At 55.2% G+C, this 57671-nt stretch carries 40 protein-coding genes, 1 riboswitch and 1 other annotated feature (1 of these 42 running past the window's edge); of the genes, 36 read left to right on the forward strand and 4 right to left on the reverse strand.

What is annotated here, in order from left to right; genetic code table 11:
* Nucleotides 1-12 precede the first annotated feature (12 nt).
* The 8 genes from CIG75_RS06985 to CIG75_RS07020 all read left to right on the forward strand — a co-directional run bounded on the left by CIG75_RS06985 (nt 13) and on the right by CIG75_RS07020 (nt 30468).
* Nucleotides 13-639, forward strand: a complete 627-nt coding sequence (locus tag CIG75_RS06985) for an O-methyltransferase (protein ID WP_094235993.1) — start codon at nt 13-15, stop codon at nt 637-639.
* 28 nt (nt 640-667) lie between these two features.
* Nucleotides 668-1315 (forward strand): uridine kinase, encoded by a 648-nt coding sequence (udk, locus tag CIG75_RS06990; protein ID WP_094235994.1) that lies wholly within the window; start codon nt 668-670, stop codon nt 1313-1315.
* A gap of 99 nt (nt 1316-1414) precedes the next feature.
* The gene (locus tag CIG75_RS06995; RefSeq protein WP_094235995.1) at nt 1415-3154 is read left to right on the forward strand and encodes a peptidoglycan D,D-transpeptidase FtsI family protein; all 1740 of its coding nucleotides are present in this window, start codon (nt 1415-1417) and stop codon (nt 3152-3154) included.
* A 146-nt stretch (nt 3155-3300) separates the two neighbouring features.
* Nucleotides 3301-4002, forward strand: coding sequence for an RNA polymerase sporulation sigma factor SigK (sigK, locus tag CIG75_RS07000; RefSeq protein WP_094235996.1), 702 nt, complete (start codon nt 3301-3303; stop codon nt 4000-4002).
* 345 nt (nt 4003-4347) lie between these two features.
* Nucleotides 4348-4764: a hypothetical protein gene (locus CIG75_RS07005; protein WP_094235997.1), complete on the forward strand. Its 417-nt coding sequence runs from the start codon at nt 4348-4350 to the stop codon at nt 4762-4764.
* A gap of 263 nt (nt 4765-5027) precedes the next feature.
* Nucleotides 5028-14525 carry a hybrid non-ribosomal peptide synthetase/type I polyketide synthase gene (locus CIG75_RS07010; RefSeq protein WP_094235998.1) on the forward strand — a complete coding sequence of 3166 codons (9498 nt, stop codon included), beginning with the start codon at nt 5028-5030 and terminating at the stop codon, nt 14523-14525.
* 190 nt (nt 14526-14715) lie between these two features.
* Nucleotides 14716-29166, forward strand: coding sequence for a hybrid non-ribosomal peptide synthetase/type I polyketide synthase (locus CIG75_RS07015; RefSeq protein ID WP_094235999.1), 14451 nt, complete (start codon nt 14716-14718; stop codon nt 29164-29166).
* An 81-nt stretch (nt 29167-29247) separates the two neighbouring features.
* Nucleotides 29248-30468 (forward strand): threonine synthase, encoded by a 1221-nt coding sequence (locus tag CIG75_RS07020; protein ID WP_094236000.1) that lies wholly within the window; start codon nt 29248-29250, stop codon nt 30466-30468.
* A gap of 325 nt (nt 30469-30793) precedes the next feature.
* Here the strand turns inward: CIG75_RS07020 and CIG75_RS20635 are convergent, their stop codons facing one another.
* The gene (locus CIG75_RS20635; RefSeq protein WP_157729432.1) at nt 30794-30955 is read right to left on the reverse strand and encodes a hypothetical protein; all 162 of its coding nucleotides are present in this window, start codon (nt 30953-30955) and stop codon (nt 30794-30796) included.
* 132 nt (nt 30956-31087) lie between these two features.
* Here CIG75_RS20635 and CIG75_RS07025 point away from each other — a divergent pair, with 132 nt between their 5' ends.
* The 14 genes from CIG75_RS07025 to CIG75_RS07090 all read left to right on the forward strand — a co-directional run bounded on the left by CIG75_RS07025 (nt 31088) and on the right by CIG75_RS07090 (nt 44686).
* The gene (locus CIG75_RS07025) at nt 31088-31903 is read left to right on the forward strand and encodes a serine hydrolase (RefSeq protein WP_094236001.1); all 816 of its coding nucleotides are present in this window, start codon (nt 31088-31090) and stop codon (nt 31901-31903) included.
* A 694-nt stretch (nt 31904-32597) separates the two neighbouring features.
* Nucleotides 32598-32731: riboswitch (cyclic di-AMP (ydaO/yuaA leader) on the forward strand.
* An 8-nt stretch (nt 32732-32739) separates the two neighbouring features.
* Entirely contained in the window at nt 32740-33420 is a 681-nt protein-coding gene (locus CIG75_RS07030; protein ID WP_094236002.1) for a C40 family peptidase, read from the forward strand.
* A gap of 256 nt (nt 33421-33676) precedes the next feature.
* Nucleotides 33677-34192, forward strand: a complete 516-nt coding sequence (locus CIG75_RS07035; protein WP_094236003.1) for a YqeG family HAD IIIA-type phosphatase — start codon at nt 33677-33679, stop codon at nt 34190-34192.
* Between the two features lie 7 nt (nt 34193-34199).
* Nucleotides 34200-35321 carry a ribosome biogenesis GTPase YqeH gene (gene yqeH / locus CIG75_RS07040; protein WP_094236004.1) on the forward strand — a complete coding sequence of 374 codons (1122 nt, stop codon included), beginning with the start codon at nt 34200-34202 and terminating at the stop codon, nt 35319-35321.
* Between the two features lie 90 nt (nt 35322-35411).
* Nucleotides 35412-35633, forward strand: coding sequence for a hypothetical protein (locus CIG75_RS07045; RefSeq protein WP_094236005.1), 222 nt, complete (start codon nt 35412-35414; stop codon nt 35631-35633).
* A 65-nt stretch (nt 35634-35698) separates the two neighbouring features.
* Nucleotides 35699-36538, forward strand: coding sequence for a shikimate dehydrogenase (gene aroE, locus CIG75_RS07050; RefSeq protein ID WP_094236006.1), 840 nt, complete (start codon nt 35699-35701; stop codon nt 36536-36538).
* 56 nt (nt 36539-36594) lie between these two features.
* Nucleotides 36595-36888 carry a ribosome assembly RNA-binding protein YhbY gene (gene yhbY / locus CIG75_RS07055; protein WP_094236007.1) on the forward strand — a complete coding sequence of 98 codons (294 nt, stop codon included), beginning with the start codon at nt 36595-36597 and terminating at the stop codon, nt 36886-36888.
* Between the two features lie 31 nt (nt 36889-36919).
* On the forward strand, nt 36920-37531 hold the full coding sequence (nadD, locus tag CIG75_RS07060) for a nicotinate-nucleotide adenylyltransferase (RefSeq protein WP_094236008.1): 612 nt from the start codon (nt 36920-36922) through the stop codon (nt 37529-37531).
* On the forward strand, nt 37512-38087 hold the full coding sequence (yqeK, locus tag CIG75_RS07065) for a bis(5'-nucleosyl)-tetraphosphatase (symmetrical) YqeK (RefSeq protein WP_094236009.1): 576 nt from the start codon (nt 37512-37514) through the stop codon (nt 38085-38087). Before nadD ends, yqeK begins: the two co-directional genes overlap by 20 nt.
* Nucleotides 38088-38147: 60 nt before the next feature.
* A complete protein-coding gene (gene rsfS / locus CIG75_RS07070; RefSeq protein WP_094236010.1) occupies nt 38148-38495 on the forward strand; it encodes a ribosome silencing factor in 348 nt (115 codons plus the stop codon).
* Between the two features lie 15 nt (nt 38496-38510).
* Nucleotides 38511-39272, forward strand: coding sequence for a class I SAM-dependent DNA methyltransferase (locus tag CIG75_RS07075; protein ID WP_094236011.1), 762 nt, complete (start codon nt 38511-38513; stop codon nt 39270-39272).
* Nucleotides 39273-39385: 113 nt separating this feature from the next.
* The gene (locus tag CIG75_RS07080; RefSeq protein ID WP_094236012.1) at nt 39386-40669 is read left to right on the forward strand and encodes a LysM peptidoglycan-binding domain-containing protein; all 1284 of its coding nucleotides are present in this window, start codon (nt 39386-39388) and stop codon (nt 40667-40669) included.
* Between the two features lie 107 nt (nt 40670-40776).
* Nucleotides 40777-41027, forward strand: a binding site (T-box leader).
* A gap of 79 nt (nt 41028-41106) precedes the next feature.
* Nucleotides 41107-43566: a leucine--tRNA ligase gene (leuS, locus tag CIG75_RS07085; protein WP_094236013.1), complete on the forward strand. Its 2460-nt coding sequence runs from the start codon at nt 41107-41109 to the stop codon at nt 43564-43566.
* Between the two features lie 136 nt (nt 43567-43702).
* Entirely contained in the window at nt 43703-44686 is a 984-nt protein-coding gene (locus CIG75_RS07090) for a hypothetical protein (protein ID WP_094236014.1), read from the forward strand.
* Between the two features lie 52 nt (nt 44687-44738).
* Here CIG75_RS07090 and CIG75_RS07095 read toward each other — a convergent pair whose 3' ends face one another.
* The 3 genes from CIG75_RS07095 to CIG75_RS07105 form a co-directional block, all read right to left on the reverse strand.
* Entirely contained in the window at nt 44739-45833 is a 1095-nt protein-coding gene (locus CIG75_RS07095) for a D-alanine--D-alanine ligase (RefSeq protein WP_094236015.1), read from the reverse strand.
* A gap of 87 nt (nt 45834-45920) precedes the next feature.
* On the reverse strand, nt 45921-46367 hold the full coding sequence (gene mntR / locus CIG75_RS07100) for a transcriptional regulator MntR (protein WP_172844429.1): 447 nt from the start codon (nt 46365-46367) through the stop codon (nt 45921-45923).
* Between the two features lie 60 nt (nt 46368-46427).
* Nucleotides 46428-46952, reverse strand: a complete 525-nt coding sequence (locus CIG75_RS07105; RefSeq protein ID WP_322348604.1) for a YqeG family HAD IIIA-type phosphatase — start codon at nt 46950-46952, stop codon at nt 46428-46430.
* 169 nt (nt 46953-47121) lie between these two features.
* Here CIG75_RS07105 and CIG75_RS07110 point away from each other — a divergent pair, with 169 nt between their 5' ends.
* From CIG75_RS07110 to CIG75_RS07170, 14 genes are all read left to right on the forward strand, one after another.
* On the forward strand, nt 47122-47706 hold the full coding sequence (locus CIG75_RS07110; RefSeq protein WP_094236016.1) for a ComEA family DNA-binding protein: 585 nt from the start codon (nt 47122-47124) through the stop codon (nt 47704-47706).
* Between the two features lie 5 nt (nt 47707-47711).
* The gene (locus CIG75_RS07115; protein ID WP_094236017.1) at nt 47712-50153 is read left to right on the forward strand and encodes a DNA internalization-related competence protein ComEC/Rec2; all 2442 of its coding nucleotides are present in this window, start codon (nt 47712-47714) and stop codon (nt 50151-50153) included.
* Nucleotides 50154-50168: 15 nt separating this feature from the next.
* On the forward strand, nt 50169-50420 hold the full coding sequence (locus CIG75_RS07120; RefSeq protein WP_094236018.1) for an alpha/beta-type small acid-soluble spore protein: 252 nt from the start codon (nt 50169-50171) through the stop codon (nt 50418-50420).
* Nucleotides 50421-50517: 97 nt separating this feature from the next.
* Nucleotides 50518-50775, forward strand: coding sequence for a hypothetical protein (locus CIG75_RS07125; protein ID WP_094236019.1), 258 nt, complete (start codon nt 50518-50520; stop codon nt 50773-50775).
* Nucleotides 50776-50877: 102 nt separating this feature from the next.
* Nucleotides 50878-51384, forward strand: coding sequence for a hypothetical protein (locus CIG75_RS07130; RefSeq protein WP_094236020.1), 507 nt, complete (start codon nt 50878-50880; stop codon nt 51382-51384).
* Entirely contained in the window at nt 51381-51608 is a 228-nt protein-coding gene (locus tag CIG75_RS07135) for a hypothetical protein (protein WP_094236021.1), read from the forward strand. Before CIG75_RS07130 ends, CIG75_RS07135 begins: the two co-directional genes overlap by 4 nt.
* A 508-nt stretch (nt 51609-52116) precedes the next feature.
* Nucleotides 52117-52647, forward strand: a complete 531-nt coding sequence (locus CIG75_RS07140) for an RNA polymerase sigma factor (RefSeq protein ID WP_094236022.1) — start codon at nt 52117-52119, stop codon at nt 52645-52647.
* On the forward strand, nt 52644-53996 hold the full coding sequence (locus CIG75_RS07145; protein WP_094236023.1) for an anti-sigma factor family protein: 1353 nt from the start codon (nt 52644-52646) through the stop codon (nt 53994-53996). The genes CIG75_RS07140 and CIG75_RS07145 overlap by 4 nt, the downstream gene beginning before the upstream one ends.
* An 81-nt stretch (nt 53997-54077) precedes the next feature.
* The gene (locus tag CIG75_RS20640; protein ID WP_157729434.1) at nt 54078-54239 is read left to right on the forward strand and encodes a hypothetical protein; all 162 of its coding nucleotides are present in this window, start codon (nt 54078-54080) and stop codon (nt 54237-54239) included.
* A 116-nt stretch (nt 54240-54355) separates the two neighbouring features.
* The gene (locus CIG75_RS07150; RefSeq protein WP_094236024.1) at nt 54356-54967 is read left to right on the forward strand and encodes a hypothetical protein; all 612 of its coding nucleotides are present in this window, start codon (nt 54356-54358) and stop codon (nt 54965-54967) included.
* A 241-nt stretch (nt 54968-55208) separates the two neighbouring features.
* Nucleotides 55209-55424: a ferredoxin gene (locus tag CIG75_RS07155; RefSeq protein WP_094236025.1), complete on the forward strand. Its 216-nt coding sequence runs from the start codon at nt 55209-55211 to the stop codon at nt 55422-55424.
* Between the two features lie 180 nt (nt 55425-55604).
* Nucleotides 55605-56426: an NAD(+) synthase gene (nadE, locus tag CIG75_RS07160; protein ID WP_094236026.1), complete on the forward strand. Its 822-nt coding sequence runs from the start codon at nt 55605-55607 to the stop codon at nt 56424-56426.
* Nucleotides 56426-57307 (forward strand): NAD(P)-dependent oxidoreductase, encoded by an 882-nt coding sequence (locus tag CIG75_RS07165; protein WP_094236027.1) that lies wholly within the window; start codon nt 56426-56428, stop codon nt 57305-57307. The genes nadE and CIG75_RS07165 overlap by 1 nt, the downstream gene beginning before the upstream one ends.
* Nucleotides 57308-57477: 170 nt before the next feature.
* Nucleotides 57478-57671: the beginning of an AAA family ATPase gene (locus tag CIG75_RS07170; RefSeq protein ID WP_094236028.1), read on the forward strand. Its footprint extends 775 nt past the window's final position; the window shows 194 of its 969 coding nt (coding positions 1-194); its start codon is at nt 57478-57480; the stop codon falls past the right edge of the window.

A 57671-nucleotide genomic window follows, 5' to 3' on the forward strand; every position in this document is an offset into this window, starting at 1 on the left:
AGTTTTGTACACATGATCGATCCAACTCTCGTTTCGTATTTGCGCGGCTTGGTGCCGCAGCGCGACCCGCTTTTGCAACAGATGGAGCAACGAGCGGAAGCAGGATTTATCCCGATTTTGGATCTGGAGACGGTAAGTTTTATGCAAGTCTTGCTCAAGATTGCAAGACCGCGCCGGATCTTAGAAGTTGGAACTGCGATCGGCTATTCGGCACTCGTGATGGCAGGCGCATGCGAGGCGCAGATCACGACGCTGGAGCGAGATGCTGAGCGTGCGGCCGAGGCTCGGGTGAATTTTGACAAAGCGGGGCTGAACGGCCGGATCGAGCTTCTGGAAGGGGACGCATTGGATCTGATCGAGGGACTTGGGCAGTATGATTTTATCTTCCTCGATGCGGCAAAAGGGCAATACCCTCGCTTTCTGCAACTGCTCGACCCACACTTGGAGCAGGGTGGTATCCTGCTGTCTGATAATATTTTGTTCCAAGGGATGGTCAGCGGTCAGGAAGAAGTCAAGCATAAGCTTCGCACAATGATCGGCCGCCTGCGCGAATACAACGAACTGCTCGCGCATCATCCAGGATATGAGACGACGTTTCTGCCGCTTGGGGACGGGGTGTCCCTCTCAGTTAAAAAGTGACAGGTAGTTTGGAAAGGGGAAGGAACAGATGCACAGACCGGTGCTGATAGGGATCGCGGGGGGAACAGGATCTGGGAAGACATCGGTCGCCCGCGAGATCACGCGCAACATCGATCCGGAAAACATCGTTCTGATCGAGCAGGACAACTATTACAAAGACCAGACTCATTTGACGATGGCGGAGCGCGTGCTGACGAACTACGACCATCCACATGCGTTTGACAACGATCTGCTGTTGGAGCATCTGCACATGTTGCTGAATAACCAAGCAATCCAAAAGCCGATCTACAACTTTGCGGAGCACACGCGGGACGATTTCACGGAGCAAGTAGAGCCGAAACAGGTCGTGATCCTGGAAGGGATCATGGCGCTGGAAGACGAACGGCTGCGCGATTTGATGGACATCAAAATTTTTGTGGACACCGACGCGGACGTGCGGATCATCCGCCGCATCCTTCGCGACATCAAAGAGCGCGGCCGCTCGATCGAATCGGTCGTTGAGCAGTATATGGGCATCGTTCGGCCGATGCATATGCAATTTATCGAACCGACGAAAAAATATGCGGACCTGATCATCCCAGAAGGTGGGCAGAACCGCGTGGCGATCGACATTCTCGTCGCCAAGGTCAACGATATCGTCAAAGGAGTCCTCTCCACCTCCGGAGCAACCCGTTAATCGGGTTGCTCCTTTTTTTGTGCGGCTTGCTCTTTCATTCGCATTGTTTAGACGTTTTCAAGAGCGGTCACACTGAGCAGTGGAAGGAGTGTGACTCGTATGGAAAGGAAGAATCGCAACATTCAACGCCGCACCGCCGTTGTGCTTACCGTGTGTACGCTGAGCATGTTGGCGCTTTGTGGACGACTGGCCTATATTCAATTTTCGGCACACGACATGCAAGGACATGATCTCGTCGCGTCTGCCGTCGAGCAGCGGCGTGAAAAATTTGAACTCGACCCTGGACGCGGCGACATTCTCGATCGCAATGGCGTCTCGCTCACCGGCAGCAAAATCAACGGCATCGTCGTCCTGCCCGTCTGGCAGGAAAACCTCGAACGTCCAAAAATCAACGAGTTGGCGCTGCTCCTCGGCACCAGCACCGAACATCTGCTCAGCGGCCTCCAAGAAAAAACAGAACCGTTCTTACTCCGACTGCCCGACATGAGTGGCAACAAAAGAGTCGTCAACCTGACCCCCGAACAGGCGGCGAACGTTCGCAAGCTTGAACTGACCGGGATCTACGCCAAAGAGGTCAAAGTCCGCTTTGACGACCTTTCACTTGCTCGTCACATGGTCGGCTTTTTAGGCGAAGATCCCAATCTTGTAGCAAACACGTGGGGTGGGAAATATCCGCTCGATGAGAAGATCGGCAAGCTGGGGCTCGAATTCCAATTCCAAGAGGAGTTGCGCGGGTTAGGCATCTCCCGCACGATCGCCTACTACTCCGACAACTACAATCGCCCGATCAACGGCCTTGGCATCCGAGAGTCGAACGAGGAAAATCATGCGCTGTCCGTGAAGACGACCCTCGACCATGACATCCAACGATCGGTGGAGGAGGCGATGGATCGCTACGGCCTGCGCAAAGGGGCTGTCGTCGTCCTCGACGCGGAGACGGAAGACGTGCTGGCGATGGCCTCCCGTCCCAATTACGACCAGACCCAACCGATCACAGAAGGCCAATATCCGGTCAATCGCGCGTTGACGGCCTACTTCCCAGGCTCGATTTTCAAAGCGGTCATCGCCCAAGCGGCGCTGGAGACGGGCATAGTCTCCCAGACCGATACGTTTGAGTGCCCTGGCTACATCGACATTGGCGATGGGAGGCTGAACTGTTGGAAAAAACATGGCACGTTAAGCGCCGAAGCGGCGTTTGCCGAGTCTTGTAACGTCGCCTTTGCTCAGCTGGCGATGAAGCTCGGGCGGGGCGAGATCGAGCGTTATGCGCAGAAATTGGGCCTTGGCGCTGCGATCGGTAGGAAAAATGGCGACCAGTCACAGTTTTATGGAGAAGACCCGGGCAGTATTTTTATCAAAGAAGGGGCTGCCGCTCGCTTGCTGGCCAACACGGGGATCGGGCAGGAAGATGTGCGCACCACCCCGCTGCAGGCGGCACACCTGATGGCGGTTTTCGCGAACGGGGGCATGGCCCGCGAACCTCGCCTCGTCCAATCGCTCCATACGCCTGATGGGTTGCTTTACAAAGATTTTGAGATATCGGAGCGCAAACAGGTCATCGACCGCCAAGCCGCTTTTCAAGTCAAACGCTGGATGAGTCAAGTCGTGGCCTCCGAATCGGGCACCGCACACCTGCTCGCCCAAGCGCAATTTGCGGTGGCAGGCAAAACCGGCACGGCGCAGACCGGTGACCCGAGCGCCAATCACCAGTGGTTCGCCGGATTTGGTCCTGTTGACAAACCGAAATATATCGTCACCGTACTGGCCGAGTCGGCAACAGGCCCGCGGAGCACGGAGCAGATCGCCTTGCAGATTTTTAATGCGCTACCTACGCCTTAAAAAGCGGTGGGAGCAATGGTAGTGGTAGTAATCTTGTTTGGTGCACATCGTACAGGCACAGTGAACAAGCACCCTCACATATATTGAAACACACTAGCCCAATCGGATAGCGCTTTGGGCCAATCGAAGTGGGAGGTGACAGACTGGTGCCTGGGTTTTTGACTGCGGTTGCATTGCTGCTTAAAGAGATTACGCTGTTTGTTTCTTACATTAAAAACAATGCATTTCCGCAACCCCTCTCCGAAGAGGATGAGCGTAAGAATCTTCTGCTGATGGCAGAGGGAGACGAGAATGCGCGCAACGTGCTCGTCGAACACAATTTGCGTCTAGTCGCCCATATTGTAAAAAAGTTTGAAAATACGGGGGAAGACAGCGAAGATTTGATCTCGATCGGCACGATCGGGTTGATCAAAGCGATTGAAAGCTATTCGGTGAACAAAGGGACAAAACTTGCGACCTACGCGGCACGCTGTATCGAGAATGAAATCTTAATGCATTTAAGATCTTTAAAGAAAACGCGCAAAGACGTCTCGCTCCACGACCCGATCGGAACTGATAAGGAAGGTAATGAAATCACTTTGATTGATGTGCTTGGGACCGACACCGACGATGTGATCGACGAAGTGCAGTTGAAGCTGGAGAAGATGAAGATCTACTCGCGGATGAATCTGCTCGACGAGCGGGAACAAGAGGTGATCCGGGGGCGTTTCGGACTGCCGGACGGGGAAGAGAAAACACAGCGCGAGATCGCGGAGGAACTGGGGATTTCCCGGTCGTATGTGTCGCGGATCGAAAAGCGGGCGTTGACGAAATTGCTGCATGAGTTGCGACCCAAGCGTGAAGAATGATAAGTTCCACAAGGCGCTGTGCAGGCGATGGACCACTCGAAGATGAGCGGTCCATCGCTTTTTTATGTGTGTAGGTGAGGTCTTTTGCATGGACAGAACGCAGGGAGCAAATGGCGACAAGAAGTTGAACACTAGCGCAAGTGCGCTTGGCACGGGGATCGACGAACCACTGAGTCTGAGCGGGGCTTCGCGCAAGACTCGAAAGGTAGTAGGAGAGAGAAAGTAAATGATTTCCAGAGATTGCGTGTGCTAAAAAGAAAATATGTGCAATTGGCTGGTCGAAAATTCGTTCTTAAACCAGTATAGTATTGTCTTATATCAAGAATGATGATTGGAGGTGGTTCCATGCAGCTGTTCATTCAGAAGGCTTCAACTACATTTCTCACCATCCTCGTCACAGGGTTGGTTTTCATGCTTTCTCTCGATCTGACAGGCTCACCATTAAACGTTGAGGACATGAGGTGGCAGTATCTGCTGATCGGCATCGCATATGGGGCTCCGTTTGTCATATTCATAGGGTTGCCGCTTTCCATTTTTGTAGATCAGCTACTGAAGGTTCATCCTGTGCTTTCGTATCTGATCTACGTCGGAACGGGGGGCGCGGTCGGCGCTGCCATTCTTACGGACGGTTTCCAATTTACTTCTGGTTTTTCACTATGGAATGTGATCATGCTCAGTTCAATGCTTAGTGCTACTAGTTTTTATCTCATTGATCGCTTGATGTGCCGTGTACTGAATCGTCGCTCTGGGGATCGAATCTGACAACCCGCATCGTGCTGTTGATTTGCGATTGTGAGATGCGACTGGAAGTTTCCCACTGTTTCCTGTCGCGAATTGAACTGGGTCTGTTGGCTAAGCGCTCCATAAACGAAAGCCAAGGCGAGAAGATGTAGTTAATTATCCTAATGAAAAAGCAATCGCCCGCTCAAAAAGAGCGGTCGGTTGCTTTTTTATTGGATTCAACCATAAAATATAACTAATCCATTGCAGTTATGAAAAGTATGAGTTGAGAGGACGGATCATAAATGGCAGTTTTGTATGCGTTTCCCGTTTCGTTTTCGCAGCAGAGGCTTTGGTTAGCCGACGGGGTGCTTCCGGGGAGCCCGGCGTATCATATGCCGGCGGTGCTTCAGATAGATGGAGAGTTGGACACCAGGGCCCTCGAGCGCGCTCTGACGGAGATCGTATCCCGTCATGAGGCGCTGCGCACGACGTTTGGCATGCTCGACGGGCAGCTGATGCAAAAGGTGCATGTCGAGCGCGATCAGGAACTGGTGATGATCAATTTGCAAGATGTGCCCGATGGAGAGCGGAGGCAGCGAGCGGAGCGATTGATGGCCGAAGAGTTCGAACGCCCCTTCGATCTAGGCGCAGGTTCCTTGGTGCGCACCACACTTTTGAAACTGGCCGCCGAGGAACACGTGCTGGTGATCGTGATGCACCATATCATTTCGGACGGCTGGTCCACCGGAATTTTGATCAACGAATTATCGGTGCTCTACACGGCGTTTGTGGCAGGAGAGGAATCGCCGTTGGAGCCGCTTTCGATTCAATATGCAGACTATTCACAATGGCAACGCGATGACCTGGAAGATGGTGTGATGGAGCAGCAGTTGGGCTATTGGCGCGAGAAGCTGGGCGGAGAACTTCCCGTGCTCCAACTGCCGACAGACAGACCGCGCCCGACAACGCGCACCGACCGTGGGGATGAGGTGCAGGCCAAGCTCTCCATCGAACTCACCGAGACGTTAAAAGAGGTGGGGCGCAAAGAGAAGGCAACGCTGTTCATGACGCTCTTGGCGGCTTATCAGGTGCTGTTGCATCGCTATTCGGGACAGGAGGACGTGCTGGTCGGGTCGCCGATCGCGGGGCGAAATCAGGCGGACGTCAAAGATCTGATCGGGTTTTTCGTGAACAATTTGGTGCTGCGAGCAGATTTTTCAGGACAACCGACCTTTGTGGAACTGCTCGCTCAAGTGCGCAAGACGGCGCTGGAGGCGTATCAGCATTCAGAATTGCCGTTTGATATGCTGATTCAAGAACTGCAGCCGGAGCGCAATGTCAGTGTGTCGCCGCTGTTCCAAACGATGTTCGTGCTGAATGAACCGTTGGCGCCGATCGAACTGCCAGGACTTGCGATGTCCTATGTGAACTTGGACATCCCTTCGGTAAAGTATGACCTCTCTTTGGAGATGATCGATGAGGAAGACGGGCTGATCTGCATCTGGCGCTATAAGACCGATCTGTTTGACAAAGCGACCATTGAGCGGCTGAGTGCAAATTTTGTGGTGTTGTTGGATGGGATTGCGCATCAGCCGGAACGGCAGGTGGGACATTTGCCACTCTTGACCGAAGCGGAGCGCAAACAGGTCGTCGAGAGTTGGAATGACGGGGCGCAAACGCTGTACCCAGACAAAACGTTGCATGAATTTTTTGAAATCCAAGCGGAACAGACGCCCGACCGCATCGCGGTTGTGTTTGAAGGGGAAGCGGTCACCTACCGTGAGTTCAATGAGCGGGCCAACCGTTTGGCCTCGCGCTTGCTCAAACTGGGCGTTCGCGACAATGCGTTTGTCGGGGTCAGCATGGAGCGTTCGATCGAGATGCTGGTCGCCGTGTACGGGGTGGTCAAAGCGGGCGGGGCGTACGTGCCGATCGATCCGACCAATCCGCCGGAACGGGTGGCCTACATCTTGGAGGATGCGCAGGTCAATGTGCTGTTGACCCAGGAGTATTTGTTGGAGCGTTTGCCTGTGCCGAAAGCGGCGCAGGTGATCTGTGTGGATCGTGAGGATTTTACAGACGAGAGCCCAGACAATCCGCAGGTGGGGGTCACGACCGATCAACTCGCCTACATGATCTACACGTCAGGCTCGACCGGAAAGCCGAAAGGAGCCAAGCTTCCACATCGCGCAATTGTCAATCAAATTCTGTGGCGACAAGAGATGTACAAACTGACCGAATCGGATCGGATTTTGCATAAAACGCCTGTATCGTTTGACGCGTCGGTCTGGGAGCTGTTCTGGGCGCTGATGGTGGGAGCGCGAATCGTGATCGCGCGATCCGAAGGGCACAAGGACAGCGCGTACCTGCGCGATTTGATCAACGAGCAAAGCGTCACCACCTTGCATTTTGTGCCCTCGATGTTGCAGATCTTCGCTGAGGAAAAAGGGATTGAGACGTGCACATCTCTGCGGCGGATCTTGTGCGGCGGAGAGGCGCTACCAGCCGATCTACAGGCGCGGATCTTCTCCCGACTTCCAGAAGTGGAACTGCACAATCTGTACGGCCCGACCGAAGCGGCTGTCGATGTGACCTTTTGGGTCTGTGAACGGGACAGCGACCGCTTGACCGTGCCGATCGGACGCCATATTGCCAATACGAAGCTCTACGTGTTGGATAAGCAGTTGCAACCCGTTCCGCTCGGGGCTTCGGGGGAACTGCATATCGGCGGCGTGCAGTTGGCCGAGGGCTATCACAACCGCCCAGAACTGACGGCAGAGAAGTTTATCCCCAACCCGTTTGGCGAGGGGAAGTTGTACAAATCGGGCGACTCGGTGCGGCTGTTCCCGGATGGTGTGTTCGAGTATTTGGGACGTCTGGACCATCAGGTGAAAATTCGCGGGTTCCGCGTGGAGCTGGGCGAGATCGAAGCACTGCTCACACAGCATCCGAACATTTTGGAAGCGGTGGTGATGCCCAAAGGGGATGCGCTCGCCGCTTACGTGGTCGCGGAAGGAACGATCAGCGCGCAAGATCTGCGGCTGTATTTGCTCGAGACGTTGCCTAATTATATGGTGCCGGGTTCCTACGCGTTTTTGACCAAGCTGCCATTGACGCCAAACGGGAAAGCAGATCGGTCGGCCCTGTTGAAACTGGAGACGGTGAGCACCGTGTCGGAGCAAGCATACGTGCCACCGCAAAGCGAGTTGGAGCAAGGGATTGCGGCCATTTGGCAAGAAGTGCTCGAGATCGAACAGGTCGGGCTGTACGATAACTTCTTTGAGCTGGGCGGGCATTCGCTCGCGATCATGCGCGTTCATCGCCGCTTGCAGGAAAAGTATGATTTTGAGGTCAGCGTCGTGCAGTTGTTCCAATATCCGACGGTGAGTGAACTGGCCAACCACTTCCATTCGCAATCTTCTGTCGGGAGCGAAACAAAGAACGATGCCAGTAAACCAGAGCGAGTCGTGCCGAACAAAGATGCACAGGAGATTGCGGTCATCGGCATGGCGGGACGTTTCCCTGGTGCGGATGACATCGATCAATTTTGGCGCAATTTGCAGGCTGGGGTGGAGTCGATTCGCCACTTCACCGATGAGGAGTTGCTGGCCGACGGGCATGATCCTGAACCGCTCACATCGCCCAACTATGTAAAAGCGCAAGGGTATTTGGATGGGATCGAATGGTTCGATGCCGACTTTTTCGGGATCAATCCACGTGAAGCGGAAGTGATGGACCCGCAGCATCGCATCTTTTTAGAAACCTGTTGGCAGGCGCTGGAGCGGGCAGGCTATGATTCGGAAAAATATGACGGGGAAATATCGGTCTTCGGCGGAGCGGGGCTGAGTCGCTATTTATTGGTAAATCTCGTCCCGAACCGCCACCTCGCCGCTTCGATCGGGGAGCATACGGTGCTGATTGGCAACGGCTCCGATCATATGGTAGCTCGGGTTGCCTATAAGCTCAATCTAAAAGGGATGAGCCATGCGGTCTCGGCCACCTGTTCAACCGGAATGGTGGCGATCCACCAAGCGGCGCAGAGTTTGCGAAACGGTGACTGCGACATGGCGCTGGCTGGCGGTGTGGGGATCGCCGTGCCGCAGAAGAACGGCTACTACCACGTGGAAGGCGGCATTGTGTCGCCGGACGGTCACTGCCGTACGTTTGATGCTGAGGCGCAAGGGACGGTCCCAGGCAGTGGGGCCGGGGTTGTCGTGTTGAAGCGACTGGATGACGCCCTTCGCGATGGCGATCAGATCATGGCCGTGTTGAAAGGTTCGGCGGTCAACAATGATGGATCGCGCAAAGTGGGCTATACCGCTCCGAGCGTGGATGGGCAGAAAGCGGTAATTTTGAAGGCGCTGGAGAAGGCGAATGTGGAAGCGGAATCGGTGTCGTACATCGAAGCGCACGGGACGGCGACACCGCTTGGTGACCCGATCGAATTGACGGCGCTCACGCAAGCGTATCGTGCGCGCACAGAAGCGAAAAACTTTTGCGCGATCGGCTCGGTGAAAAGCAACATCGGCCATCTGGATGCGGCGGCAGGTGCGGCTGGTTTTATCAAAACGGTTCTCGCCCTGCACCATGAGCAACTGCCTCCCACCCTTCATGTGCAAACGCCAAATCCAAAGCTCGACTGGCAACGCTCCCCCTTCTTCGTCAACACGGAACTGCGAGACTGGGGCAGGGGCGATGCGCCGCGCCGAGCGGGTGTATCGTCGTTTGGGCTAGGCGGGATCAACGCCCATGCGATTTTGGAAGAGGGTCCGCACCTGGAAAGCATTCCTTCCCGCCGTCCTGCACAGCTGTTGGTGCTGTCAGCGAAAACGGAAGGCGCGCTCGAAGCGGCCGTGACGAATCTGAAAGAACATCTGGTGGCGCATCCTGAGCAACAGCTGGACGATGTCGCCTACACCTTGCAGGTCGGTCGTCGCGCGTTTGCGCATCGTCTTGCGCTCGTCGTGACGGAGCAGTCCGACGCGGTCGAAGTGCTCGCCGCGCACAACCCGCGCCGCCTGTTGCAGGGGCATTACGACCTGAGCGCACACCCGCGTCCTGTCGCGTTCTTGTTTGCAGGGACGGGAGACCATTATGTGGACATGGCGGCCGAATTGTACAAAACGGAACCGACCTTCCAAATGACCGTTGATCGCTGTTGCGAAATTTTACAGTCGCATTTAGGAATCGATTTGCGAGAGATTCTTTATCCGGAGCATGATCTGGAAAGCGCTCCGAAATCTCGCGACCAAGGTGGGCAAGAATCCTCCGCACCTGCCTTCGATCTGCGCAAAATGTTGCGTCGTGACGGTGATAGCCAATCGAGCGGTGACCAGCTCAGCCGCACCGAATACGCGCACCCCGCGCTGTTCGTCATCGAGTACGCTTTGACACAGCTGTTGGCAGAATGGGGCATTCGTCCGCAATCGTTGATCGGCTACTCGTTTGGCGAATATGTGGCCGCTTGTGTGGCCGGTGTGTTCTCGCTAGAAGATGCGTTGGCGTTGGTAGCGAAGCGCGCACAACTGATTCAACAACTTCCGCCGGGCGCGATGCTCGCGGTGCCGCTGAGCGAAGCAGAGATTCGTCCCTATCTGAACGACCGGGTTGCGCTGGCCACCGTCAACACCGCGAACCATTGTGTGGTGGCGGGCACGCCTGAAGCGGTCGCCGATCTGGAAAAAACGCTGCTCGATAAGCAGATCGCCTGCTTGCCCGTCAATTCGTCACATGCGTTCCACTCGCAGATGATGGAGGGGATCGCAGAGCCGTTCACCGAGTTGGTGCGCAGTTTCAAACCGCAAGCGCCGCACACGCCATTTGTCTCCAACGTCACGGGCACTTGGATCACCGACGAAGAAGCTGTCGATCCGGCTTATTGGGCTCGTCACTTGTGCCAAACGGTCCAGTTTGCCTCTGGTGTGCGTGAACTCTGCCAAGACCCCAACCTGCTGTTGCTGGAGATCGGGCCGGGGCAGACGTTGACCAGTTTTGCGTTGCAGCAGCAGTCAAAAGACATCATCGCACTGCCGACCTTGCGCCCAGCTTATGAACAGCGTAGCGATACGAGCTTCCTCTTCAGCACGATTGGACAACTCTGGCTTGCGGGCGGCACGGTTCAGTGGTCGGGCATGTATCAACACGAACGACGTTTGCGCGTGCCGCTTCCGACCTATCCGTTCGAGCGGAAGCGCTTTTGGATCGATGCGAACCAACAGTCGAGGCCATCGCTCGCAATGGGTCGCATGCCCGCGTTGGTGGAAGGTCAGGAGCAGACGAGTGAGCAACTCCAAGCCGGACATTCCCGCCCGCGCTTATCGACTGCATTTGTTGAGCCGACCAACCGCCAAGAGCAGGCGATCACGAACATTTTCCAAGATCTGCTCGGCATCGAACGCGTGGGGATTCACGATAACTTTTTCCAACTGGGCGGCAACTCGTTGCTTGGCACGCAGTTGATCTCCCGACTGCGCAGCACGTTTGGCGTTGATCTCCCCCTGCACACCTTGTTCGAGCGGGAGACGGCGGCTGAACTGGCCGCTGTGGTCACCGAGCAGCAGGGCACCACGAGCACCAAAACCGCCTCACGACAGGAAACGGGGATACCTCGCCGTCAGGAGGCTGACAGTCCGTTGTCCTATTCGCAAGAGCGCATTTGGATCATGGAGCAGTTAGCACCCGATCAGGCGGTCTACAACATCCCGTCCGCGGTGCAGATGACCGGGCCGCTCGACCTCAACGTCCTTGAGCGAAGCATCAATGAGGTCGTCGCCCGACACGAAACGTTGCGCAGCACGATCCAACCGAGCAACGGTCAACCGACCGTCGTGCATCAAGTGGACATTTCGCTCAGCGTCGATCTGCTGGATCTGCGCCATCTCGTCAGCGCAGAAGAGCGCGACGAGGAGGCGATGCGCATCGCCGAGAGCATTGCTCGTCGCCCGTTTGATCTGCAACGAGGCCCGCTTCTGCGCGCCACTGCGATTCGCACCGCAGAAGAGGAGCATCTGCTCGTGCTGGTCATTCATCACATCATCGCCGATGGCTGGTCGCTTGGCGTGCTGATCTCGGAAATCGCCGCTTTGTATGGCGCTTATGCACAAGGGCAACCTTCACCGTTGCACGAGCTTCCCATTCAATATGGCGACTTCGCGCAGTGGCAAAAAACGCCAGCGCAACAAGCGGAACTGGATGGCCAATTGGCGTACTGGAAGCAACAGCTTGGCGGCGCAACTGAACCGCTCGCCCTGCCGACCGATCGACCGCGTCCTGCCGTTCAGAGCTACAAGGGGGCCAGAAAAGGCTTCACGCTAAGCAAACAACTTTCCGCTGCACTGCAACAGCTGAGCGAAAACGAGGGCACGACGCTCTATATGACGCTGTTAGCCGCTTTCCAAACGCTGCTCGCTCGCTACTCCGGGCAGACGGACATCTTCGTCGGTTCGCCGATCGCGGGACGAAGCCGCCGCGAGACGGAGGAATTGATCGGCGTCTTCGTCAACACGCTGGTATTGCGCGGCAGTTTGCAAAGCGAGCTGACCTTCCGCCAGTTCTTGCAACAGGTGCGTCAGACATCACTCGATGCGTTTGCTCATCAAGACCTGCCGTTTGAAAAGTTGGTCGCCGATCTGCAGCCTGAACGCAACATGGGCACTTCGCCGCTGTTCCAAGTGATGTTTAACATGCTCAACCAGCCGCTATCGCTTACCATGCCTGGTGGTTTGAGCTTGCAGACCAAAGAGCTCAATTCGGGCACGGCCAAATTTGACATCACCTTGGCGATGAGCGGGCGAGAAGACGCCCTGATCGGAGAGTGGGAGTACAACATCGATCTCTTTGATGAGGCCACGATCACTCGCATGATCGGCCACTTCCAGACGTTGCTCGAAAGCATCGTGGAGCAGCCGAACCAACTTTGGCATCAGATCCCGTTGCTCTCAGAAGCGGAGCGGCAGATGGTGCTTGGCGATTGGAATGACACCAGCATGGCTTATCGCGAAGACGTCTGCATGCATCACCTTTTTGCAGAGCAGGCGGAGCGGACCCCAGATGCGACCGCACTCGTTTTTGAAGAGAAGGAGCTGACCTTCCGCGAGTTGAACGCCCGCGCCAACACCCTTGCCGCCCACCTGCAAGCACAAGGCGTCGGTCCCGATGATCTTGTCGGCATCTATATGGAGCGCTCGTTGGAATTGGTTATCGCCCTTCTCGCCACGCACAAGGCGGGTGGTGGCTATCTTCCGCTCGACCCGAACTATCCACAGGATCGCTTGGCCTATGTGATGCAAGATGCCAAGCCGAAAGTGATCCTGACCCAGCCGACGCTTGCCGACCGATTGCCTGTTGGAGAAGCCAGCGTACTGCTCGTGACCGAAGAGGAGTTGGCGGAAAGCGAGATCGAGCTGTCCGATCAAGTACAGCCGGAACATCTCGCCTACATCATCTATACCTCTGGCTCGACGGGACAGCCAAAAGGGGTCATGGTCACCCATCGCAGCGTCGTCAACCACTTCAGTGGCATGGATCGCGCGGTCGGCTGTACCGAATCGGACGTGATGCTCGCCGTGACTTCGATCGGGTTTGACATCTCCGTCCCCGAATTGTTCTGGACGCTGTCACGCGGTGCCAAAGTCGTACTGCTCTCCGACCGGGAAATCATCGAAGCGGGAGTCAGCACCACGCCGTACTCGTTGCGTGCCCAACTGCAACAACACCGCGTCACGATGCTGCAAGGCACCCCGTCGCTGATCGGGATGATTACCGCGAGCCGTGCAGGGCTGGATGCGCTTCATGCGGTGCAGAAAATTCTGCTTGGCGGTGAAGCGTTGCCGCCTGCCTTGGCCGACCTGTTGAAACAGCACACGTCAGCCCGCCTGTTCAACCTGTATGGGCCGACCGAAGCGACCGTCTACGCCACCGCCTATGAGGTTACCGACAACAACTTGGGCGTCATTCCGCTTGGACGTCCGCTCGCCAACTGTGAGCTCTACATTCTCGATGCGCATCTACAACCTGTCCCAGTCGGAGCGCTGGGCGAACTGCACATCGGCGGCGTTGGCGTCACCCGCGGGTATCTGGGACGCAGCGAGTTGACAGAGGCGCGCTTTATCCCCAATCCGTTCGGTGCAGGCAAGCTGTACAAGACGGGCGACCTCGCCAGCTTCCGAGCGGACGGGACGGTCTGCTATCATGGTCGCCTCGACCAGCAGGTGAAAGTGCGCGGCTACCGCATCGAACCGGGCGAAATCGAAGCGGCGCTGATGAAGTATGACCAAATCCGCGAGGCGGTGGTCATCGCGCGGGACAACACGTTGATCGCCTATCTGGTCAGCGCAGGTGAGAGCTTGCCGGAAGTGGCCGCTCTGCATGATGAGCTTCGCGCCACGTTGCCAGCCTACATGGTGCCAGGACATTTTGTTCCACTTGAGCAACTCCCGCTCACACCGAACGGCAAGATCGACCGTCGGGCCTTGCCCGCTCCACAATCGGAACTGCGGGCAGTGGAGCACGTCGCTCCGCGCACACCGACCGAAGCGCGTCTGGCTGACCTGTGGTCCGAACTGTTGGGGATCGAAAACATCTCGATCCACGATAACTTCTTCCACATCGGAGGTCACTCGCTCTTGGCGACGCAATTGATCGCTCGCGTGCAGCTCGATTTTGGGATCGAACTGCCGTTGCGCGACATGTTTGAAAAAACGACGATCGCCGAACTGGCACAGTCGGTCGATTCTGCAGACGCTATTTTGGAACCGCAGATCTACCGCCGCGACCGAGTTCGATCTTCCAAAAAAAGTTAAGGAAAAGGCAACCCACGCGCGGTGCGGTGTGGTTGCCTTTTTTTGTGGAGCAAGGGGTTAAAAGAATTTATTTTCGATTGTCGGATTCGGAGTAAAATTATAAAATTGTATCATATGTTTTGAACTTGATAGAGGAAGCGGTTTTTACAAGACTGCGTTTAAACCTATTGTGAGAGAGGGCGAAGGCGAGATGACAGATTTTTACGTTTTTCCTGTTTCGTTTTCACAGCAGCGCTTGTGGTTCATGGACCAGCTATTGCCAGGCAGTCCGGCTTATAACATATCGGCTGCGCATTTGCTGGAAGGAGAACTAAAGGCGGATGCTTTGGCGCGTGCGTTGGAGGAGATTGTCAACCGCCATGAGTCGTTGCGCACCGTGTTTGGATTGGAAGACGGGCAGCCTGTGCAAAAGATTTTTGCAGAGCGAGCGCAAGAACTGTCGATCGTCGATTTGCAGGCGATGCCTGAAGCGAAGCGTCGCGCCGAAGCGGAACGCTTGATGTCCGAGGAAGCGTTGCGTCCGTTCGATTTGCAAACAGGCCCTTTGTTGCGCACCACGCTGATAAAACTGGCCGAACAAGAGCATCTGTTGTTATTGACGATGCACCACATCATCTCAGATGGCTGGTCGATCGCAATTTTAGTCGGAGAGTTATCACAGCTCTACCGTGCATTTGCAAATGGAGAGGCGTCACCGCTTCCCGAGTTGGAATTTCAATATGCGGATTTCTCCGACTGGCAGTTGGAGGCGATGCAAGGCGAGTTTTTGGAAAAAGAACTAGCGTACTGGCGGGAAAAACTGGCTGGGAATCTGCCCGTGTTGCAATTGCCGACCGACCGTCCACGCCCATTACAGCCGACCGACCGCGGCGTCGCTTATAAAAAGCGCTTGTCTAAAAGTCTGACCGAGCAGATCAAGGAGTTCGGACGCAGCGAGCGAACTACGCTGTTCATCACGCTTTTGACCGCCTATCAGGTCATGCTCCATCGCTACACGGGGCAGGAGGATGTATTGGTCGGCTCGCCGATCGCTGGACGCTACTTGCAAGAAGTGGAAGGGCTGATCGGCTTTTTCGTCAACAATTTGGTGCTGCGTGCCGATCTGAGTGGCAATCCTTCGTTTTCTGCGTTTTTAGAGCAGGTGCGCAATACGGCGCTCGAAGCGTTTACACATGACAAAGTGCCGTTTGAAATGCTCGTCAAAGCGTTACAGCCGGAGCGCAACATGAGCGTGACGCCGCTATTTCAGACGATGTTTGTCCTCAATTCGCCGCTGGGCAAAACGGAACTGCCTGGCTTGTCGATGACTCGCTTAGAGCAAGCGAGAGGCGGCGCTAAATTTGACGTGCTCTTGGAAATTGTCGAAGAGGAGGATGGGCTGGTCTGCATCTGGGAGTACAAGTCCGACCTGTTTGATGGGCCGACCATCGAGCGGATGGCCGATAACTTTGCCGTGCTGTTGGCAGGCATCGTGGCCGACCCCGCGACCAAGATTGCCGATCTGCCACTGCTGACCGAGCAAGAGCAACAGCTGGTGATCGAGGGCTTTAACGAGACGGAGCGGGCGTATCCGCAGGCGAACCTGCTGTTGCACGAACTGTTCGAGCGACAAGCAGCTCAAACGCCCGATCGAGTGGCCTTGGTGTTCGAAGGGGCGGAGCTGACCTATCGCGAGCTGAATGAGCGTGCGAACGCATTGGCGTCGCGCCTGCTCAAGCTTGACGTGCAGCCGGACTCCTTTGTCGGCGTCTGCATGGAGCGTTCCTTTGACATGGTGGTCGCGCTGTACGGGGTGTTGAAAGCGGGCGCCGCCTATGTGCCGATCGACCCGACCCTGCCTGCGGACCGCGTGGCATATCTGCTGGAGGACTCACAGGTTCGCGTGCTGCTGACCCAAGAAAAGCTGGTCGGAGCGTTACCTGCGCCAGACGGTGCGCGTTTGATCGCTGTGGATGCGGAAGATTGGTCTGCCGAAAGCACGTCCAATCCGGAAGTGGCGATCACGCCAGATCATTTGGCATATATGATCTACACGTCCGGTTCGACCGGCAAGCCGAAGGGCGCGATGATTCCACATCGAGGCATTGTCAATCGCCTGCTGTGGATGCAGGAAGAGTATGGATTGACTGCGACCGATCACATTTTGCAAAAAACGCCGATGTCGTTCGACGTCTCAGTTTGGGAGTTCTTCTGGCCGTTGCTGTTTGGGGCACGGTTGGTTGTCGCGCGTCCGGAAGGGCACAAAGACAGTGCCTATCTGCGCGATCTGATCAAGGAGCAAGCGATCACCACCTTGCATTTTGTCCCGTCGATGTTCCAAGTGTTTATTGAAGAAAAAGGATTGGAAAGCTGCTCGTCGCTGCGACGCATTTTTTGCAGTGGAGAAGCACTGCCCTTGGAGCTGCAGAAGCGTTCGTTTACGCGGTTGCCTCATGTCGAACTGCACAATCTGTATGGGCCGACCGAAGCGGCGATCGACGTGTCGTACTGGGCTTGCGAAGTGGACAGCAACCGCCTGACCGTGCCGATTGGTCGTCCTGTTGCGAATACGAAGCTGTACGTGCTCGATGCACAACTGCGTCCCGTGCCGATCGGTGTGGCAGGAGAACTGCACATCGGTGGGGTGCAGGTGGCGCGTGGCTATCACAACCGACCGGAATTGAGCGCAGAAAAGTTTATCGCCAACCCGTATGGCGCAGGCACGCTGTACAAAACGGGCGATCTTGTTCGCTTTCTGGCGGACGGCGTGATCGAATATCTGGGCCGTTTGGATCATCAGGTGAAAATTCGCGGTTTCCGCATCGAACTTGGTGAAATTGAAGCGTTGCTCGCGATGCATGACAGCGTGCGAGAAGCGGTGGTCCTGCCGAAAGGGGACGCGCTCGCCGCTTTTGTGGTCGGGGAAGAAACGGTCACCGCCCAAGCGTTACGCCACTTCTTGCAAGACCAGTTGCCGGGGTATATGGTGCCGAACACCTTTACGTTCCTGCCAGAACTGCCGATCACGCCGAACGGGAAAGCGGACCGCAAAGCGTTGCTCGAGCTCGGTCAGAGCAGCAAGGCGCAACAACAGGAGTACGTCCAGCCGCAAAGCGAGTTGGAGCGCGGCATCGCTGCGATCTGGCAGGAAGTGCTTGGCGTAGAGCGGGTCGGGTTGTATGACAACTTCTTTGATCTGGGCGGACATTCGCTGTTGATCATGCAGGTGCACCGCCAACTGCAAGCGCAGTATGACGTGGACATCACGGTGGTGCAGATGTTCCAATACCCGACGGTGAGTCTGTTGGCCGATTATCTCAGCCAACAGAACAAAGCGGACGAGGTGGACGCACCGACCCGTGCCGACTTGCGCAAAGCAACGCGTAGCGTCGGGCGCAACGACATTGCGGTCATCGGGATCGCGGGACGCTTTCCAGGTGCCAACGATGTGGCGGAGTTCTGGGAAAATCTGCGCGACGGCGTGGAATCGATCACGCACTTTACCGACGAGGAGTTGCTGGCAGAAGGACATGATCCACAGATGCTGCAAGCGCCGAACTTTGTCAAAGCGGCTGGGGTGCTCGATGACGTTGAGCTGTTCGATGCTGACTTCTTTGGCATCAACCCGCGCGAGGCGGAAATCATGGACCCTCAGCATCGCATCTTCTTGGAGACGGCATGGCAGGCGCTGGAGATGGCCGGTTATGATTCGGAAGCGTATGAGGGCGCGATCTCCGTTTACGCAGGCACGGGGATCAGCCAATATTTGCTGTTCAATCTGATGTCCAACCGCGAACTGCTCGCCACGATGGGACAATTGCCCGTGCTGATCGGCAACGGCACCGATCATCTGGCGGCGCGCGTCGCTTACAAGCTCAATCTGAAAGGGGCGAGCATGGGCGTTTCGACCGCATGTTCGACCGCGTTGGTGTCCATTCACCTTGCCTCCCAGAGCCTGTTGAACGGCGAAAGCGACATGGCGCTCGCAGGCGGCATTTCCGTCGGAGTGCCGCAAAAGAACGGCTATTTCCATGTTGAAGGCGGTATCACCTCGCCGGATGGCCATTGCCGCAGCTTTGACGCGAACGCGCAGGGAACGGTACCGAGCAGCGGTGTGGGCGTTGTCGTCTTGAAGCGCCTCGATGATGCGCTTCGTGATGGGGACCACATCATGGCTGTGGTAAAAGGTACTGCGGTCAACAACGACGGTTCGCAAAAAGTCGGCTACACAGCGCCGAGCGTCGAGGGTCAGGCGGCTGTGATCGCCGAGGCGCTGGCGATGGCAGATGTTCATCCAGAGACGGTGTCCTACATCGAAGCGCACGGTACGGCAACACCGCTTGGCGACCCGATCGAAATGACGGCGCTGATGCAGGCTTACCAGAAGCAAACGACGGCGACCAATTATTGCGCGGTCGGTTCGGTCAAAAGCAACATCGGCCATCTCGATGCGGGGGCAGGTGCGGCAGGCTTTATCAAAACGGTCCTGTCGCTTTACAATGAGCAACTGCCGCCAAGTCTGCATTTTGAAGCGCCAAATCCCAAGATCGACTGGGAGCGCTCGCCGTTCTTCGTCAATGCTGAACTCCGTGACTGGAGCCGTGGTGATGAACCGCGCCGCGCTGGGGTGTCCTCTTTTGGTCTGGGCGGCAACAACGCCCATGCCGTCTTGGAAGAGGCACCACTTCAGGTGAGTGACCCGTCGGGTCGAGCGGCGCACTTGTTGGTTTTGTCCGCCAAAACGGAATCGGCGTTGGAAGCGGCAACGGCCAATCTGAAAGGGTATTTGCAACAACACCCAGAGCATGATTTTGCAGACATCATCTACACCTTGCAAGCGGGACGACGCGCTTTTGAACACCGCCGTGCCATCGTGGTCTCCAATCGTGAGGATGCTGTGGAAGCGCTCGACACGCTTCACCCGCGCCGACTGCTCGGCGGTTTCCGCCACCCGATGGCTCCGGCACGTCCCGTCGCTTTCCTCTTTGCTGGCACGGGCGACCACTATGTCAACATGTCCTCTGAGCTGTATCGAACGGAATCGACATTCAAGCACTGGGTGGATACCTGCTGTGAACTGCTAGAGCCTCATCTTGGTGCCGACTTGCGCGACATCTTGTTTGCCGCCGCATCCGCGACGGAAGAGGTCGGTTCGGCCGCACAGGCTTTCGACTTGCGCAAAATGCTACGCCGTGACAGCGAGACCAACCCACAGGCAGACAAGCTCAACCGCACCGAATATGCCCACCCGGCACTGTTCGTGATCGAGTATGCGCTCACCCAACTGCTGCTCGAATGGGGCATCCGCCCGCAGTCGCTGATCGGGTACTCGTTGGGCGAATATGTGGCAGCTTGCGTCGCGGGAGTCTTCTCGCTGGAAGATGCGCTGGCGCTTGTGGCCAAGCGCGCTCAACTGATCCAAGGGCTCCCCGGCGGTTCGATGCTCGCCATTCCGCTCGCTCCGGCCGACATCGCACCGTTGCTCGACGCTCGCTTGTCGCTTGCTGTGATCAACACGCCAAACCACTGTGTTGTCTCCGGCACAACCGAAGCGATCGCTGAGTTGGAAGCCAATTTGCTCGCCCAAAATATCGCTTGCCTGCGCGTTCAATCGTCCCATGCGTTCCACTCGCACATGCTGGAGCCGATCGCCGAGCAGTTCACCGAACTGGTGCAAAGCTTCAACCTGCAAGCGCCGCACACCCCGTTCGTCTCCAACGTCACGGGGACGTGGATCAGCGCGGAGGAAGCGACCGATCCGTCCTACTGGGCGCGCCACATGTGCCAAACGGTGCGCTTTGCAGATGGACTTGGCGAACTTTGCGCAGACCCGAACTTGCTGTTGTTGGAAGTCGGGCCAGGCCAGACGTTGACCAGCTTTGCCTTGCAGCAACAGGCGGATCGCATCGTGCTCCCGACGCTGCGGCCATCCTACGAAAAGCGCAATGACGCACAGTTCTTGTTCAGCACGGCAGGCCAGCTCTGGCTGGCAGGTGTTGCGCTTGACTGGCAGGGGCTGTACCGACATGAACGTCGTCTGCGCGTGCCGTTGCCGACCTATCCGTTTGAGCGCAAACGCTACTGGATCGACGCCAAACAACAGGCAGTAGGCGCTCCATCGGCACTGCAGCCAGAATTGCCAGCGGAGAGTAGCAACGATGTTACGAACAGCCAAGCGCAGCACGCGCGGCCGCAGTTGGCCACTGCCTTTGTCGAGGCGACCAATGACTACGAACGAGCGATCATCATGATCTACCAACATCTGCTCGGCATTGAAGGGGTCGGCATCCACGACAGCTTCTTCCAACTGGGCGGCAACTCCCTGCTCGGCACACAGCTCGTATCGCGCCTGCGCAGTGAATTTGGCGTCGATCTGCCGCTCGGCACGCTGTTTGAATCGGAAACGGCGGCCGAACTGGCCGTGGCCGTTCAGGAAAAGGGCGGCGTCGTGCAAAGCGGTGCCGTTCGCACCGAACTGCAGATTCCGCGCCGTCCGGATGGTCCAATTTCGCTGACGTTTGCCCAAGAGCGCATCTGGGTGATGGAACAGCTCGATCCGGGCAGTGCCGCTTACAACATCCCCTACGCTGTGGAGATGAAGGGCCAGCTCGACTTGGCGGCACTCAACCGAAGCATCAACGAAGTGATCGCCCGTCACGAAACACTGCGCACAACGTTCAAAACGGTTGGTGGCAAACCGATCGTCGAATTCAGCACCGACCTGAAGATTTCGCTCGAAGTACACGATCTGAGGCAACGAGATGCGTCCGAGCGTAGCGTAGAGGCGAACGCGATCGCATTTGATCTGGCCCGCCAGCCATTCGACCTGCAACACGGACCGCTGCTGCGCGCCACCGCGATTCGCACGGCAGACGAGGAGCATACCTTCGTGCTGATCATCCATCACATCATCGCCGATGGCTGGTCGCTCGGGGTGATGATTCGCGAAATCGCCGCGCTTTACGCTGGATTTACAGCAGGTCAGCCTGCATCGCTTGCGGAGCTTCCAATTCAATACAGCGACTTCGCACATTGGCAGAAGCTCCCTGAGCAACAAGCGGCGCTCGACGAGCACCTGACCTATTGGAAGGAGCAACTCAGCGGATCGATCGAACCGTTGGCTTTGCCGACCGACCGCCAGCGTCCGGTCAATCAGACATTCATCGGTGCGACACTGCCATTTTGGATTCCGAAACGGCTGACGACAGCCCTGCAAGAGCTGAGCGCGCAAGAAGGCAGCACACTCTTTATGACACTGCTTGCCGCCTACAAAGCGTTGCTTGCTCGCTACACGGGCCAAACGGACATCCTGATCGGCTCGCCCATCGCCAATCGGAATCGCCCCGAAGTGGAAGCGCTGATCGGCGTCTTCATCAACACACTCGTTTTGCGCAGTCAGGTCACCGCTGAAAACAGCTTCCGCGACCTGTTGCAAAGCGTGCGCCAGACGACGCTCGATGCGTTGTCACACGGCGAACTGCCGTTTGAAAAATTGGTTGAAGAGTTGCAACCGGAACGCAATACGGCCTACTCGCCGCTCTTCCAAGCGATGTTCAACATGTTGAACGCGAAGCTCTCGCTATCGATGCCGGGCCTGTCTCTCGAATCGAAAGAATTGAACGCAGGCACGGCCAAATTTGACATCACTTTGACGGTGCGTGAGACGGAAGTGGGTCTGTATGGAGAATGGGAGTACAACACCGACCTGTTCGACTCCGTGACGATCGAACGCATGATCGGTCATTTCCAGACCTTGCTGGCCGGCATCGTGGAATATCCAGAACAGCCGCTGTACGCACTTCCTCTGCTCAGCGAACAGGAGCGGCAGACGATGCTTCACGACTGGAACGTCCAAGATATTGAAACGGAAGCACAGCCTGATCCTGCCAATCACGAGTCCTGCATCCATCAGCTCTTCGAAGCGCAAGTGGAGCGGACGCCTGATGCGATCGCACTCGTGTTCGAAGAGCGAGAATTCACCTTCCGCGAACTGAACAACCGAGCCAATCATGTCGCCGTTCGCTTGCGGACGCTCGGTGTTGGCCCAGATGATCTTGTCGGCATCTATCTGGAGCGGACCCCGGAGATGATGGTTGCGCTGTTGGCCGCACACAAAGCGGGTGCTGGATATCTCCCACTCGACCCGAGTTACCCGCAGGACCGCTTGGCCTTTATGTTGGAAGACGCGCAGCCGAAAGTGATCCTGACCCAGCCGTCTTTTGCCGAACAGATGCCGCCACATGTTGCTCAAGTGTTGCTGGTCACGGGAGCAGAGCCAGACACGCCGCTTGCCAATCTACCCCACACCGTCAAGCCGGAACATCTCGCCTACATCATCTACACCTCCGGTTCGACAGGGAAGCCCAAAGGTGTCATGGTCGAGCACCGCAACGCGATTGCCTTCTTCCTTGGCATGGACCGTTCGATCGGTTGTGGAGCGGATGATGCGATGCTTGCGGTCACGTCGATCGGCTTTGACATCTCGGTGCTCGAACTGTTCTGGACGCTGACCCGCGGAACGAAAGTCGTTCTGCTCTCCGAACAGGAAGTGATCGAAGCGGGTGTCTCCTTCGATGAGTTTTCGCTGCGCAACCAACTGGTGCGCCACAACGCGACGATGCTGCAATGCACGCCGTCACTGATGGGCATGATCATCGCCACCCCTGAGGGACTGGCGGCGCTCGATGGCTTGCAAAAAATTCTGCTCGGTGGCGAAGCGATGCCGCTCGCCTTGGCGCGACAGTTGAAGCAACATACGAATGCCCGCCTGTTCAACATGTACGGACCGACCGAAGCGACCGTCTGGGCTACCACCTATGAGGTGACCGATCCCGATGCGATCTCGACGATCCCGCTTGGCCGTCCGATCACAGGCTACACGCTTTACGTTCTTGATGCACACCTTCAGCCCGTGCCGATCGGCGTTGGCGGCGAACTGCATATCGGCGGTGCAGGCGTGACCAGAGGTTACCTCGGGCGTCCCGACCTGACCGCAGAGCGTTTCATTCCCAATCCTTTCGGGGCTGGGGTGCTCTACAAAACGGGCGATCTGACCAGCTACCTCGCGGATGGGACGGTCAAATTCCTTGGCCGTCTCGACCACCAAGTCAAAGTGCGCGGGTACCGCATCGAACTCGGGGAGATCGAAACTCGCTTGGCTGAGCATGACAGCGTCCGTGAAGCGGTCGTCATCGCCCGCGACAACACGCTCGTCGCTTACGTGGTGGGCGAAGGGGAGGTCGCACCAGATGCTGGTGCACTGCGCGATTTCTTGCGAGAACAGCTGCCCGACTATATGGTGCCTGCGGTGATCGTGCACCTGCAAGCAATGCCGCTCACGCCGAACGGCAAAGTGGACCGCAAAGCGCTACCGGCGCCAGAAGGGATTGGCCTTGCCGCCCAACAAAGCTATGTCGCGCCGTCCACACCGCTGGAATTTGCGTTGACCACGATCTGGAGCGAAATTCTGCGCACCGAAAAAGTTGGCGTGCAAGATGATTTCTTTGCTCGTGGCGGCCATTCGCTGTTGGCGACTCAGGTCGTCTCGCGCGTCGTAACCGACTTAGGCTTGCCGATGACCCTTCGAGATGTGTTCAATCAACCGACGATCCGCGGCATGGCGCGCCTGTTGCAAAACCAATCGGGGGAGAACACGGCCGACCTGATGCCGGTACTACCGGGCTCGCGAGAACGGGAACGCGAGGCGTCCTACTCGCAGAAGCGCCTGTGGTTCCTTGAACAGTTGGAGCCGGATAACGCAGCTCACAACGTGCCGGAGATCATGCGGATCAGAGGCGACCTCGATCTCGTGGCGGTCGAAAAGAGCCTGAACGAATTGTTCCGCCGCCACGACAGCCTGCGCACCAACTTTGTCGGTCGGGACGGTCAAGCGGTGCAGATCATCACGCCAGCAGAAGCGTTCCACTATCACGTTGAGGTCATCGACCTCTCCGACTTGCCTGATGCAGAGCGAGAGGCGGAGGCGGCGAGGATCGCCGAAGAGGTCACGAATACGCCGTTTGACCTGAGCCAAGATCTTTTGCTGAAGCTCAAGTTGCTGAAAATCAGCGAAACTGAGTATGTGGCGACACCTGTTTTCCATCACATCATCACCGATGCTTGGTCGATGGGTGTCTTCTTCCAAGAGTTGCAAAGGCATTACGAAGCGTTTAGCAACGGGGAGACGTTGTCCCTTCCAGAGCCTGTTCTACAATATTCCGACTACGCCGTCTGGCACCGCGAATGGCTGGAAGGGGAGGACATCGCCGCGCAAATGGCATTCTGGCAAGAACAGCTCGCCGGAGAACTGCCCGTCCTGCAACTGCCAACCGACCGTCCGCGCCAAAAAGAGCGGAGTCGTGAGGGGAACCGCGTTTCCCTGCATGTGTCGATGGGGTTGACAGAAAAACTGCACGCTCTCTGTAAACAAGAGGGCACGACGATGTACATGACCATGCTTGCTGCGTACAAAACGCTACTTCATCTGTACTCTGGCCAAACGGACATTCTCGTCGGCACGCCGATTGCCAACCGACAGAAGAAAGAGCTGGAAGAGTTGATCGGCTTCTTCGTCAACACGCTGGTCATGCGCACGGAGATCACATCGGAACTCAGTTTCCACGAACTGTTGCAGCGCGTCAAACAGATGGCGCTCGACGCTTATGCCAACCAAGACGTGCCATTTGAGAAACTGGTCGAGAAATTGGCGCCAAAACGCAGTCTCAGCCACACGCCGATCTTCCAAACCATGTTTACTTTGCAAAATCCGAATCGTGGCGGCAAGCAGAGCCTCCAGATGCCAGGCATGACGGCGGAAGCGGCGGGCATGCACTTAACCCGACTTGGCGTGCAGAAAAAATCGGCCCAGTTCGACCTGCAATTGCTCATGGCGGACGGCGAAGACGGCCTGCGTGCCGAGTTCGAGTACAGTAGCGACCTGTTCGACGAAGCGACGATCATCCGCATGGTGGAACATTTCGAGCTTCTGCTGGAAAAAATCGTCGAATCGCCGCACGCCAAACTGGCGCATCTCCATCCGTTCACCGGAAACGAGGCGGACCGTCTGTTTGCTAAGCGGCAGATCGATCTGCCCGAGGCAGAACTGCGTCCGATTACGGCCAGACCGGCTTTCCTCGCGCCGCGGACACCACTCGAAGCGGACTTGGCCGAGATTTTCAAAACGGTCTTCGGATTTGAACGCATCGGCGTCCATGATGACTTCTTCGAGCTGGGCGGTCACTCGCTCTTGGCGACTCGCGCCATCGCGCGGATCAACCAGCAGTTTGCTGTACGCCTGCCGCTTCGGGCATTGTTCGAAGCGACGACCATCGCCGAGCTTGCCGAAATGATTGAAGCGGGCGGAGCGGAAGGACTAGAACCTGAAAAGGCACCAATCACAGCGCAGTCTCGTACGGCACGCCAGCCGAAGCGCGTCTTGCTTGCAGCGGAAGGACAAACGAATGAACAGGCACCGATCGCACGAGTGTCTCGTGACGAACCCTTGCCGCTATCCTTTGCTCAGGAACGCTTATGGTTCCTCGACCAACTGCAGCCAGACACTGCGTCCTACAACATTCCAGCGGCGTTGCGTCTGCGCGGACCGCTCGATGAACACGCGCTTGTACAAAGCTTCCAAGCGCTCGTCACCCGTCAGGAATCGCTGCGCACCACGTTCCAAAGTGTGGAGGGGCAACCCAAGCAGATCATCGCCGCAGCGCTGGATTTCGACTTACCGATCATCGCTGTGCAAAACGTTGAGCAAGCTCGGGAGTTGGCGCATCAAGAAGCCACTGCGCCGTTCGATCTGCTTACTGGCCCGCTGTTGCGTGTCAAACTGTTGCACATCGCAGCCGAAGACCATCTGCTAGTGATGACGATGCATCACATCATCACCGACGAATGGTCGATGGGAATCTTGATCGACGAAATGGTCACGTTCTACCGCGAGTATGCGGCCGGCAAATCCCCGTTCCCACTCGAATTGCCGATCCAGTATGCCGACTATGCCGCGTGGCAACGCGCTCACTTGCAAGGCGAAACGATGCAAAAAGAGTTGGGGTACTGGAAACAGCAGTTGGGTGGAGAGCGCTCCGTTTTGCAACTGCCGACCGATTACCAGCGTCCGGCAGTGCTGAACGATCAGGGGGCGAGCTTCAACTTTATGCTGAGCCAACCGCTCACCCAAAAGCTGAACGTGCTGAGCAGACGATCAGGCGCGACGTTGTACATGACGCTGTTGGCGGCGTTCAACACATTGCTCCATCGCTACTCCGGTCAAGAAGATATTTTCGTCGGCTCCCCGATTTCGGTGCGGAGCAGAGAAGAAGTGGAAGGATTGATCGGCTTCTTCGTCAACACCTTGGTGTTGCGCACCGATCTGAGCGGCCAGCCGAGCTTCCGCACTTTGCTTGCCCGCGTTCGTCAAACGGCGTTTGACGCGTACGAACACCAAGAGGTGCCGTTTGAAAAGCTGGTCGAGGAACTGCAACCGGAGCGCAACATGAACTACTCGCCGCTGTTCCAAGTCATGTTCACGTTGCAAAATACGCCGCGTGGCACCTTGGATGCGCAAGGGCTGCTCTTGACGCCGGAACTGCTGGACAGCGGCACGGCCAAATATGAATTGAGCTTGACCGTGGTCGAGACGGAAGCGGGCTTGACCGCTGTGCTCGAATACAACACCGAGTTGTTCGCAGCAGATACTATCGAGCGGATGGCAGGCCACTTTATGACCTTGCTCGAAGACATCGTCGAGCGCCCAGATGCCTCGCTGTCCGACTTGCAGATGATCACAGCGGCAGAAGAGACGCAGCTACTTCGCGAATGGACCGAAATCCAAGCTGCGCCTGCCGAAGCGAAATGCTTCCATCAACTGTTCGAAGCGCAGGCCGCTCGCACGCCGAATGCGGAGGCGGTGGTCGCAGGCAATGAGCGATTGACCTATCGTGAACTGGATGAGCGCGCCAACCAATTGGCGCATTACCTGCAAAAGCAAGGAGTCGTACCGGAATCGCTCGTCGCGCTGTGCGTGGAGCGGACTTCTTGGATGGTCGTCGCCGTGCTCGGCGTGTTGAAAGCTGGTGGTGCTTACGTGCCGATCGACCCGACCTATCCGCCAGATCGGATCGCGACGATGCTTGGCGTCTGCAACCCGCCGCTTCTGCTGACCGACCAACAGACAGCGTGGCAGACCGACGCTCGCGTCTTGCAGATCGACGATGTGCAAAGCGAGATGGCTGACGAACCGATCATGCCGCCGTCAAGCTCCGTGTTGCCGCACAACCTGGCCTATATCATCTTCACCTCGGGTACGACTGGCGTACCAAAAGGTGTGATGATTCAACATGACACCTTGCAGACGGTCAGTGAAAGTTGGCTCCACAAGTTTGGCATGGAGGCATATCGCCCGCGCAATCTGCAAGTGGCGTCGATGTCCTTTGACGTCTTTGTCTGTGACATGATACTTTCGCTGCTCTCAGGCGGCGCTCTGGTGATCTGCTCCAATGAAACGCGGATGGATCTGGCGGGCATGTACCGCATGATCCAAGACGAGCAGATCGATCTGCTCAACGCTACGCCAGGCGTGGTCGTGCCGCTGATGGACTACATTTGGCAGAACCATCTACCGCTTGGCGAACTCAAACTGGTGCTGGTCGGCTCCGATGCTTTTGCATCATCCGACTACGTGACCTTGCTGGATCGTTTTGGCGATCAAGTGCGCATTGCGAACTGCTATGGCATCACCGAGACGACGATCGACTCCAGCAATTTCGAAGTGAAAAAAGGGGAGTACGATCCGCGGTGGGCAGGCATTGTGCCGATTGGCCGTCCGATCGCCAACACGCGGATGTACATTTTGGACAGCAAGATGAACCCGCAGCCGATCGGCATCACAGGTGAGTTGTACATCGGCGGCACGGGCGTTGGACGCGGCTACTACAATCGTCCAGATGCGACGGAAGAACGCTTCCTGCCGAATCCGTTCGTGCCGGGAGAACGCCTCTATCGAACGGGCGACCTTGCGCGCTGGCTGCCCGACCGCATCGTGCAATATCTCGGCCGCATCGACCATCAAGTCAAACTGCGCGGCTACCGCATCGAGCTGAGTGAAATCGAAGCGGTCTGCAACGAGCATCCGCTGGTGGCTCAATCGGTGGTACAAGTCTTTGAGAACGAACTGGCCGCATATTATACGGGTGATGAAGTGTCGGTAGCCGAACTGCGCGCTTTCCTCAAAGAGCGCTTGCCCGCCTTCATGGTGCCAGGGTATTTCATGCATCTCGACCAACTGCCGCTCTCTGTGAACGGCAAGATCGAGCGCAAAGCTTTGCCGATACCGGAGCGGGGCGATCGAGAAGTGGAATACGTGGCACCGCGCACTCCGACCGAAGAGCGCATCGCGGCGATCTGGTCAGAGCTGTTACAGCTGGAGCAAATTTCGGTCCACGACAACTTCTTCCACATCGGGGGTCATTCGTTGCTCGCCACCCAGCTCGTCTCTGCGTTGCAAAGTCAGTTGCTTGTCAATCTGAACCTGCGCGACCTGTTTGACAAAACGACGATCGCAGAACTTGCGCTTCTGGTCGATACAGCAGACAAGATCGAGGTCGAAGAAACGGTGATCAAACGCCGTGAACGGGTCTCCACTCCGAAAAAGAAATAAATTTGCGACAAATTAGAAAACCCAGTATATCCTACTGGGTTTTCTTGTTCTAAAATAGAGCTATCGAAAGGGGGAACCGCAATGACAACCAACAGTTTTATGACTCATCTAGAATGCTCAAAATGCGGCGTCATCCACGATGCGGATCACCTGCAGCAACTATGCAAAGAATGTGCAGCTCCGCTGCTGGTCCGCTATGATCTGCAAGCGGCAGCATCCAACTTGAAAAAAGAAGACTTGCTACGCCGCCCGGCCAACCTCTGGCGCTACAAAGAGCTGCTCCCGGTGCGCGATGAGCAGAACATCGTTTCGTTTGGTGAAGGCATGACACCGATCTTCACGGCGCCGCGCGCAGGTGAGAAAGCGGGCGTGCCGCATTTGTATATCAAAGACGAGGGCATTCTGCCGACCGGCACGTTCAAAGCGCGCGGTGCGGCGGTTGGCGTTTCCAAAGCCAAAGAGCTCGGCGTGCAGGCGCTCGCGATGCCGACCAACGGCAACGCTGGCGGTGCTTGGGCTCTGTATTCGGCCCGCGCGGGCATCGAAGCATACATCGTGATGCCCCAAGACGCACCGACGATCACCCGCAACGAAACGGCGATCTCCGGGGCGCACCTCTATCTCGTCAATGGCGTCATTTCTGACGCTGGAAAAATTGTCGGCAAAGCGGTCCCCGAGCGCGGTTGGTTTGACGCTTCGACACTCAAGGAGCCGTACCGCATCGAAGGTAAAAAGACGATGGGCTATGAGATCGCTGAGCAGTTCGACTGGGAAGTCCCAGACGTGATTTTATACCCGACTGGCGGTGGCGTCGGCCTGATCGCCATTTACAAAGCGCTAAAAGAATTGCAAGCGATGGGCTGGATTGGCGAGAAGATGCCGCGTCTCGTCTCTGTACAAGCCAGCGGTTGCGCACCGATCGTCAAAGCGTGGCAAGAGGGCAAGCAGGAATCGGAATTCTGGAAAGACTCAGCGACTGTCGCTTTTGGCGTCAATGTGCCCAAAGCGCTCGGTGACTTCCTCGTCCTCGAAGCGGTTTACAACACGGACGGCTGTGCGATCGCGATCGACGATGCTGACACGTTGCGCGCACAGCAGATCTTAGCTGAGCTGGACGGCGCGTTCATCTGTCCTGAAGGCGCTGCGCTCTATGCGGCGGTCGAACAGTTGAAAGCGCAAGGCTGGCTGAGCGGGGAAGAAAAAGTGCTCCTGCTCAACACCGGAGCGGGGCTCAAATATCCCAACACCGTGCAGGTCAACCCGCCGCTGCTTCAACCGGGCGATGAGTTGCCGCACAACTAGCAAGCATGACTAGCAAGCACAACTAGCAAGCACAACTAGCAAGCACAACTGGCAAGCACAACTAGCAAGCACAACTAGCAAGCACAACTAGCAAGCACAACTAGCAAGCACAACTAGCAAGCACAACTAGCAAGCATGACTAGCAAGCATGACTAGCAAGCATGACTAGCAAGCATGACTAGCAAGCATGACTAGCAAGCATGACTAGCAAGCATGACTAGCAAGCATGACTAGCAAGCATGACTAGCAAGCATGACTAGCAAGCATGACTAGCAAGAGATAAAAAGCCTGCCGCTATCATCAGCGGCAGGCTTTTTATCTCTTGCTAGATTCGAATGTCGATCATTTGCCCGCGGGTCGGGTCGAGTGAAGCCAATTGATTGACGATCTGCAACTGCGCTGGGGCGCCCGCTTGCGACAGACCCATCGACATCGCTTGCTTCAAAGCCCACAGGTTGACCGCCTGTGCCACGCTGGAAACTTCCATTGCAAACACCTCCATCACTTCCAGTATACCCCATTCTATCTCTACGCTCTAGCAGACTTTGCTAGGCAGGAAGTAGTTGGACGAGCGCAGAACAAAAGAAGTAAGAAGGGCAGAACGAGAGGAGTGACTTACATGCTGACAGCACTTGCACCGGACTTGCAACGCCTGATCGAAGCGGGGCGCGGCACGTATGGCGTGTCGATCTATCATCTCGAATCGCAAAGCGAATTTTCCTATCAGCAGGACGAATCGTTTTACGCGGCGAGCATCATCAAGGTGCCGATCATGGCAGCTGTGTTCGATCAAGCGAGCAAAGGCAATTTGAGTTTTTCAGAAAAAATCACTTTGCGTGCAGAAGATAAGGTGACCGGATCGGGACTTTTACAAAATCTCAGCCCCGGTTTGGAGTTGTCGATCTACGACTACACCGTGCTGATGATTATCGACAGCGACAATACGGCGACCAACATTCTGATCGACCGCATCGGAACGCAGGCCATCCAAGCAGCGATGCAGGAATGGGGTCTTGAGGGCAGCGGTTTTTATAACAAAATATCGGTGATCCCAGCGAAGATCGAGAACTTCAACCAAATCACACCGCGCGACATGACACACCTGTTAAAACAAATCGCAGACGGCAAAGTGGTGTCCTGGCGCGCCTGCGCCGAGATGGTTCAGATCATGAAACAGCAAAAATACAACGAAGGGCTGCCCAGTCTGCTCCCGAAACAGGATGGCCCGGTAGGTGTTTTGCCATTGTGGGAATGTGCCCACAAGACCGGATGGATCAATGGCACCGATCACGACATGGGGCTGCTTTATTTCCCGCGCAATACGTTCGCCGTCTCCGTGTTTGGCAAAAACATCACCGACCGCAAAGACGCACACAGCTTGATGGGACAGATCGGCCAGCTTCTTTACGAGCGGAGCGCACTGAGCCAGGCTTGATCGCTATACTTTCCGAGGAGCCGCAAATTGCGATAGCTCGTCCTCAGCGTCATGGGTCGGCGTGTAAGTCGTGTAAGACCATTCGTCAGGAGCACGACTAGCAAGTTCTGATTATAGGAACAGCAGATTTCGAAGCGGGATCGACCGATTCCTTCAACAAATGCAAACGAGAGCGTCATGGACCGACAAGCGGTCAGGCGCTCTTTTCATTTTGAGGTGTTTACAGAAAGCGAGACGTCGGCAGTGCTTGTCATCGCGGAGTGCATCAAGTTCGCTCCTGTACAGGAATTGGTGGGCGAGACTCTGACTGCATTTCATTTCGCTTTCTTCGCTTGACAGTCTTGACAGTCTTGACAGTCTTGACAGTCTTGACAGTCTTGACAGTCTTGACAGTCTTGACAGTCTTGACAGTCTTGACAGTCTTGACAGTCTTGACAGTCCGTCAAGAGAGTGACCGTGCCGGAGTGATCGCGACGCTCCACCCAATTTTCGGAGCCAGTTCATTCTCGCTTTGCAGGATGGGTGCTTCCTTATGATTAATGATTGCATGTGCGCTTTGGGACTCAGACCATCCCGGCGGTTACTCAATTAAACGTCCAGACATGAAACTTTGTACGATTCAATGTTGCTTGTGAAGTTATTTAAGTCTAGTGATTTGATTGAAATCTGACAATTTGTATGCTAGACTTTCTTTGTTGAGAATTGGCCGAATCTGATATGTTTCAGTACGGGGGAGATTTTTGCTTTTTGGGGTGAACCGCCTTAGGGCGGAGGGTTGCTCTCGACCCGAACCCGTCAACTAACCTCGGAGGCCCTACGGGAGGTTACATATTCTTATGAAGCGTTTTGTACATACTCTGCTTTTGGCAGCACTCGTCACTGTATCACCACTTGCGGTCACAGATGCATTCGCAGCGCAGGCACCGTATGGAAATTCGATGTTGCAGGTCGGTTCGAACGGTGCGGAGGTGACCAAGCTCCAGCAAGATCTGCGCTTGCTCGGGTTTTTCAACTATCCGGAAAACACAGGCTACTACGGTGAGGTCACAGCAACGGCGGTCAAAAAGTTTCAAGCTGCAAACGAATTGGAGCAAAACGGAAAAGTTGGCGCGACGACAGGCCCGTTGATCGAAGCCCAAGCGTTAAAACTGCGTCCGGCCACTCCAAAAGCGGTGGACACCGCGATGAAATATGTGGGCGTTCCTTATCTTTGGGCGGGCAACACCCCGAGCGGTTTTGACTGCTCCGGATTTGTCTCCTATGTGATGGGGCAGTCCGGTTTGCACTTGCCGCGCATTGCGGCCGACATGTATGCGGGCGGCACGCCGAGCGCAACGCCACAGTCTGGCGATCTGGTCTTCTTCTCCACCTATGGGCCAGGTGCCACACACGTTGGCATCTATCTCGGCAACGGCCAGTTCATCTCTGCCACTTCTTCGCATGGGGTCAAAGTAGATTCGCTGCACGGCGGTTACTGGGGCGATCGCTATATCGGAGCGCGTTCCTATCTCAAGTAACAGATCATTGTTGTAGGTGATCATTAAGCAAGATTTACCAAAGATGTTGAAAAAGGATTTGTTGTTCTTTTGTCTAATACAATGAGTACAACAGTATAGAAACATACGAAAAAACCTCTGTCCTTCCCTCGAGCCGGGAGCAGAGGTTTTTTCATCGAAATCTCGGTTTATTGGCAGAATCTTCTCTTCTGTGATATTCTCTACAGGTGGATGGAATGCTACTACAACGGGATTCCCTTTTGAGGTGAAAACAAGAATGTTAAAACAACTGATTCCCGATCTCTATGTAGAGTCGGTTTTTCACATTGATCTTGACGAGCTGGCAGCGCGCGGCGTGAAAGGCATCATCACCGATCTTGACAACACGCTGGTGGGCTGGGATCAGCCAGACGCCACGCCCAAGTTGATCGAGTGGTTGGACCATGTTCGCGACACGTACGGCATCAAAGTCTGCGTGGTGTCGAACAACAAGAACCATCGCGTCGAGCAGTTCTCCAAACCGCTGAACATCCCCTTTATCGGACGAGCTCGAAAGCCCAAGCGGGCTCCTTTTCTGCGCGCGCTTGACGTGCTGAACACAAAGCGTGAAGAGACGGTCGTCATCGGGGATCAATTATTTACCGACGTGCTCGGAGGCAATCGGATGAACATGTACACGATTCTCGTCGTGCCGGTTGCAGAAAAAGAATGGGTCGGCACCAAAGTGCTGCGCATGATGGAACGCGTGGCGCTTTCGATTTTGCGCCGCCGCGGAATGATTCCTTGGGAGTGAAAAAGAAATGTCAGAATTTGATCTGATTTGTACCGGTTGCGGCATCAGCATTCAAACAGAGGAAAAAGACAAGCCGGGCTATGCACCGCTCAACTCGGTGATCGAACGTGAATATCCGGTCTGTCAGCGCTGTTATCGTATCAAGCACTATAGCGATGTAGCACCTGTCACCCTCGACAATGAAGGGTTTCAAAAGATTCTCCGCGACATTGGCAAGCGTCCGGCGCTCGTCGTCAAGGTGGTCGATCTGTTCGATTTCGCCGGTTCCTGGGTGAAAGAGATCAACAAATACGTCGGGAAAAACCCGATCATTCTCGTCGCCAACAAAGCAGACTTGCTTCCGAAAGTGACCAATTTTGAACGCGTGGAGTTCTGGCTGAAAAAAGAGGTCGAGAAACAGGGTGTCAAAGTTGCAGATATCATCTTGATCTCGGCGAAAAAGCGCATCAACATCGAATTTGTCAAAGAAGCGATCGACCAGCGCGTCGGCAATAAGGACGTCTATGTCGTCGGCACGGCCAACGTTGGCAAATCGACGTTGATCAACGGCCTGCTCAAACTGTACGGGCAAGAGGAAGGTGCAGAGATCACGACGTCCCGCTATCCGGGCACGACGCTTTCGACGATCCGCCTTGATTTGCCGATTCACAGCGGGGATCTGATCGACACGCCGGGGATCATGACGACACACCGTCTGACCGACCTTGTCTGCTCCAAATCGCTGCGCGACATCACGCCAGATGGGTACATCGATCCAAAGACGTACCAGCTCAATGATCAGCAGACGCTGTTCCTCGGCGGCTTGGCGCGCTTTGATTATGTGGAGGGGCCGAAACAGGGCTTTACGATCTACGCGGCTAATCAGCTTAACGTCCATCGCACTAAGCTGGAGCGGGCGGATGAGCTGTATGCCAACCATCTCGGTACCCTGTTGACGCCGCCCTGCGAGCACTGCCCGGATGTTTTGCGCAGCCTCGTGCCGCACAGAATCAAGCTGAAGTCGGGTCACCCGCAAGACATCGTGATCTCCGGCCTCGGCTGGATCACGGTGCGTGGGATGCATTACACCGATGTGGTCGTCCATGCGCCAAAAGGTGTCGAGGTCCACACCCGACGCGCTTTGATCTAATCGACTGCCAGACGATGTTCTAGAGTCATATTTCAACATAAGTCCCCATACACCTTAGATACACACCATTTAAGGGTGGAGGGGATCTATTTGGAAACGATGACACAGGAGCGCCGTCGATTGATTAAACGCTTTGTCGTACATGAGTCTGGTCGTGCAGAATTGCGACTTGAGCAATTGATGAACAACCTGCGCCAACAGGTGCAGGCGGTGCGTGAAGAGCAACCGGAACTATGCGACTATCAACTGTACGATCTGACCTTTTCCTTTCATGAGAACGGTATGATGGTGCAGATGGAATTTCGACGCTAATCCAAAGACCCGCGGTTGCGGGTCTTTTTTCTTTGCTTTACACTGGGAGAAAAGGGGGGATGGACATGCTTACCAGTTCAACGCGATTGGTCGGATTGTTCGGCCATCCGGTCGCACATTCCAAGTCCCCGCAGATGCACAATGCGGCATTTGCTGAACTGAAACTCGACTACGCCTATCTGGCGTTTGCTGTAGAACCACCGCGATTGTCGGCGGCCGTCGAAGCGATTCGCGCGCTGCACCTGCGCGGTGTCAACGTGACGATCCCTCATAAAGTGGCCGTGTTGCCGCTGCTCGATGAGATCAGTAAAGAGGCGGAACTGATCGGCGCTGTCAACACGATCGTCAATGAGGATGGAAAATTGATCGGATACAACACAGACGGGATCGGTTACCTTTCTGCACTGGAAGAGGAGACGGGCATCGACATCTCCGGGAAAAGGGTGTTGCTGCTCGGTGCAGGCGGCGCATGTCGCGCAGTCGCAGCACAGATGGCCCTGCACGGAGCAGAGCACATCGCGATCGCAGCCCGAGCGCAGGAACGAGCCGAATCGTTAGCTGCGCGCCTGCGCGTGCATGCGACGGCAGATGGTCTTTCGCTGGAGGCGGCCGCCGTACAGCTCGATGCTTACGATGTCATCGTCAACACGACTCCGGTCGGCATGCACCCTGCGGAGGACGCGGTGCCGATCGGAACGGACGGACTGCGGGCGGGGCAGTTGGTGAGCGATCTGATCTACAACCCGCGAAAGACCCGCTTTTTGCACGAGGCTGAAGCGCGCGGCTGTGTGGTATCCGGTGGGCTTGGGATGTTCGTGCACCAAGGCGCACACGCTTTTCGATTGTGGACAGGCGTCGCGGCACCGATCGATGTGATGCGGCAAACGGTGGAATCCTGCCTCTAGACGTGCTATACTCAATCTTTGACACAATGCGACAGTACAAAGGAGTATGAAACAATATGCTGACTGGAAAACAAAAGCGGCACCTGCGCTCGCTGGCTCACCACGTAACTCCGGTGACACAAGTGGGCAAAGGCGGCGTTTCTGACAACATGATTGTACAGATCAACATGGCGCTGGAAACCAAAGAACTGATCAAGATCTCGATTCTGCAAAACTGCGAAGAAGATAAAAACGTCGTGGCCAAAGATCTGGCGGAGCGTTCCGGCGCCGAGCTGGTGCAACTGATCGGCAAGACGGTCGTGCTGTACAAAGAATCGACCGAAAACAAACAGATCGAACTCCCGCGCTAATTTGCACAGGTAGAAAAGGAGGTGCTGACCAGTGCGTCTTGGCATCTTTGGCGGCACCTTCGACCCGGTGCATATCGGACACCTTGTTGCGGCCCAGGTGGCGCTTGAGCAAGCTGGCTTGGATCGGGTGGTATTTGTTCCAGCCGGAGTCAATCCGCTGAAAGTTGGGAAAGTGATCAGCGCAGGCGAACACCGTCTGCACATGGTTGAACTCGCCGTGCATGACACGCCACAATTTGCGGTCAGCGATTGGGAGATCAAACGTCCTGGGCCGTCTTTTACGGTCGATACGCTGGAGCATTTTCACGAGGAGCATCCAGCAGCAGAACTTTTTTTTATCATCGGAGCGGACAACCTGCACATCCTGCCCAAATGGCGTTCAGTCGATCGCATTTTAGAACTTGCGACCGTGCTTGCTGTCACACGTCCCGGTTTTGACTTGAAGACGAGCACAGGCACGGCGCTCGCGCTCTATCCGGAGGTGGCAAAGCGTGTCCACTATGTGGAGATTCCAGGGCTGGACATCTCTTCGACATGGATTCGTGAGCGTCTTGCAAAGAATCTTTCGGTTGAGCATCTCGTTCCCCAAAAGGTCATAGGGTATAGTGAGGAGAACAAGTTGTATGAACGAATTGGAGATTAAAGAGATCATTCGTCAAACGTTAAGTCCGCGCCGCTTTCAGCATGTCAGCGGCGTTGTCGATGCGGCCGATACTTTGGCCCACCGCTACGGCGTGGATGTGGAGAAAGCGCGTCTTGCTGCGTGGATTCACGACTATGCACGTGAATGGCCGGTCGATAAGTGGTACGAAACGGCCAAGCAGCGCGGGATCGATCCGACCTATTTAGAAGTGGCAGAGATGCTGCATGGACCGATCGCCGCCTCGATGATGCCCGAAGTGTTTGGGATTGAGGACGAGGAGATTGCAGACGCTGTGCGCTATCACACCAGTGGGCGGGTCGGGATGACACCGCTTGAAAAAGTGGTCTGTTTAGCAGACTACATCGAGGCTGGTCGGGAATATCCGGCTGTCCACGAACTGCGCAAACAAGCGGAAGTGGACCTTGATCTGGCCCTCGCTTCCGCTTTCGATAACACGATTCGGTTTTTGCTCGACAAAAAACAGCCCATTTTTCCAGTTACGATCTTGGCGCGGAATGAATTGTGGCGTGCGCTGAAGGACAGGCGGACACTTTAACGCGCGGCATCGAATATACTGTATTACCTGTAGTCCCAATCTTATTTAGGAGGCATGTAAATGAGCGATCGAGTCTTGGAATGGGCGCGTTATGCGGCTGACGCTGTCGCAGATAAGAAAGCGAACGATGTGGTGGTTCTTGACATACAAGGGCTGTCGGTGATCGCTGATTATTTTGTAATCTGCAGCGGGAATTCCAACACTCAAGTGCAAGCAATCGCAAAGGGCGTGCGCGAGAAACTTGCCAAACGAGGCATTTTCATCAAAGCGATCGAAGGGTATGATGAAGCTCGTTGGGTTTTGCTTGACTTTGGTGATGTCGTGGTTCACGTGTTCCGCCAAGAGGAACGCGAGTTTTACAACCTGGAGCGCGTCTGGGGGGACGCGAAACAGTTGAGCAATGTGTAAGGAAGGTACGGATCGGTGAGTGAACAAGAACACTTCAGCTACGGGGACTTCGCGCAGTATTATGATCGGCTGATGCAGGATGCCCCATATGATTCGTGGTTGACCTTCTTCGAACAGGCACTGGCGCGGTATGATCTCATGCCGCGCCATATCGCCGATTTGGGCTGTGGCACGGGCACGATTTCGCTCGCACTTTATGAGCAAGGCTACAAAGTGACAGGTGTGGACCTCTCGGAGGACATGCTGGCCCAAGCGGGAGCGAAGCTTACCTCCCACTCTCCACGGCTTCGCTTCCTGTGTCAAGACTTGCGCGAGTTGCATCTGCCAGAAGCGTGCGATCTGGCCGTTTCTTTTTGCGACTCGCTGAATTACATAACGGATGAAGCCGATCTCGGCCAGATCTTTGCGCGCGTGAAGCAACAGCTACGCCCAAACGGCGTGTTTCTGTTCGACATGCACAGCCTCTACAAGCTGCGTGAAAAACTTGGGCAAAATGTGTTTTACGAGGTTGGCGAGGAAGTGACCTACCTTTGGCAAAGCCGATTCGACGAAGCGTCGTCCACTGTGGAATATGACATCACGTTTTTTGCCTTAGAGGATGATGCGGAGCAGTTGTATCGGAGGTTTCATGAATACCACGTACAGCGCGCCTATGAGCTCGACACGGTAAAAAGGTTGCTCAAAGACGCAGGATTTCAAACAGTAGAAGTATATGCGGACTTTTGTTGGGACGTGCCAACAGATTTGACAGAACGCTACTTTTTTGTCGCGAGATAGTGAAAGCGCCCAGTTGTTGTCGGGGCGCTTTTCTGCGTGGTTCGTCCTTCACCCTTTATTCACTGGGCGAATACCCTAGGGGTACGTTAACGGAGAGAGGGTGAACGCCTGGCATGTTTGTACATCTTGTCAAAAAAGGGGAAACGATCTCAGGGATTGGCCGCTCCTATGGGGTGAGCGGTGAGGCCATCGAAAAAGTGAACGGATTGGTCGATGACGCTTTGGTGCCGGGCTGCTCGCTTCTCGTGCCGTCGCCCGTATCCACCACGATGCACACCTATCGGGTGCGCGAAGGGGATACGATCAAAAAGATCGCCAACTCGTTTCGTATGCCGGAGCGCATGGTGCTGGCAGCCAACTTGGTCAGCCTTGAAACGATAAAGCCAGGCCAAATCCTGACGTTGCCTTTGCCAATACTTGAGAAAAAGGAAATCGAGGTCAACATGCGCTGGGAGGTGCAAGAGGAGGACCTTGACCTGTTGACGATCGAGGAGGCGAAAGACAGCGTGTCCACCGTTTCGGTCGCCTATGCGTTGGCCGAAAGCGACGGGAGACTGCGCATGCCTCCGTTGCTCTCTAGACGCTTGCTGGCCGAGACGAGGCGGGTTCAAGCACAGCCGTTGCTATTGACCACGCTGGCCGACGAAGAGAGTGCATCCCGACTGTTTACGCATTTGCCGAGCCGACGCGCCTTTTTCTCCGCCTTGCGCACAGCTATGGAGGAGTACCAGTTTGCGGGCGTCCATTTGGAAATGCCGCAGATGAGTCCGACACTGCGCCCCCTGTTCAATGGATTTATCCGCGAGTTAGGGCTGCGGGTGCGACGCGCAGGAGGCAAACTCTATCTAGGCATTCCAGCACATGGGGCAGATGACCCGGAGCATCCTCGCTATGGCGTGTTCGATGTGCAGTTTTTGAGCCATCATGTCGATCGCGTGGTCTGGAATGCGGATGAGGAGTACGGTCGGCTGGATGGCCCACCGATGTCGTTGGCTCCACTGCATCTGATCAAGCGCACACTGCTGCACGCGCTGACGATGGTGCCGTGCAGGAAGTTGCTGCTCGGACTTCCCTTCTTCGGCTATGACTGGCCGACTCCGTTCCAGCCTGAACAGCTGCCTACGCTGATCCTGCATGGTCTTTATGATGAAGAGGTCCTGCCGCCCAAACAGATCTACTGGGATGAGAAAGCGATGGCACCGATGTTCACCTACAAGAATGAAGCTGGCCAAAATAGGGAAGTCTGGTATGAGGACGTGCGCAGCGTGGCGGCCAAACTGCATGTAGTAACGGAGCTGGGTCTGGCCGGGATCTCCTGCCTGGTACATGGCAGCACGCTGGAAAGCAAATGGAGACTGTTGCAAAATACGTTCACCGTCGCGCGGTATACAGTGTGAAGGGACGGATGTCTCCTGAGAAAGTACAAAAACTAGTTTTGTTTTCGTTGACAAAACGTTTTACGAATGCGTATACTACTAACAACAAGTGACACATTTTGTCGAAAGCAATGGCCAAGATGAGGAATAGTAGTTCGACAAGCTTTTCAGAGAGCCGACGGGTGGTGCGAGTCGGTAAGTTTTGGATCGAATGAACTCGCCTCGGAGCTGCAGCAGGGAATCGCATGATGCGAAGTATTTGTTGCCGTTTCGTCCGCGTTACAGGACGTTAATGAGAGTGCCCTACACGTTGTTACGGCGAGGGTGCTGAATTAGGGTGGTACCACGGGAATGTTAATCCTAACCTCTCGTCCCTAGCGATCAAGCGCTGGGGGTGGGAGGTTTTATTTGTTTTTCCGCTCCTTTTGCGTTCTGAAATCTTAGAAGGAGGGTTCCTCATGAGCGAACGACGCTACGCACCTGCAGAAATCGAACAAAAATGGCAATCTCACTGGGAAGAGACGAATGCTTTCGCAACGGAAAGCGACCCGAACAAACCGTACTACTACGCGCTGGAGCAATTCCCGTACCCGTCGGGCCGCCTGCACATGGGCCATGTCCGCGTGTACACGATCGGCGACGTGGTCGCACGATTTAAGAAGCAGCAAGGCTTCAATGTGCTTCATCCGATGGGGTGGGACGCATTCGGGATGCCTGCGGAAAACTTTGCGATCAAACATGGTGTACATCCAAACGTTTCCACCTATGAGAACATCGAGTTCATGACAAAGCAGCAAAAAGAATTGGGCATTTCCTACGACTGGTCGCGGGAATTGGCGACCTGTTCGCCAGACTACTACAAGTGGACGCAGTGGCTGTTCCAACTGTTCTACGAGCGCGATCTGGCCTATAAAAAGAAAGCGGCGGTCAATTGGTGCCCAGAGTGTTCGACAGTTCTCGCCAACGAACAGGTTGAAGATGGCGGATGCTGGCGTTGCGGCACGGAAGTGGTCAAAAAGGATCTGGAACAGTGGTTCTTCCGGATCACCGAATATGCAGACCGTCTGCGCGGTGACCTCGACAACCTGCCGGGCTGGCCGGATAAAGTCAAGACGATGCAGCGCAACTGGATCGGCAAGAGCACCGGGGCGGATATCACCTTCAAGATCGACGGCAGCGACGAGGCGGTCACCGTATTTACGACGCGCCCGGACACGCTGTTTGGCGTTTCCTACCTGGTGCTGGCACCGGAGCATGAGTTGGTGCAGAAATTGATCGCAGGCCAGCCGCGTGAAGCTGAAATCAAGGCATTTATCGACGAGGTGCGCAAAACATCGGAGATCGAACGCACTTCGACCGACGCGGAAAAGAAAGGCATTCACATCGACGCTTCGGCGCTTCATCCGCTGACGGGTGAGAAATTGCCGATCCTGATCGCCAACTATGTACTGCCCGACTATGGTACCGGCGCGGTGATGGGCGTTCCGGCTCACGATGAGCGCGACTTCGAATTTGCCAGCAAATATGAACTGCCGATCCAAGTCGTCATCGAGCCGGAAAGCGGTGTCCCGAGCGAGTTGAACGCAGCGATCACCGACGATGGGATCATGATCAACTCCGGTGATTTTAACGGACTGCACAACCGCGAGGCGCTGGTGAAGATCGTCGAGCAACTGGAAAGCATGGGCGTGGGCAAGATGACCACCTCCTTCCGCCTGCGCGACTGGCTGATCTCGCGTCAACGCTACTGGGGTGCACCGATCCCGATGATCACGTGCGAAGCTTGCGGAACGGTCCCCGTGCCGAAAGATCAACTGCCTGTACTGCTGCCAGAACAAGTTGACTTTGGCGTGAAAGGCAAATCGCCGCTGGCGACCAATGATGAATTTGTGAATACGACTTGCCCGTCCTGCGGCGGTCCTGCCAAACGGGAAACGGACACGATGGATACGTTTATCGACTCCTCGTGGTACTACCTGCGCTATATCTCCGCACAGGATGATACGGTCGTATTTGACACCGAAGCGGTCAACAAGTGGCTTCCGGTCGATAAATATATCGGCGGCATCGAACATGCTGTCCTGCATCTGCTCTACTCCCGCTTCTTCACCAAGGTGCTGTACGATGCTGGGCTGGTCAACTTTGAAGAGCCGTTCGAAAGCTTGCTGACCCAAGGCATGGTCGTGCTGAACGGTGCGAAGATGTCGAAGTCCAAAGGCAACGTCGTCTCGCCAGAAGAGATCATCGAGAAGTACGGCGCAGACACCGCTCGTGTGTTCATGCTGTTTGCAGCACCGCCCGATCGCGACCTGGAGTGGAGCGATCAAGGGATCGAAGGTGCACACCGCTTCCTCGGCCGCGTATGGCGGATGGTCGAGAGTCATCTCGACATCATTCAGGCGGGCGGCACACCGAACATCGCAGGTGAAGCGGAGAAGAAAATGCGGATGGCGATGCACGCGGCGATCAAAAAGGTCACCGAGGACATTGGCGAACGCTACCAGTTCAATACGGCGATCTCGGCGATCATGGAGTTGGTCAACGCGATCTACGCGTATCCGGAGACGGCCGATGCGGCACTGAAAGCGGAAGCGATCGAGATTGCGGTTCGTCTGCTCTACCCAGCCGCACCGCACATCACGTCTGAGCTGTGGGCTGTGATGGGCAAGCAAGAGTCGCTGATCAAAGTGGAATGGCCGGCGTTTGACGAATCGGCGCTGGTATTGGATGAAATCGAATATGTGGTGCAAATCAACGGGAAAGTCCGTGATAAGCTCGTCTTCCCAGCAGCGGCAACTCGCGAAGAGGTTGAAGCGGCGGTGCTGAACTCGGAAAAAGTTCATGCGCTGGTCGAGGGCAAGACGATCAAGAAAGTCATTGTGGTACCGAACAAACTGGTGAATCTGGTCATCGCATAGTTTGGGAGAAGCCCCTGCAGAGCGGATCTGCAAGGGCTTTTCTTTTCGCGCGGTGGAATTTACCTGAAGGAATTTATACCTGAATGCAGAATAAGTCACGCTATGGAATTCGTTAATCCGGGAGGAATACGCAGAGATGAGTGAATCGAATACATACTACATCAAACAAGTCTGGCGTCAGAAGGGGGACGTTTTGTTCGACCGTATTTCGTTTAAGGAACAGAACAAAGCACAGGAACTCAGCCAGACGACTCGTCCTGTTCTGTTACTGGAACAAAAGGCCAACAGCGGCTCGAACGCCGTGTTTGCGATTGGCCATGTGTCTGAGCCGGTTGTCATTGAAGAAGAGATGACGTTCCCGGGACAGACGGGTGAGTTTTTGTATCATGTCCCGTTTACTTATGACTTTGTACTGGAACACAAACAGAACGGGATCACCCGCGATGAGTTGCAAGAATTGACCGGGCAAAAATTCACCCCGCAGGTGAAAGGCGGCTTGTACGAGATTTCGGCTGACGCGCACGAACAGCTCACCACACTCTTGAAGGCGCGCGCAGGGCAGGCGCCGATCGTGGCGGAGAAAGCTCCGAAAGCAACTGCGAAAGCGACGGCTACATCGACAGCGACTGCGAAGAAGGCGGACAAAGCTTCCACTGTTGTTGCCGACGCTGGTTTGGCTGACCAACTGGGTCAGGCGGTTGCACAATTGCAAGCGCGCAGTGACCTGCGCTTGGTCGTGGAAGCGGGCCAAGTGAGCGCCTTCCCAGCCGCTCTGTTGGCGCTGGAAGATCTGTCTGCCCTGCAGGCGGAGATTCGCAACTATGTGAGCGCAGGCGGTCATGCGGAGCTTGATGTAGCGGCGGCCGAAACGGCAGCAGCAGGCGCTGCACAGTCGCGCTACGCAAACGTCATCAAACTGGTCGAATCGATGGTGCGCGAAGGTAAATATGCGTCGGTGCAGATTCCGACCGTGCAACAGGTCTTCATTGAAGATGCGAAACTTCCGCATCCGTACCAAGCGATCGAGTTGCAAGGCGCACGTGGTCACCACATTTTAGGCACGGACGGCACCTTGTACACGACAGAAGGCAAAGTGGTCCAACATTTCTTAGGTCTTTAATTTACGTGTCAATGAAAAAGCCGCTCCCTCGACTGAGGGGGCGGCTTCTTTCTTATCGTTCACGATTCTTATCTTCATGGCGGTCGATCGCCAGTGTGATCAATTTTTCCAACAGATGGTTATACTGCAATCCGGTGACTTCCCAAAGTTTTGGGTACATCGAGTAGATCGTGAAGCCGGGGAACGTGTTGATCTCATTGATCAAAAACTGCCCCGTCTTGCGGCACAAGAAAAAGTCAACTCGGGAGAGTCCCGAACCGTCGATCGCTTGAAACGCCTTGATAGCGAGGGCGCGAACTTCCTCCGACTGCTCGGGCGTCAGTTCTGCCGGAATGATCATGACCGAGTCGCCATCCACATACTTCGCTTGGTAATCGTAAAATTCGTCACCCGAAGAGACGATCTCACCTGCCACCGAAGCGGCTGGGTCCTCATTGCCGAGCACGGCCACTTCGATCTCGCGGCCATCCACCGCCTCTTCGATGACCAACTTACGGTCATATTTGGCAGCCAACCGCAGCGATGCATAAAGCTCGTCGCGGTTCTTCGCCTTGGAGATACCGACCGAAGAACCGAGGTTGGCCGGTTTGATGAAACACGGATAGCCAAGCGACGCTTCGATCTGCTCCACGACGACACCGGGCTCGCGTTCGAAGGCAGAGCGCAATACCACTTCATAGCGCGCCTGTTTCAGCCCTTCTATTGCGAACACTTTTTTCATCATTGCCTTGTCCATCCCCACCGATGAAGCGAGCACACCAGCGCCGACATACGGCAGATTGAGCAGTTCAAACAAACCTTGTACCGTCCCGTCTTCGCCAAACGGTCCGTGCAAAATCGGAAGCACCACATCTATGTCACCGACCGACTGCATCGGCATGACTGCGCCTTGGGCGACGGGTAGCAATTCGGCCGCCTGCTCCACTTTGACTCCTTCGGTGAGCAAGTGCGTTGGGATCGCTGTTCCAAGCGCATTGAACGCGCCCAGACCTACGTGCCAAGTGCCTTGCTTGTCGATGCCGATCGGGAGGATCTCAAATTTTGTCTGGTCCAGATTCTCGATGACTGATCGAGCAGATTGGATGGATACTTCGTGTTCGCCCGACTGTCCGCCAAAGACGACACCTACTCTGATTTTCCTGTTCATCCGCTCACTCCTTTCTGATAACCATTTTATTATGCTAAACGTGTAGGCGTGTGTCCAGACGAAAAAAAACCCCGGTCAGCGCCAGGGTTAGTTCTTATCACCGTTTACCTCTTTCAGATCGTCCAATTCGTTGCGAAAGTCATAATATTCGTCGAGGCATTCCTGGTTCTGGTGGAAAAAGAGCACGAGGCTGTTCAACGCATCCATCGTCGAAGGGGACACATGATGCTCGATGCCTTCGACATCGTTTTGAATGGTCTCCTCGGCAACGCCCAAAATGCGCAAAAATTCTTCGAGCCTCTTATGTCGCTGTTTCATCAGTTTGCCCAGTTGCTCACCGCGGGCGGTGAGGACGATGCCACGATATTTTTCATAGGTGACGAGCTTTTTCTCGTCGAGCTTCTGAATCATTTTCGTGACTGAGGACGGCTGCACAGACAGCGAGGAGGCGATGTCTGAGACGCGGGCGTACCCTTTCTCTTTCATCAGCTCATAAATTTTTTCCAAATAATCCTCCATGCTTGAAGTGAGCATTTGCAGTCCTCTCTTTCTGTATCAAAATGCACGTACAATTGTACCCTATTCAGTCAGGACTTACAAGTGATCATCCCACGGCATGTACCCTTTTTGCTTGAGGTAGTTGTAGATCTTGCGTTCAAAAAAGCGGTTTACCTTCGTCGGCCAACCTTCTGTTTCCGAAATCGGATCGACCCAGATCGTGAAAAATCCAAATCGGTTGCCACCGACAATATCGGTCAGCAGTTGGTCACCGATCACCACCGTATCGCGGGAGGTGGTATGCAGAAGTTTGAGCGCGCGCTCGAAGGGGTGTCCCCACGGTTTACGGGCTGCGTAAACAAACGGAATGCCCAGCGGTCGAGCGAACGAGGCGACGCGCAGTTCTTTGTTGTTCGAGACGATCACCACTTTCATGCCGTGTTCGCGGATGTTGCTAAGCCAAGCGATCAACTTGTCGGTCGCATTCAGGCTATCTTGCTCAACAAGCGTGTTGTCGAGGTTGGTGATGATGCCTTTGATCCCTTTGTCGCGCAGTTTATCTACCTCGATGTCATAGATCGTATGCAGATGAAGGCTTGGAATGAATTTTTCCAGCATCATGACGAAACGACCCCCTTTAGGCAGAATGAGTACCTATAGGGTTGGCGGGAAAGGGGCAGAGGATGCGGATCATATTTTGTCAGACGATGACTACCTTTGCCAGCTAGCAGGAAAACATTTCTTGTGAGGCGAAACTATGCGTTGAACTCAGTGGAAAGGAGGAGCTAAGTTGCAGATCCAAAAGAAAGAACGCACGCTTTTGCTGGTGTTATTGATCGGCATTCTGCTGGCGGGAAGTGTCTATCTGTATGGAGACAGTTCCAAACTTCAGGCGGACGGCATTGTGCTTGAGCAGGCGTCGGCACAGCCAAGCGTCGCTGCTGAGAAGATCAAAGTGCATGTGAAAGGGGAGGTGAACAGTCCAGGTGTCTATCAACTGCCACCCGACTCGCGGGTGATCGACGCGATCGAAGCGGCAGGCGGCTCGAAGGCCGAAGCACATCTGGATGGTATCAATCTGGCTCAAGCGCTCGCAGATGGGGGGCAAGTGATGGTGCCGCCACAGCCTACTTTGCAAGATACGGCGCAGACATCCCCCACACAAGGCCAGCCACACGCAGGAAAAATCAACCTCAACACCGCCACGCTCGAACAGCTCGTCACCCTCCCAGGCATTGGCTCGGTCCGCGCTCAAGCGATCCTCGATCACCGCCAGAACCACGGCCGCTTTTTCCAAGCAGAAGATCTAAAGAAAATTTCAGGTATCAGCGTCAAACTGTTCGACCAACTGCGCGACAAAGTCTATGTGGAGTGACCGCCATGTGGCGACAGTTGTACAGGCCTTGTCAGCGTCTGACGGCAGACAGCTCCAGGAAGCTCCTGCTGTGGTATCGAACGCTAACCAGACGGAGCAAACACGTTCCAGATGGAGGTGGCAACGTATCCAACGTCCGACACTGGCCAAATGAAACGCTTGCCAGACTGCGCACATTCGTTACAGGCAATGATGGCAACCCTCGCCTGCCATTGTATAGGACCCTGTTGTGGCTCGGCTTGTTTTTTGCTGCGGGCATTGGGGTGGCGCGCCTTCCGTGGTATTGGATGCTCATTGCAGCGGCATGGTGCAGGAAGCCGCTCTTGGTGGCGGCATTTGCTGCCGGACTTTTCTATGCGACGAGCTACGAGTGGGGATATCGTCCGACACTGGAGGCATTCGCTGGGCAGGAAGTTGTCGTGCAGGGGAAAGTGACTGCGGAGCCAGTTTGGAAAAATGGCGCGTGGCGCTTTCGACTGGACAGCACTGGCGGAGAAAGCATGATGGTCAAAGTGAAGCAAAGCCGCGAGGAGGCGTTCTACTACGGCGATTTGCTAGAAGTGTCGGCCGTGCTGGAGAAACCGTCACCGCCGCGCAACCCAGGCGCGTTCGATGCGAAAGCGTTCTATGAGCGGCAGGGGATTCACTACGCACTGACCGCCAAGAGCGTTCGCAAGCTCGGACGAGATGATCGTGGACTGCATGGACGGTTGTTCGTTCCGATCCGAAAACGATTGCTGGAGGTGGTAGATCAACAGTTTCCCGGCGAGCAAGGCGCTGTGATCGCTGGACTCTTGCTTGGCATCACCGCAGAGATCGAAGAAGAGACGATGGAGTCGTTTCGCGTGATGGGCGTCGTGCACATTCTGGCGGTGTCAGGCGCGAATGTGGCGATGATCCTGCTACCCTTTTTGGCGTTGCTCAATCGCTTGCGAATCGCGGAACGCAGACGCTACCTGCTCGGCATTTTCGTCGTGTTGCTCTATGGCGGACTCACTGGCGGAGGCCCTTCTGTCGTGCGTGCCTGCACGATGGCGGTCGTGTGGTGTATCTCGCGAATCGTTTCCCGCGAGTCAGACCTGTTGACCTCTTGGGCGTTGGCCGGTTGGATCGCGTTGTTGTTAAATCCGCTGACCCTGTATGACCCTGGCTTTCAACTGACGATGCTGATCACGATGGGCCTTTTGTTGCTCCCAGAGCGGTTGCGTTTTTTGTTCAAAATGATGCCGGACAAACTGGCGACCTTGCTCGCTGTCACCTTGACGGCAGAGCTGTTGTCCGTCCCGATCGTCCTCACCTTGAACCCCGCCTTCACCCCGCTATCCCTGCTCGCCAATCTCCTGATCGTCCCTCTGCTCACCCTATTAGTTCCGCTTTCTGTCTGCACGATTTTGCTCGGTCTGATTCATGCTGGTGCCGCCGCTTTGCCTGCCTGTGTGGCCAGGTTGTTGCTCGATGCGTTAATCCTGCCGCTCCAATACACCGGACAGGCGAGATGGCTTGTCCGTCACTATCAGGCACCGCCGATCTGGTGGCTGTTCGGCTACTACGCTTGGTGGTGGGTGTATTCGGTTCGCCCGGTCAAATGGCGGCAGATCGCGCTCACGTTCTTCGCAAGTTTCCTACTCGTCGGCCTGATCAGGTGGGAACAGCCACTGCGCATCACCTTTCTCGATGTTGGACAGGGCGATTCGGCCTTGATTCAGACTCCAAATGGGAAGGTCTGGCTCATCGACAGTGGCGGCATCCCCGGCTTCCTAAACAGCACTTTCGATATAGGGAAACGCATTGTCGTTCCTGCCCTAGCTTCGTATGGCATCGACCACATCGATGTGCTTGTCCTCACCCACGCTGACGAAGATCACATCCGAGGCACCACTGCCGTTATGGAACACTTCACCATCGGTCAAGTCCTCGTCGCCAACGCAGCAGACCCCAGCCCCTTTTTCCAAAGCCTCCTACAAGAGATACACAGACGACACATCCCCCTGCTTGAACCTCGTGCCGGACAAACGGTTGCTCTGGACGACAACCTGAAGATCGTATTCTGGAATCCACCACCAAAGACCAGTCGGGCCAACCAGCACAGCGACCTCACAGACACGAACGCAGGCTCGATCGTCTTCTCCCTGCACGCGGGGCACCACACCTTCCTTTTCACGGGTGATGCTGAGCAAGTCACGACCACGCTTTCGCATGTCGATGTGCTCAAAGTCGCTCATCATGGCAGCAAAAACGAAACAGTGCTCCCTTTTACGCTCGACCACGCGCTGCTCTCTGTTGGTGCCAAAAACCGCTACGGTCATCCAGCTCTGTCCACCGTGGAACAACTGCACCAAAAACAGGCCACGATCTGGCGTACCGATCGGCACGGAGCGGTAGAAGCGGTGTTGGACGGTGACATCTTACGCATCAAAACATGGCTTCCCGCACAGGATACGAAGTAGGGAGGTGACGGTCTGATGAGCAATCGTCGAACGGTACTGAAACCTAGCGCGCAAGAGGCGCTTGAACACCTGAAATACGAGGTGGCTCAAGAGCTTGGACTTGACGATGACATTCAGCAAAAAGGCTGGGGTGAGATGACCACCCGTGAAGTCGGCAAGATCGGCGGGGGCATGGTACGCAAGATGATTCGCTTCGCAGAAGCCGAAATGGCCGCCAGAGACGGTCAGATCGACATGTCACAACCTGATCAAGGCGGCGCTTCGTAGCGCCGTCTTTTTCTAATGCAGGAAATATTCGAGGATTGATTCGAGCGGTGATCTCGTCGTACCGTAATAGGTAAGAATAACGGGAGAAGGTACCGCGATGACACAAAGTCTAGAACGAAAAATTGCGCAGCTGTGTGAACTATCCAATCAGATCACCGAGCAGCACAATGATATTCTGAAACTTGACACAAGCAAGTTCATTCGCTCATTTGTGGATTTGACGACCGCCATCGAGCAGTTGGACGGGACCAGGGAAATGATGCGTGGACGAGCGGATCATTTGTTGAATCACCCGAAACTGACCGAGCATAAACTTCGCAAGGCTCATCTCAAACTGGTGCACAACAAAAAATAAAGCCAGCAGAAAGACATGTCCTTTTCCTTGCATAGAGGATGCGGTCAGGAAAGATACTTACCCTGTACCCATCTTGGACCGAAAGGGAGGGGTCTTGCTCATATGTACGAAACGTGGATCAAGAGCTTGATTGATATTCTCGACGAACTTGCCCCTGTCACGATCGTCCGCTCTCGATTGGAGATGCCGCTCGGTTCGGTGACGGGCGAGTTGAGCACCTTCATCCGTTCCCGTCTCGACCTGCTCGATGAGAACAGCCCGTGGTGTGACCTCGACTGCGAAGCGGCAGGCGACGAAGTGCATATCGCCTTCATGATTCATGTGCCAAGCCTCAACAAGCGCACCGATGAAGAGATCGTAGCAAGCGTCATATCGATCGCAGGCAACCCAACGATCTCCTTGCTCACGCCGATCGGCCAGATTGGTCAGGAAACGTATGTGATCAAAGGTGGCATCCAAGTACCGCTCCACCATCCGACCGACAACCCGAACTCGGCCACGCACGACATGGCGGAGATGCTGGTCTCGCTGATGAAAGTCGGCGGTTTTGATCATCAGGATGCGAGCGACAAAGAGGCGGATGACCTCGTCGCGTGGAGTGAGGAATGAGCGAGCAGCCACAAATGAAAGGCCGCAACGGCAACTTGGACGCAGTGGCCCTCCATCAGCTTTTTCACTTGCAGCCGAACAACAATCTGACCCACAATCAGATGGTGCGACGCGACCTTTTTCCGCGTTGGGAAGTGATCCGTCCTGCCGACTTCAACCCGGTGGACGCTGAAACCCGTCGCCTTCAAGCGTTGCTCGCCGAATCTGAAAAACATCTGCACTAACGCTCAACCCTCCGAGTACAACTCCGGAGGGTTTTGTGATGTTACAGCGTAGTTTTAATTTCATCATCGATGATTCGTGTATTTGTGATTTATTATTTATGAATTAAAAAGGTGGACGATTCTGAAATAGAAAATGGCGATTGGGGCAAGTACCGTAGTTCTGACGGTTGCAGTGCTGATTCCGCTAAGCGTTGCTTCCTCCGAAGCTGAAGTCTGTACGGTCTGCACGAACAGATAAAGCATAGCTGTTTGCGAACAGGGGTGGCATGCTGTTATTTTCAAGAAAATTGTTACACCTATTATTTTCAGAAAAGTCCATTTATTATGAAGTCGGCTTTGTTGTGGGTATAGGACTTATTTTGCGATTCTCTAGCCTGTTTATGACCCGAGAGCTGCGGTGGCCACCTCGATTTTAGTTGCAGGAGAACGAATTTTTGTGCGGAATTGTTACTTACCATGAAACTTTTAAGGCGATCTCAACATCGTATTACATAAGGAGGAAGGACGTATGCAAGATAAGGTGATCGTGGCAGACGCACTGAGCAGTCCGGATGCGTTGTCCCGATTTTTGCGTACGGTCGAACCGTTTATTTACCAAACGGCGTACTACCTGACCGGCAAAAAGGCGGATGCAGAAGACATCACGCAAGAGAGCCTTTGGAAAGTCTGCCGATCGCTTGGGCAGTACCAAGGGCAGGGCTCCCTTCGCGGCTGGATTCACCGCGTCGTGGTCAATACCTTCCGCGAACAGCTCCGCAAGAAGCGGCTGACGGTCGTCGAACTTGACGAAGGACTGCAATCAAGCGAGTCGTCGGTCGAACAGCAAGTCGAGATGAAACTGACAGAAGAGCGGCTGCACACAGCGATCGCAGCGCTCCCCGCAAACTACCGCGAAGTGATCGTGCTTCGCCATATTCATGAGATGTCCTATCAGGAGATCGGAGAAGTGCTGGAACTGACCGATGCGCAAGTGAAGACTCGGCTGTTCCGTGGACGTGAGAAATTAAAATCGCTGTTCTATGGAGGTGATCAAGCATGACACATGACGAGTATCGCGAACTGATTCAACGCGAACTAGACGGGGATGTGACCACCGAGGAACGGCAGCTGTTACAGGTGCACATCGCATCATGTGACGATTGCCACCGGGAATGGGATGACTATAAAAAGCTCGCAGCCGCCTTTGGCAAACTGCCCAAGGTGATGCCCGATAAGAGCTTCGTTACGCTGATGGAACCGGAGCTGCCAAAAGTTCTGAAGAAAAAACGCCGTCTGCCTGCCGCGTTCTGGCCGGGTCTGACTGCAGCGGCAGCGCTCGTGCTCACGATCGGTCTTACCGATGCGTTCGGTTTCCTCGCACCAAGCCCAAGTATCTCACCAGAGCAACAGCCCGAGCAGGTCGTTCAGAGGTTGGCAATCGATGACATCCCGGCTTCGACCGGGCCAGCCGATGTGAAACATCCTGAACCACAGCTGATCTTGCAAGAAAAGGTGAAGGAGAAGCCAACCGTGCAGGTCGTGGCCGTCTCGAATTACGATCTGGCCAAAGTGCAGGATCAAACGGGTGTCGTCGTCGAGCAGCAGAAGGTCGATGCGGTTACGGCAAACCCCAACCCAAGAGGCAACGGTGTTGTCGTCGTGACGGTCGATGCCAAGCCGACCGGTGTCAAAGTGGACGGTGACAAGGTGACGGTCATCGTCACACAAGATGACAAGTCGAGTGATGATGACGGTAGCAATGTCAGCGTTTGGGGCATCGCTGGGATTACAGAAGGAGATAGCGACGAGAAGACGATCACCTTTACCGACGAATTCGGCAGGGTGATCGACCAGACACGCGTGTTTCTGCGTCCTGTTGCTGGCCTATTGGCAGCCGATAGTGCTCTCAACCGCTCGATCGCCAACGCTTACAATGCCGATCCCAAGCTCAATGATTGGGCGCAGGACCCGTATCAGGTGGTCTATCGTCACCTGCGAGATCTCGGCTTTTCTGACAAGGCCACCGTTTCGCAGTCCAACGACACGAGGCTTATCAAGGTGATACAGGACGATGTGACCTACCAGATTCGGATGGGCAAGACCAATCAAGGCTATTGGCAACCTGTACAGATTTCTCGCATGATCAACCCGTTTGACAAAGATCCGCTCGGATCGAAGGTGATCGCATATTTTGCCGGGATGAAGGCGCGCGGGACTATCCATGGATTTGGTGAAATCTACCTGATGGAACGCACCGATCAGACGGTGAAAGTCTCCGTGTTTTTGGAGCGCCAAGATTCAAGCGGAGTGGTCGTCGTAACGGAAAGCTACTATGATTTCCAAGTGTTGAAGAATGCATCTGGAGAGATACGCCTCGGCGACCAAGTGCGGGTGACGACGATCGACTAGTGTCATGGCCAAGGATTCTGGTGTTTTTTGTAAAGGATTGGGGCATGCTAGGTGGACAGAAAGCTATGGAGGAAACCACCGATGAAAAAATTTCTGCTCCAACTGACAGCCATCGCCCTGCTCCTGTCGCTCGCCACTCCCGCCTTGGCGTCAGAGACCTCATCCAACGAGGATCAGACCACAGGGAAGCAACACAATTTTGAACAATGGCAGACGATCAAACGTTTGCAAGCTCATCACTAATCCGATCGCGTTTATCAAGAGATCGCTGCCTGCGTGGCAGCGATCTCTTTTTGTCAGGCTAATATTCTTTTTCAGCCACACCTGCATAGGTATGTACAAAAAGAGGGGGCTGGACAATGCGTAAAGCGGTATTAATGCTGGCAATAACGGCGATGCTGCTCGTCGGGTGCGCACCAAAGGCGGACCAACAGAAGCCGAGCGGGCAGACAGCGCCGCCGCAGTCGAACAACGGCGGTACCGGAAGCGACACGCCCAAGCCAAGCGACGGAACGAAACTCCCAACACCAACAGCGGAGAAGACAGACGAGCAGATCAAAACGGAAATTCGCGCGAAGCTGCAACGTTTGACCACCGCACAGAGCGGGTACAGCTTGCCTGTAAACGATAAACAGGTGGTGCAACAGGTCAGCTCACTGCAAGACGTCACCGAATCGCTCCGCAAAAAAGGTTACTCCCAGCCGTTGGCGAAGACGCTGACCGAGGAATTCTATCAAGAGCGGATAACTGGCGGTACAGCGCAGATCATCTTGCTCGCCCGCGGCGGTCATATGGGCCGGTTCTCCACGGATGCGGAAGCCACGTTTACCAAGAAGAGCAAATGGGTATGGCTGATCGAACAGGAGCATCCTGACGACAATCTGCATGGTCCACACACTTCCACCTATGAAGTGGAAGTGCTAAAAGACGGCACTTATCGCTTGAACTCGTGGACAAATCGCAAGCTGTAAAGAATTTCTCGATGAAAATGATTCTCAATCTCTGTGATTTGTGTTATACTACAAGTAACACATTCCGATACGGGCAAAAATTGCTGAAAATAGCAGATATCATGACCTACTACTATGTAGGTTATACTCCTCCCCATTTGTGACACAATAGGAAAGGGGATTTCTGTGTTTGTACGCATTGCACAACGTACAAATTTGGTTTATAATCGACCACAGAAGATAAAAAGGAGTGTGTAATGTCATGGCTAAAACTTTTGTTGATTTCGATACCTGCATCGCTTGCGGTGCTTGCTACAGCACTGCACCGGATGTATATGAGTCTGATGATGACGGCTACGCATTCGTAAAGCTCGAAGGCGGACGTGACGGCTTCGTTGAAGTTCCGGAAGAGTTCCTGTCTGACGCTCTCGACGCTAAAGACGGTTGCCCGACTGAATCCGTCAAGTGGGAAGACTAATCAATCCATAACCGACAAATCGCTGACCCTTCTAGGGTCAGCGATTTTTTTTTTGTAGTCAATTTTCTGGGAAAAGGTAGCGATGACAGGCCTGTGGCGACCGTGAAATGCGACAGCCTTTTTTGATGCACTGTGTTACAATAAAGCCAATACTTTCACGTAAAGGAGACAGAATAGGACATGAGTTTGCGCATGGAAGAGCATTTGCGTGGATTTGAAGCGAGAATTGAGGAAGAGATTGCGAAGCGAGAAGCTTTCATCCGCGATCAGGTGATCGGTACGGGAGGTTCAGGTGTCGTGCTCGGTCTCTCTGGCGGCATCGACTCGGCGGTGACTGCAGCGCTTGCGACACGGGCGCTCGGCGCTGAACAGGTCGTGGGATTGTGGATGGGGGCGGATTCCAGCTCTGTGCATCACCGCGATGCGAAGCTGGTCGCCGATACATACGGATGTCGTTTTCTCGAAGTAGATTTCAGCGTGATCGTCAACCAATTCCACGACGTGATGAACGCGAGCGCAGAAGCGTTGCCAAGCGAAGCGCGCATTGGGCAAGACAACCCGCTTGTCAAAGGCAACCTCAAGCCGCGTTTTCGGAAGAACGCCGAGTATTGGATGGCCGCGTTGCTCGGGTACCGCGTCGCAAACACCTGCAACTGGTCGGAAACAGCAATCGGCTATGAGACAAAATATGGCGATGCGGCTGGCGATTTCTCTGTGCTCGGCGACCTGGTCAAAGCGGAAATTTACATTCTCGCGAAACACCTCGGCATGCCAGAGCCGTTGTTGACCAAAGCCCCGAGCGCCGACCTTTGGGAAGGCCACACCGATGAAGAGGAGCTAGGATTGTCCTATCAGGATCTCGACACCTATCTTTGCACGGGAGAAGGAGACCAGGCCACGATCGGCAGGATCGACCGCATGTTCAAGCTCAGCGCTCATAAGCGCAACCCGATGCCGATGGTAAGCATCCCGAAGTATCCAGGCGAGGGAGGCAGTAACTGATGCGACCGACACTAGGCTGGATCGGCCTTGGTAACATGGGCCGACCGATGGTTACCAACCTGCTTGCGGCAGGCTACGAGGTCACGGTCTACAATCGCACCGAAGCGACGGCAGCTCCGTTTGTCGAACGAGGGGCCAAGCTAGCCGCCTCGCCCAAAGAATTGGCAGAACAGGTCGATGTGGTGATCACGATGGTCTCCGATTCTACCGCCTTCCATGCGGTATTTGAAGGCGAGGACGGGCTGTTGGCAGGCGTGCGAGCCGGACAGACGGTGATCGACATGAGCACCATCGCGCCGGAAACGTCCCGCGATGCGGCGGCCAAACTGCGTGAAAAAGGGGGCCATTTCCTCGACGCTCCCGTTTCTGGCTCGGTCAAACCAGCGACCGACGGCACGTTGGTCATCCTTGTCGGCGGAGAGCGAGATGTGTATGAGCAGCACGTGCCGATCTTTGACGTACTCGGCAAAAAGTCGTTCTACTTTGGCGACAATGGGCAAGGGGCCAACGCCAAACTGGTGATCAACATGCTGCTTGGCATCACGATGCAAGGGCTCTCCGAAGCGCTGGTGCTTGGTGCGAAAACGGGGCTCGACCGCGCCACCTTGCTTGAGATGGTCAGCGTTACCGCCTGTGCCTCGCCGATCATCGCCATGAAAACGCCGAGCATCTTGGAGGAGAACTTCACAGCAGCATTTGCGCTCAAGCACATGGAGAAAGACTTCGGTTTAGCGCTCGAAGCGGCCAAGCAGGCGGAAGCGGCACTGCCTGCAACGTCTGCAGCACACCAGAGCTTTATCGCAGCGAAAGCGAACGGACATGGCGACGATGACATCGCTGCGATCCTCGTACAACTGGAAAAAATGAGCGGTCTTCGTTAACTTCTTGGCAAGTGGAAGTATAGGGTGGCTGAACGGCCACCCTTTTTTTTGCGATTTGATTACAAAGTTTAACATGTAGATAACAAATTGGAAAAACAGTGGCAGAATATTCTATAAATTTTATATAATCCAAACAGGAAAGTAATAATCATTTTGGGGGGTTCTGTCAAATGACAAAGAAAAGTACAGAAGTTGCACAGAAGATCCGTGCCGAGGTTGGCAAAGTGATCGTTGGACAAGAAGAAACGCTCGACCTGTTGCTCGTAGGTCTCTTCTCAGGTGGCCACATGCTGCTTGAAGACGTGCCGGGCGTAGGGAAAACGGTGCTGGCGAAAGCGTTGGCCGCCAGCATCGGATCGAAATT

Origin of the sequence: Tumebacillus algifaecis (assembly GCF_002243515.1) — a bacterium.
GTDB classification, from domain to species: Bacteria; Bacillota; Bacilli; order Tumebacillales; family Tumebacillaceae; genus Tumebacillus_A; species Tumebacillus_A algifaecis.

Excerpts from the sequence above, each read along its gene's own strand:
- CIG75_RS06985 (WP_094235993.1), top strand. The coding sequence starts at position 13 with ATGATCGATCCAACTCTCGTTTCGTATTTGCGCGGCTTGGTGCCGCAG.
- udk (WP_094235994.1), top strand. The coding sequence starts at position 668 with ATGCACAGACCGGTGCTGATAGGGATCGCGGGGGGAACAGGATCTGGG.
- CIG75_RS06995 (WP_094235995.1), top strand. The coding sequence starts at position 1,415 with ATGGAAAGGAAGAATCGCAACATTCAACGCCGCACCGCCGTTGTGCTT.
- CIG75_RS07005 (WP_094235997.1), top strand. The coding sequence starts at position 4,348 with ATGCAGCTGTTCATTCAGAAGGCTTCAACTACATTTCTCACCATCCTC.
- CIG75_RS07010 (WP_094235998.1), top strand. The coding sequence starts at position 5,028 with ATGGCAGTTTTGTATGCGTTTCCCGTTTCGTTTTCGCAGCAGAGGCTT.
- CIG75_RS07015 (WP_094235999.1), top strand. The coding sequence starts at position 14,716 with ATGACAGATTTTTACGTTTTTCCTGTTTCGTTTTCACAGCAGCGCTTG.
- CIG75_RS07020 (WP_094236000.1), top strand. The coding sequence starts at position 29,248 with ATGACAACCAACAGTTTTATGACTCATCTAGAATGCTCAAAATGCGGC.
- CIG75_RS20635 (WP_157729432.1), bottom strand. The coding sequence starts at position 30,955 with ATGGAAGTTTCCAGCGTGGCACAGGCGGTCAACCTGTGGGCTTTGAAG.
- CIG75_RS07025 (WP_094236001.1), top strand. The coding sequence starts at position 31,088 with ATGCTGACAGCACTTGCACCGGACTTGCAACGCCTGATCGAAGCGGGG.
- CIG75_RS07030 (WP_094236002.1), top strand. The coding sequence starts at position 32,740 with ATGAAGCGTTTTGTACATACTCTGCTTTTGGCAGCACTCGTCACTGTA.
- CIG75_RS07035 (WP_094236003.1), top strand. The coding sequence starts at position 33,677 with ATGTTAAAACAACTGATTCCCGATCTCTATGTAGAGTCGGTTTTTCAC.
- yqeH (WP_094236004.1), top strand. The coding sequence starts at position 34,200 with ATGTCAGAATTTGATCTGATTTGTACCGGTTGCGGCATCAGCATTCAA.
- aroE (WP_094236006.1), top strand. The coding sequence starts at position 35,699 with ATGCTTACCAGTTCAACGCGATTGGTCGGATTGTTCGGCCATCCGGTC.
- yhbY (WP_094236007.1), top strand. The coding sequence starts at position 36,595 with ATGCTGACTGGAAAACAAAAGCGGCACCTGCGCTCGCTGGCTCACCAC.
- yqeK (WP_094236009.1), top strand. The coding sequence starts at position 37,512 with ATGAACGAATTGGAGATTAAAGAGATCATTCGTCAAACGTTAAGTCCG.
- rsfS (WP_094236010.1), top strand. The coding sequence starts at position 38,148 with ATGAGCGATCGAGTCTTGGAATGGGCGCGTTATGCGGCTGACGCTGTC.
- CIG75_RS07080 (WP_094236012.1), top strand. The coding sequence starts at position 39,386 with ATGTTTGTACATCTTGTCAAAAAAGGGGAAACGATCTCAGGGATTGGC.
- leuS (WP_094236013.1), top strand. The coding sequence starts at position 41,107 with ATGAGCGAACGACGCTACGCACCTGCAGAAATCGAACAAAAATGGCAA.
- CIG75_RS07090 (WP_094236014.1), top strand. The coding sequence starts at position 43,703 with ATGAGTGAATCGAATACATACTACATCAAACAAGTCTGGCGTCAGAAG.
- CIG75_RS07095 (WP_094236015.1), bottom strand. The coding sequence starts at position 45,833 with ATGAACAGGAAAATCAGAGTAGGTGTCGTCTTTGGCGGACAGTCGGGC.
- mntR (WP_172844429.1), bottom strand. The coding sequence starts at position 46,367 with ATGCTCACTTCAAGCATGGAGGATTATTTGGAAAAAATTTATGAGCTG.
- CIG75_RS07105 (WP_322348604.1), bottom strand. The coding sequence starts at position 46,952 with ATGATGCTGGAAAAATTCATTCCAAGCCTTCATCTGCATACGATCTAT.
- CIG75_RS07115 (WP_094236017.1), top strand. The coding sequence starts at position 47,712 with ATGTGGCGACAGTTGTACAGGCCTTGTCAGCGTCTGACGGCAGACAGC.
- CIG75_RS07120 (WP_094236018.1), top strand. The coding sequence starts at position 50,169 with ATGAGCAATCGTCGAACGGTACTGAAACCTAGCGCGCAAGAGGCGCTT.
- CIG75_RS07125 (WP_094236019.1), top strand. The coding sequence starts at position 50,518 with ATGACACAAAGTCTAGAACGAAAAATTGCGCAGCTGTGTGAACTATCC.
- CIG75_RS07130 (WP_094236020.1), top strand. The coding sequence starts at position 50,878 with ATGTACGAAACGTGGATCAAGAGCTTGATTGATATTCTCGACGAACTT.
- CIG75_RS07135 (WP_094236021.1), top strand. The coding sequence starts at position 51,381 with ATGAGCGAGCAGCCACAAATGAAAGGCCGCAACGGCAACTTGGACGCA.
- CIG75_RS07140 (WP_094236022.1), top strand. The coding sequence starts at position 52,117 with ATGCAAGATAAGGTGATCGTGGCAGACGCACTGAGCAGTCCGGATGCG.
- CIG75_RS07145 (WP_094236023.1), top strand. The coding sequence starts at position 52,644 with ATGACACATGACGAGTATCGCGAACTGATTCAACGCGAACTAGACGGG.
- CIG75_RS20640 (WP_157729434.1), top strand. The coding sequence starts at position 54,078 with ATGAAAAAATTTCTGCTCCAACTGACAGCCATCGCCCTGCTCCTGTCG.
- CIG75_RS07150 (WP_094236024.1), top strand. The coding sequence starts at position 54,356 with ATGCGTAAAGCGGTATTAATGCTGGCAATAACGGCGATGCTGCTCGTC.
- CIG75_RS07155 (WP_094236025.1), top strand. The coding sequence starts at position 55,209 with ATGGCTAAAACTTTTGTTGATTTCGATACCTGCATCGCTTGCGGTGCT.
- nadE (WP_094236026.1), top strand. The coding sequence starts at position 55,605 with ATGAGTTTGCGCATGGAAGAGCATTTGCGTGGATTTGAAGCGAGAATT.
- CIG75_RS07165 (WP_094236027.1), top strand. The coding sequence starts at position 56,426 with ATGCGACCGACACTAGGCTGGATCGGCCTTGGTAACATGGGCCGACCG.